The sequence below is a fragment of the Clostridium sp. AM33-3 genome (genome assembly GCF_003480315.1).
GTDB lineage: Bacteria > Bacillota > Clostridia > Lachnospirales > Lachnospiraceae > Brotaphodocola.
Genome location: NZ_QUIV01000005.1, coordinates 57,672 through 102,642, shown reverse-complemented (window position 1 = coordinate 102,642; position 44,971 = coordinate 57,672). Strand labels below are relative to the sequence as shown.

Genomic DNA, 44,971 nt, shown 5'->3' with positions numbered 1-44,971 from the left:
ACAAATGATGTTGAGGTAAACATCAACCGCGCAGCGATCGAGCATCGTGCAACCTGGATGGGCCTGATCTTTGATGAATTAAGAAAAGATGGGATCGATCCGGAACCGGCATTCCGCAGAGCAATTCGCCGTTGCGGCAACTTCCACGGCAAAGGCTTCAAGGAAGCGTGCGGAGGCTCCAATGATGGTAAAAAATTCGCAGGCGTATTCCTCGGAGAGCTTGGTCAGAAGACCTTCGAGATGGACGTACACGAAGTGACCGATTCTGAAGTACCGGTAGATTTCCATTACTGCGCACTGTTAAACGCATGGAAAAAACAGGGCTTTGATGATGAGACCTGCGCACTGTTATGTGACATTGCAATGGACGGAGACCGCGGCATCGCAGAGGAAATGGGTCTCACCCTGGATCTGACGGATACCATTGCAAAGGGCTGTGCAACCTGTAAGCTCTGCTTCCATAAATAATAGGAAGAAATACACAAAAAATACAAAGAGGAGAAAATGAATTGATTAAGAATGAAGCGAAAATTACAAATGATGTTGAGGTAAATATCAACCGTGCAGCGATCGAGCATCGTGCAACCTGGATGGGCCTGATCTTTGATGAATTAAGAAAAGACGGAATTGATCCGGAACCGGCATTCCGCAGAGCAATCCGTCGCTGCGGCAACTTCCACGGCAAAGGCTTCAAGGAAGCATGCGGTGGCTCTAATGATGGTAAAAAATTCGCAGGCGTATTCCTCGGAGAGCTTGGTCAGAAGACCTTCGAGATGGACGTACACGAAGTGACCGATTCTGAAGTACCGGTAGATTTCCACTACTGCGCGCTGCTGAACGCATGGAAGAAACAGGGCTTTGATGATGAGACCTGCGCACTGTTGTGTGACATTGCAATGGACGGAGACCGCGGCATCGCAGAGGAAATGGGTCTTACCCTGGATCTGACGGATACCATCGCGAAGGGTTGTGCAACCTGTAAGCTTTGCTTCCATAAATAATAGCATCAAAAAGGAGTCTACAATTTGAAGGAGGTATGTATTATGCATAAGGGATTTAAGCGAATTGCAGCAGCTGCATGCGCAGTGATGATGGCAGCAAGTGTTATGACAGGATGTTCCGGCGGTGCCAAGACAAACGGGGGAAGTGCGGCAGCGTCAGAAGCAAAAACAGACAAGGCAGAGCAGGGCGGCGGTGCCGATAAGAGCGTGATCAAACTTGGTGGACTTGCTCCTCTGACCGGCAACTACGCAGAGTATGGAAAAGGATTCCAGATCGGTTTCCAGATGGCGATCGATGAGATCAACGCAAACGGCGGCGCAAATGGTCATCCGCTTGAGATTGATGTTAAGGATACCCAGGGTGATGCGGTTGTTTCTTCCAACATGGCAACCAACTTCGCGGAGGATGACAGCATTCTGGCAATTCTCGGCGATTTCACTTCCGGTGCCTGCAAGGCAAACGCTGAGATCGTAGAGCGCTACGGCATCGTACAGCTGAGCCCGACAGCATCTGCTCCGGACTACGCAAACATGAGTAAGTACTGCTTCAGTATTATGGGACGTCAGGATGCGGAAGCACCATTCCTTGCAAAATATGTTCTGAACAAGTATTTAAGCGCTAAGAAGATCGCAGTCATCCGTGTGGACAGTGACTGGGGACTTTCCTGCTATGATAACTTTATGAAACAGGCTGAAAAAGAAGGTCTGGATGTAACTGTTGAGAAATACGCAACCGGCGAGAAGGATTTCAGCTCCCTGATCACCAAGATGCGTTCTATCGATCCGGATTGTCTGGTAGTTATGGACCAGGGTGATTCTGTTGCGGCAATTTTTAATCAGGCTGACGCGGCAGGCTGGGATATCCAGCACGTAGCACTGGGACCTGGTACTTCTGAACAGCTTATCAATCAGCTGACCACCCCGGACAATCTGATCGTAACCTCTCCGTTCTTCTTTGATGAGAACAATGAGACTTTAAGTAAATGGTCATCAACCTTCGAGGAAAAGTCCGGATTCAAACCGACTATTCACCCGGCATGCGCATATGACTGTGTATATCTGATCAAGAATGCCATCGAGAAGATCGGTGACGGCGAGATCACCCGTGAAGCGATCCAGGAGGCTCTTGCAAACAGCCAGAACGAAGGCATCACCGGAGCACTGAATTTCATGGAAGATGGTGATATCCAGAGACAGTACATGATCTGCGGCGTAAAAGACGCGAAGTGGGTCGTACTGGAAGGGTTTGATTATGGTGCGGAGGGTCTGTAATAACAGACCCCTCCTCTTAGGAGGGATTGTATGGAATACTTTTTAAATCAGTTGATCAATGGCCTTTGCCAGGGCTCGATTTATGCACTGATGGCAATCGGTTATTCCGTCATCGTTGGTGTTGTAGGTATGGTAACCTTCACCTACGGCGAGATCATGATGATCGGAGCGTTTTCTGCTTATTACATTTTTCTATTGGTTGGAAACAACCTGCCGCTGGCAATTATGGCGGCCTTTGCCGGATCCTTTGTGATTGGCATTGTGGTCTACAAACTCTGTTATGAGAAATTCTTCAATGCACCCCGGCACATTTCTCTGTTATGTACGATCGGTATCAGTATGCTGATCAAAAACCTGGCCCAGATCGTGTTTGGACCGGAAACAAAACCTGTACTTAATATCATTGAAAATAAGACGTTTACCATTTCTTTGGGAAGCATTAATCTGGATATAAAACTGCTGCAGATCATTGTCATTCTTCTGGTCATTGTACTGGCAGGCGGCCTGACTTTGTTTTTCAATAAAACAAAATGGGGCATCGCGCTCCGTGCAGTCAGCCAGAATAAGGATGCGGCATATCTGGTGGGCATTAATGTGAAACGTACCGCAATGATCGGTAACTGTATCGGTTCCGGCTTTGGCGGTATCGCAGGAATCCTGCTTTGCATCTATTATTATTCTGTATCCGCTACCATGGGCGGCGCATACAGTATGAAGGCATTCTCGGCCAGCGTTCTTGGCGGACTGGTGGATATCCGCTTCTCTGCTCTGGGCGGTCTGTGCATCGGTATTATCGAGAACCTGGGAATCGCGCTTACCATGGCAACCTTCCGTGATGTATTCGCGTTCGGTTTCCTGATCATTGTCCTGCTGATCCGTCCGCAGGGATTTGTCAGCAAGAAGGGAGTGAGAGTATAATGGCACGTGTCATGGAATTTTATAACAAACATAAACTCCCGGTACTTATCGGGCTGTTTATCATCTCCCTGATCCTTCCGTTTGTGATCAAGCAGGCGCTGATCCTGCGCTATATCTGTACCATCATGATGTACGCGACGCTGGCAGGCTCCTTAAATGTCATCAATGGCTACAGCGGCCAGACCTGCCTTGGCCAGGCCGGCTTCTTCTGTATCGGGGCTTACACCTGCGCAGCCTGCACCAAAACACTGGGCTTGAATTTCTGGCTGATCCTTCCGGTTGCAGGCGTGCTTGCGGCATTGGTTGGACTTCTTGTGAGTCTTCCGACTTTAAAGCTTTCAGGTGTTTATCTGTCTATCGTTACACTGGGTGCTTCGGAAATCATCCGTATCATCGCGCAGACCTGGACTCCGGTTACAGGCGGTGCGTTAGGCATCAAGCAGATTCCGTATCCGAGTGTCTTCGGTATGGAAATCTTCCGTCCGAAGCATTACTATTTCCTGTTTCTGATCATTGGAATCGCATTCCTCTTTGTGACATCCCGCGTACTCAAATCCAGAGTCGGAAGAGCATGGATGGCAATCCGTGAAGACCAGGTGGCAGCAAAATCCCTGGGAGTTGAGACAAGCTTCTGCAAGTGCTTAAACTTTATGTACGGCGCGTTCTGGGCAGGCATCATCGGTGCAGCTTACGCACCTTTCGTAAACTACATTGAGGCTTCCCAGTTTACAACGGATACCGGTTTCAACGTTCTGGCTATGGTGGTCATCGGCGGTCAGGGAACCCTTCTTGGACCGATCGTGGGCTCTGCCATTGTTACGATTCTGACGGAGACCCTTCGTTTCCTGGAAAACTGGCGTTACGTGATCTATGCGATCATCATCATTTTGATGATGTGGGTTCGTCCGCAGGGACTCTTAGGCGCTACTGATTCCATTCTGGCAGGCGGTAAGATCCGGAAAAAAGAAGCAGAGAAGAAAGACAAGGCTGCGGAGGTGAAGAAAGCATGATAACCAAATTTGATCAACTGGATAAGAATGTGCCGGTTCTGGAATCAAAGGGGCTGTGCAAATACTTTGGCGGTCTGAAAGCAGTCGACAACGTAGATATGAAGGTCATGCCGGGAGATATCTTCGGGATCATCGGTCCGAACGGAGCAGGAAAGACCACGTTCTTTAACATGTGTACCGGCATGTATACTCCGACCAAGGGCAATGTGTATTTGCTTGGGGAGGATGTAACCGGATTTTCAGCAGAGAAGGTAGCAAGAAAACGAATGGCGCGTACGTTTCAGAACCTGCAGCTGTTCAAGTTCATGAGTGTTCTTGATAATGTAAAGATCGGATGCCATATCCGCACCAAAAGCAATATCTTTGATGCCATTGCGCATACCAGGACTTACAGGCAGGATGAGGAATACGCGATCTATAAGAGTGAAGAAATCTTAAAGGCCATCGGTCTGTATCAGTACCGCGATACCATGGCCGGTAACCTTGCTTATGGAATGCAGCGTAAGGTGGAGATCGCCAGAGCACTGGCCCTCGAGCCGTATATTCTGCTTCTGGATGAGCCTGCAGCGGGCATGAACCCGATGGAGACTCAGGAGCTGATGGAATTCATCATAATGCTGAATGAGGGCGGATATACCATTGCGGTAATTGAGCATGATATGAAGTTTGTTATGAATTCCTGTAACCGGATCCTGGTACTTAATTTCGGTCAGAAGATCTGCGAGGGAACTCCGGACGAGATCAAGGCCAGCAAGGAAGTACAGGAAGCATACTTTGGTAAGGGAATTGTTGCAGGAGAGGCGGTGAAAGTACATGCTTAAGGTGGAAAATCTTTCCGTGAATTACGGATATATCACAGCACTGTCCGAAATCAGCTTCCACGTAGACCAGGGCGAGATCATCACCCTGATCGGTTCTAATGGCGCAGGAAAAACAACATCCCTGCATGCGATCTCCGGGCTGGTCCATAAAGCTGGCGGAAGCGTTCAGTTTAAAGGCACCGACATCAGCAGGATGGCACCGGACAAAATCGTTAAGATGGGTATGTGCCATGTGCCGGAGGGAAGAAAGATTTTTCCGGCGCTGTCGGTTTATGAGAACCTGATTGCGGGATCTCTCGGAAATCCGAAACTGTCAAAGAACCGGATCCAGGAGCTTCTGGAAGAGCAGTACAAGCTTTTTCCGAGATTAAAAGAGCGTCTGACCCAGGCCGGCGGAAGCCTTTCCGGTGGCGAGCAGCAGATGCTTGCAATTTCCAGAGGACTGATGATGGATCCGGATATTGTGATGCTGGATGAGCCGTCCCTGGGACTTGCTCCGATCATTGTAGAAGGAATCTTTGACCTGATCTTACAGATCCGTGACATGGGAAAAACCATCCTGCTGATCGAGCAGAATGCGTCCATGGCGCTTTCCATCGCAGACCGCGGTTATGTGCTGGAAACAGGAAAGATCATTATGGAAGGCAAGGGTAAGGATCTTTTGACCGATCCGAGAGTAAAAGCGGCTTATCTTGGTGCATAAATAAATAATGGAGGAAAATGCCATGAAAAAATTAATCAACAATCCGGAAAATTTTGTAAAGGATACGATGACAGGCATCATTGCAGCTTACGGTGACAAGGTAAAGCTGTTAGATGGTGATGAGAGGATCTTGGTTACCAATTATCCGGTAGCGGATGGAAAAGTTGGAATCGTTACAGCGGGCGGAAGCGGACATCTTCCTGTGTTCCTGGGCTATGTGGGTGACGGAATGCTGGATGGCTGCGCGATCGGCAATGTGTTTGCCTCCCCGTCTGCAAGCAAGATGGCAGATATGATCAAGGCCTGTGACCGTGGAAACGGCGTGCTGTGCCTGTATGGCAACTACGGCGGTGACAATATGAACTTTGACATGGCCTGTGAGATGGTGGAGATGGACGATGTGGAGACCAGAACCGTCCGTGTCAAAGATGATGTTGCCAGCAGTCCGAAGGAAAACAAAGAGAAGCGCCGCGGCGTGGCAGGTATGGTTTATGCATTCAAGGTTGCCGGAGCAGCTGCGGCTCAGATGAAGAATCTGGATGAGGTTGCAGGCGTTGCGCAGAAGGCGCTGGATCATATCCGTACCATGGGTGTTGCGCTGACTCCCTGCATTGTTCCGCAGGTAGGTGAGCCGACCTTCTCCATCGCCGATGATGAGATTGAGATTGGCATGGGAATCCATGGAGAAAAAGGAATTGAAGTGCGCAAGATGATGACTGCAGACGAAGTGGCTGACATTTTAGTGGAGCGTATCACTGCAGATATGCCGCTTGTCTCCGGTGATGAGGTTTCTGTCATGGTCAACGGTCTCGGCGCAACTCCGCTGGAGGAGCAGCTGATCGTTTACGGACGCGTACACAAACTGCTGGAAGACAAGGGCGTAAAGGTATTTATGCCGCATGTTGGCGAGTTTGCTACCTCCATGGAGATGGCAGGACTTTCCCTGACGATCTTCAAGCTGGATGAGGAACTGAAAGCGCTGCTGGCAGCTCCGGCTAAGACACCGTTTTATACCAATTACAACAAATAGGAGGAATTGCGATATGAACAAACAGTCTGTAATTGACGGACTGAGCAAGATCAGCGCAGTCATGACCGAAAATAAGGAATACCTGATCAAACTGGATCAGCAGAACGGAGACGGAGATCTGGGAGTTTCCATGAGTGAGGGCTTTGCGGCAGCGGCAGCCTTTGCGGCAGAAGCAGAGGAGACAGACCTTGGAAAACTCATGATGCAGACCGGAAAGGTATTCAATGAGGCAGCACCGTCCAGCCTGGGTACCATCATCAGCTTTGCATTCATGGGAATGGCAAAATCCCTGAAGGGGAAAACCGAAGCAACGCTTCCGGAGTTTGCTGAGGCAGTGATGAGCGGCGTCGAGAAGATCATGGAAAAGGCCGGATCAAAGCCCGGAGAGAAGACAATTCTGGATGCGATCTATCCGGCAGCCGTATGCTTAAAAGAGCATGAGAGCGAAAGCTTCGGGGAAGCGCTCAAGGCAGCAGCCGAAATAGCTGCTCAGGGCTCTGAGAACACGAAGAAGATGAAGTCTGTACACGGACGGGCTGCTTACTATGCAGAACAGTCCATCGGCATTCTGGATGGCGGTTCTGTGGTAGGAAAGCTGATCTTTGAAGCTCTCGAATAAGAGACGCAGGGATAACTGAGGTGTGGTCAGGAAATGCGCTGTTTGCGATTTCCGGATCCACACCTCTTTTGCGTTACGGGGAATGCTTGTTTTACAAAAAGTGCAAAAAAATACAAAATACAGCTTGTCTTTTGCTTTTTAGTCTGTATATAATAAGGCTATATGCATTAAATCATGAAAGGGGTATTATTATGGGATTTATTGATGTAATCAAAGCCAAAGCAAAGGCAGATAAAAAAACAATCGTACTGCCTGAGTCCATGGACCGCAGAACCTGGGTCGCTGCAGAGAAAATTCTGAAAGAGGACCTTGCAAATCTTGTTATCATCGGTACTCCGGAAGATATCGGCGCTCACAGTGAGGGACTGGATGTATCCGGTGCTACGATCATCAATCCGCAGACTTACGAGAAAACACAGGAGTATATCGACCTGTTCGTTGAGCTGAGAAAGTCCAAAGGCATGACTCCTGAGAAAGCAAAAGAGACCATCTTAAGCGACTACGCTTACTATGGCTGCCTTATGATCAAGAACGGCGATGCTGACGGTATGGTTTCCGGCGCTTGCCATTCCACCGCAAACACTCTTCGTCCGTGCCTGCAGGTGATCAAGACCAAACCGGGCACCAAGCTGGTATCCGCATTCTTCTTAATGGAAGTTCCGGACTGCGATCTTGGCAGCAACGGTACCTTCGTATTCGCAGACTGCGGCCTGAACCAGAATCCGAATCCAGAAGAGTTGGCTGCAATCGCAGTATCTTCTGCAGAGAGCTTCAAGATGCTGACCGGCGAGGAGCCGAAGGTTGCTATGCTGTCCCATTCTTCCAAGGGCTCCGCAAAGCATGCAGATGTTGACAAAGTCGTTGAGGCTACCAAGCTGGCTAAGGAGATGGCTCCGGAGCTTGCACTGGACGGTGAGCTTCAGCTTGACGCAGCGATCGTTCCGGAAGTTGGCGCTTCCAAGGCTCCGGACAGCAAGGTTGCAGGTCATGCAAACGTTCTGGTATTCCCGGATCTGGATGCAGGAAACATCGGCTACAAGCTGGTTCAGAGACTTGGCAAGGCAGAGGCTTATGGCCCGATGTGCCAGGGTATCGCAAAGCCGGTTAACGATCTGTCCAGAGGCTGCTCTGCTGAGGATATCGTAGGTGTTGTTGCGATCACTGCTGTACAGTGCCAGAATCAGTAATTTAGTTAAGTTATTATAGGAGAATATCACATTATGAAGATTTTAGTTATCAACTGCGGAAGCTCTTCCTTAAAATATCAGCTGATCGACATGACCGATGAGAGCGTAATCGCAAAGGGTCTGTGCGAGAGAATTGGTATCGAGGGTTCCAAACTGACCCATCAGCCGGCTGGCAAGGACAAATATGTCGTAGAGAAAGACATGCCGACCCACACCGTAGCAATCGAGATGGTTATGGATGCTCTTCAGGATGCTGAGCACGGCGTGATCAAGAGCACCGATGAGATCGCAGCAATCGGTCACCGCGTTCTGCACGCTGGTACCAAGTACAGCGAGTCCATCGTTGTAAACGATGACGTTAAGAAAGTAATCCGCGAGTGCTTCGATCTTGGACCGCTGCATAACCCGGCTAACTTAATGGGTATCGAGGCAGCTGAGGCAGCTATGCCGGGCAAGCCAAACGTAGCAGTATGGGATACCGGTTTCGGTATGGCTATGCCGGAGAAGGCTTATCTGTACGCAATCCCGCACGAGTATTATGAGAAATACAGCATCCGTCGTTACGGCTTCCACGGCACCAGCCATATGTTCGTATCCGGCGAGGCTATCAAGTTCGGCGGACTCGATCCGAAGAACGCAAAGGTTATCGTCTGCCACTTAGGCAACGGCGCAAGCGTATCTGCTTCCATCGGCGGCAAGTGCGTAGATACCAGCATGGGCCTGACTCCTCTTGAGGGTTTGATCATGGGTACCAGAAGTGGTGATATCGATCCGGCTGTTGTTCAGTTCATCTGCAACAAAGAGGGGAAGGACGTCAACGAGGTATTAAACATCCTCAACAAGAAATCCGGCGTACTCGGCATGAGCGGCGGCATTTCCAGCGACTTCCGTGATATCGAGGCAGCTAAGGCAGAGGGCAACCACTTGGCAGAGGTAGCTCTTGATGCATTCGTTTACCGTGTGGCAAAATATATCGGCGCTTACACCGCAGCTATGAACGGCGTAGATGCGATCGCATTTACCGCAGGTGTTGGCGAGAACGATAAGGCAGGCAGAAAGGCTATCTGTGAGTACTTAGGCTACCTTGGAGTGAAGATTGATGACCAGGCTAACGATGTAAGAGGAAAGAACGCTGTTATTTCCGCAGCAGATTCCAAAGTCAAAGTAATGCTGATCCCGACTAACGAGGAGCTTGCAATCGCAAGAGAGACCAAGAGACTGGTTGAGGCTTAATTCCTCTCAATCAATTTCTGAAAAAATAAAATAGTTGTTGACAAAGCCGGCGCACCTGTGTATAATTACACAGGTGCGTATTAGGAGACTGATATGCTTATTAATTTGACAGAGCTGTTTTCCGTGGACGGAAAAGAGAAAGACTATACGTGCGATATCGATATAAACCAGCTTTGCACCAGCAAGGATGCATATGACATCGTATCACGCAGTCCGGTACAGCTGCATGTCCGTAATCTTGGGGACAAAAAGCTTCTTCTCACCGGCAATGCAGAGGTAACCCTGCAGATGCCATGCGACAGATGCTTAGAGCCTGTTGATATTCCTTTTAAACTGGAATTCGACGAAGAGCTGGACATGTCAAAGACCGAAAGCGAGCGTACAGAAGATCTCGATGAACAGCCCTATGTAAGCGGCTATAATCTGGATGTAGACCGGTTGCTCAGTAACGAGCTATTGCTTAATCTGCCTATGAAGGTGTTATGCAGGGAAGACTGCAAAGGAATTTGCAATAGATGTGGTGCGAACCTTAATCACATGGAATGTTCCTGTGACCGGAGTTCGCCTGACCCAAGAATGTCAGTAATCCAGGATTTATTTCAAAAGTTTAAGGAGGTGTAAACCATGTCTATCTGCCCAAAGAATAAATCTTCCAAAGCAAGACGTGACAAACGTAGAGCTAACTGGAAAATGAGCGCTATGAATTTAGTAAAGTGCAGCAAGTGCGGCGCTCTGATGATGCCTCACAGAGTCTGCAAGGCTTGTGGTTCTTACAACAAGAAAGAGATCGTTTCTGTTGAGGACTAATTAGAAATGGCTTAGAATCAAGGATTGAACAGTATCTGTTCAGTCCTTTTTTCGTTTTCAAGGCAGTTGTATCCTTAAACTGCTTTGATATGGTTATGAAGGCAAAAATTATATTGATTTATAGTATGGAATCTAGTATATTTAATTACGAAATCAATTTTACGGCACAAGCCGAAAAGGAGACTCTATGATTAATGTAGCTGTTGACGCAATGGGCGGTGACAACGCTCCGGGCGAGATAGTAAAGGGGGCCGTTCAGGCTGTAAATAAGCGGAGTGACATCCATGTTCTGTTAGTTGGTCAGGAAGAGGCAGTGAAAAAAGAGCTTGCCTCCCACACATATCCGAAAGAACAGATCACGTTGGTGCAGGCTTCTGAGGTGATCGAGACGGAAGAGCCGCCGGTGAATGCGATCCGCAAAAAAAAGGATTCCTCCATCGTGGTGGGAATGAACCTGGTAAGGAATGGTGAGGCAGATGCGTTTGTATCAGCGGGCAGTTCCGGAGCAATTCTCGTAGGCGGACAGGTGCTGGTGGGACGCATCAAGGGTGTGGAGCGGCCGCCGTTTGGCGCGCTGATCCCGACAGAAAAGGGCGTGTCCCTGCTTCTTGACTGTGGTGCCAATGTAGACTCCCGTCCATCTCATCTGGTCCAGTTCGCGCGCATGGGTTCTATCTATATGGAGCATGTAGTAGGAATTAAGAATCCGAGAGTTGGAATCGTGAACATCGGTGCCGAGGAGGAAAAGGGCAATGCCCTGGTCAAAGAAACCTTCCCGCTCTTAAAACAGTGTACGGACATTAACTTTACCGGAAGCATTGAGGCAAGAGAGATTCCACACGGCGGAGCCGATGTCATCGTCTGCGAGGCCTTTACGGGCAATGTCATCTTAAAGCTTTACGAGGGAACCGGCGCAGCACTGATCTCCATGGTAAAGAAGGGTATGATGAGCTCCCTGCGCAGTAAGATTGGAGCTCTGCTTGTAAAACCGGCTCTGAAGGAGACCTTAAAGGCATTCGATGCCAGCCAGTACGGCGGCGCACCGATGCTGGGACTGAAAGGTCTTGTGGTTAAGACTCACGGAAGTTCCAAGTCTACTGAGGTCTGCAATTCCATTATTCAGTGTGTGACCTTCAAAGAACAGAAGATCAACGAAAAGATTAAAGAATGTCTGGACAGCCAGGCACAGGAAATTCAGTAAGTAAACGGTCCGGGCTTCGGGCAGTTACAAAATAAGAAAGAAAAGTTAGGAGAGGAAATTATGGAATTTGAGAAATTACAGAACATCATCGCAGAGGTATTAAACATTGAGCCGGATGAGATCACCATGGAGACTACCTTCGTAGAAGATCTTGGCGCAGATTCCCTGGATATCTTCCAGATCATCATGGGTATTGAAGAAGAGTTTGATATCGAGATCCCGACGGAGGTTGCTGAGCAGATCGTCAGCGTTTCCGACGCGATTGAGCAGATCAAAAACGCATTGAACTAAGCCGGAGCCGGAAAACGGCTAGTTGAAAACAGTATGAAAGGAATGTGACTGTGAAGTTGCTGAACAGTTACAAAGAAATCAAGAAAGGGGCTGTGCATTCCTTGCGCGCCCCTTTCCATAATATGTGTGTGGCTGAATGCATGCCAATGAAGAACGATAAGGAGTTTAACGTATATGAATCGTGATTTAAACGAGCTGGAACGCAGGTGCGGCTATACCTTTCGGGACAAAAATCTGTTCCACCGCGCCCTGACCCACAGTTCCTATGCCAATGAACATAAGAAGGACAAGGCAGTCTGCAACGAACGTCTGGAGTTTTTGGGTGATGCCGTTCTGGAAGTGGTTTCCAGTGATTTCCTGTATCACAAGTACCCGGAGAAGCCGGAGGGAGAGCTCTCCAAGATCCGTGCCAGCCTGGTGTGCGAGCCGACCCTGGCTTACTGCGCAGCCGATCTGGAGCTGGGCAGCTATCTGCTTTTGGGAAAGGGCGAGGAGGCCACCGGCGGAAGAGAGCGTAATTCCGTGGTTTCCGATGCTATGGAGGCCCTGATCGGTTCTATCTATCTGGATGGTGGTTTTGCTAATGCAAAAGAGTTCATTCACCGGTTTATCCTGAATGATATTGAGCACAAGCAGCTCTTTTACGATAGCAAGACTATTCTGCAGGAAATGATCCAGGCTACTGCAGGCGCACATCTGGAGTATGAGATCCTGCGGGAAGAGGGACCGGATCATCATAAGGTTTTTGAAGTACGCGCACTGTCCGGCGGTGAGGAGCTGGGACGCGGAACCGGCGGAACCAAGAAGGCAGCGGAGGCTGTGGCCGCTTACCATGGCATTTTGAAACTGAGAGGGAAAGAATGTATTTAAAGAGCATTGAGATACAGGGATTCAAATCCTTTGCCAACAAGATCCTGTTTGAGTTCCACAACGGAATTACCGGTATTGTAGGGCCGAACGGAAGCGGCAAGAGCAATGTTGCCGACGCGGTGCGCTGGGTGCTCGGTGAGCAGCGCGCAAAGCAGCTGCGAGGCGGATCCATGCAGGATGTTATCTTTGCGGGAACGGAGATCCGAAAGCCACAGGGCTTTGCCTATGTGGCCATTACCCTGGATAATTCCGACCATCAACTTTCTATAGATTATAATGAGGTGACCGTGTCCAGACGTCTGTACCGCTCCGGTGAGAGTGAGTATAAGATTAACGGGAGTACCTGCCGCCTAAAAGATATCAGTGAGCTGTTTTATGATACCGGTATCGGTAAGGAGGGCTATTCCATCATCGGACAGGGCCAGATTGACAAGATCTTAAGTGGCAAGCCGGAGGAACGCCGGGAGCTTTTTGATGAGGCAGCCGGAATCGTAAAATTCAAGCGCCGCAAGGCCATTGCCCAGAAAAAGCTGGAAGATGAGAAACAGAATCTGGTCCGCGTAAGCGACATTCTTTCTGAACTGGAAAAACAGGTAGGACCTCTGGCCAGACAGTCAGAAACGGCAAAAAAATATCTGGCTTTGCGGGAAGAACTAAAAGCCTGTGATGTGAATCTGTTTTTAATGGAATCCGAAGAAAACGGAAAACAGCTGCAGGAAATCAGCAGGCGGGAGTCCATTGTTTCCGGAGACCTGCAGGACGCAAATGCGGAATCGGAGCATTTGAAAGAAGCGTATGAGCAATTGGAGCAGGAGGTCGCAGAGCTGGACGGCCAGCTGACAGAAAAGCGAGATCAGATGAACCAGGCTGAGATGCTCAAAGGCAATCTGGAAGGCCAGATCAATGTATTAAAAGAACAGATCAATACCGAGAAGATGAACGCGGAGCACATCCGCTCCCGCATTGAGTCCATTGCGCATGCCCTGGAAGAAAAGCAGGGGCAGGTCCGACAGTATCAGGCAGATAACGCAGGCATTGCTGAGGCAGAAAGCACCAGCAAGAGCAGTCAGGAGACTGCACAGGCTGAGCTGATGGCGCTGGATGAAAAGCTGATGCTCATGGAGCAGCAGATCGAGGATGCCAGAACCAGAATGATGAATGGCATGAATGAGACTGCTTCTATCCATGCGCAGGACCAGCGCTATGAGGCGATGCTGGAGCAGGTGCAGGTGCGCCGTTCTGAGGTCTGTCAGAAGCTTCTGAAATTTAAGAGTGATGAATCTGTGCAGGATGAACAGCTGGATGCTGAGCGCCGGAAGCTTGCGGAAGCAGCCGGGCGCCTGGAAGCGCTGGAGCTGGCCCAGACCGAGTGCGAGGGACAGCTGGCACAATATGAAGAAGAGGTGCGGCGTATGACCCGCTCCTTAAATGAAAAGCAGCAGGAATACCGTACGGCATATACAAGGATGGAATCTCTAAAAAACCTCGCAGAGCGTTATGAGGGCTATGGCGGCAGTATCCGCCGGGTTATGGAAGTACGGGACCGGGTGCATGGCATCCGCGGTGTCGTTGCAGATCTGATCACTACTGAGAAAAAGTATGAGACCGCCATTGAGACAGCTCTGGGCGGAAGCATTCAGAATGTGGTAACAGATTCGGAGCAGACGGCCAAGCAGCTTATCGAGTATTTAAAGAAGAACCGGTATGGCAGGGTGACCTTTCTGCCGCTTACCAGCATCGGCCAGGGCGGCGGGTTCTCAAAGCCGGAAGCGCTGAGCGAACCGGGAGTGATCGGTCTGGCCAGTGATCTGGTCCATGTGGAAAATGAGTATCAGATCCTTGCGAAATACCTGCTGGGGCGTGTGGTAGTGGCTGATACCATCGATCATGCCATTGCCCTGGCAAGAAAATTCAGATATTCCCTGCGGATTGTCACGCTGGAGGGTGAGCTTTTAAGCGCCGGCGGTTCCATGACAGGTGGTGCCTTCAAGAATTCCAGCAATCTTCTGGGACGGAAACGGGAGCTGGAAGAACTGGAGGCAGCATGCCAGAAGGCATTGAAGGCTTCCGATCGTCTGCAGGAGGAGCTGACCATGAATGAGGGCCTGGCGCAGCAGAAAAAGGAAGAGCTGGAAAGCCTGAAAGCAGAGCATCACCAGGTTTCCCTGCTGGTCAATACCAGGCAGATGAGCGTCAGTCAGCTGGAGGACAAGCGGGAAGAAATCCGAGATTCCTACCAGGATCTCGCACTGGAAAACAGCCAGCTGGAGAGCCAGATCAGCGAGATCGAGGCAGGCAGAAAGAAGCTTGCCCTGGAGCGCGATATCCTGAAAAAGGACAGTGACCAGGAACAGACGCTGATGGAGAACATATCCGGTGAGCTGGAAATGCAAAAGAAGATCCGTGAGGAAAAAGCGAAGGTGCTGGAGACCATCCGCCTGGAAGCAGCAAACTTAAAGCAGCGGGTGGATTTTGTGAAAGAAAATATCCGTCGCGTTGAGCAGGAGATCCTGACACTCAAAGAAGAACAGGCCGGGCTTAAGAGTCACGGTACCGATTCCGGTTCTGCCATAGACGAAAAGAATCGTGAGATCGCAGATCTTCAGGAACTGATCCTGCATGCGGAGGAAGAAAAACAGAAGATTGCCGCAGAGATTGAGACTCAGGCGGCCCTGAAAGAAGAAAAATCCGGCTGGCAGAAGTCCTTTTTTGGAAAACGGGAAGACTTGTCCGGGCGTATTGGCCGTCTGGACAAGGATCTGTTCCGCCTGCAGGGCCAGCGGGAAAAGCTGGAGGAGCGGCGGGAAAGTCAGATCACTTATCTGTGGAATGAATACGAGCTGACTCCTGGCGCGGCAAAGGAGCTTCGCAGTACAGAAGAAGCTTCGCTTGCTGAGGTAAAAAAACGGATCGAGGAGCTGAAGGCTTCCATCCGTGCTCTGGGCAGTGTCAATGTCAATGCGATTGAGGATTACAAAGAGATTTCAGAGCGTTATGAGTTTATGAAGACCCAGCACGATGACCTGGTGGAGGCGGAAGCCACCCTGCAGGGGATCATTGAAGAACTGGATACCGGCATGCGGCGTCAGTTTGAAGAAAAATTCCAGGAGATCCGGAAAGAATTTGACCGGGTATTTAAGGAGCTTTTCGGCGGCGGACACGGTACCCTGTCTTTGCAGGAGGAGGAAGACATTCTGGAGGCGGGCATTCAGATCATTGCCCAGCCGCCGGGTAAGAAGCTGCAGAACATGATGCAGCTTTCCGGAGGAGAGAAGGCGCTGACAGCCATTTCGCTGCTGTTTGCGATCCAGAACTTAAAGCCGTCTCCCTTCTGTTTGCTGGATGAGATCGAGGCGGCCCTGGATGATTCCAACGTAGACCGCTATGCAGGATATTTGCATAAACTGACCAAATACACGCAGTTTATTGTTATAACTCACCGACGCGGCACTATGGTGGCGGCGGACCGTCTGTATGGCATCACCATGCAGGAGAAGGGCGTATCGACCCTGGTATCGGTCAATCTGATCGAGGACCAGCTGGACGCGTAGATTTTTACAAATAAGGAGGCTCGCGAGTGGAAGAAAAGAAGAAAGGCTTTTTCAGCCGTCTGGTTGAAGGCTTAAACAAAACGAGAGAGAATATTGTCTCCGGCATGGATTCCATCTTCAGTGGTTTCTCTGCTATTGATGAGGATTTTTATGAGGAACTGGAGGAGACCCTGATCATGGGCGATCTGGGCATCCAGACCACCATGTCCGTGCTGGAAGATTTACGAAAAAAAGTCAAAGAACAGCATATCAAGGAACCGGCTGAATGCAAACAGCTTCTGATCGATTCCATCCGGGAACAGATGGACCTTGGCGAGAATGCCTACGAGTTTGAGAACCGCAAATCCGTAGTGCTCGTGATTGGGGTTAACGGTGTCGGCAAGACCACTTCCGTCGGTAAGCTGGCAGGCCAGTTGAAGGATGAGGGCAAGAAGGTCATTCTGGCAGCGGCTGATACCTTCCGTGCGGCAGCAATTGAGCAGCTGACGGAGTGGGCAAACCGCGCCGGGGTGGAAATCATCGCACAGCAGGAAGGCTCTGACCCGGCAGCGGTCATTTATGATGCGGTGGCAGCAGCCAAATCCCGCCAGGCCGATGTGCTGATCTGTGATACCGCAGGCCGTCTGCACAATAAGAAAAACCTGATGGAGGAGCTGAGAAAGATCAACCGTATCATTGACAAGGAATATCCGGATGCCTACCGCGAGACCCTGGTGGTACTGGATGGCACCACCGGACAGAATGCCATGGCACAGGCAAAGCAGTTTATGGAGGTTGCTGACATCACAGGTATCATCCTGACAAAGCTTGACGGTACTGCAAAGGGCGGTATCGCAGTGGCTATACAGTCCGAGCTTGGCATCCCGGTCAAATACGTGGGTGTGGGCGAGAAGATTGACGATCTCCAGAAGTTCAATTCCGGTGATTTTGTAAATGCGCTGTTTGATGTGAATAAAGAAAATATGCAGTAGTCTGTAAAAATGCAGGTCAGTCTCACAAAAAATAAATACCATACAAGACGAAAAAGGAGAATACAGACATGGAAAAGGAACAGGAGTTAGAACAGCAGAAGGAGGAGGGCTTAACCCTCGAAAAATTTGAGGAGGCTTCCGAGGAGGTTAAGAAGGTCACCCAGGAAACCAAACTGGTTTACAGCGAGTATTTTTCTGCTGCAACCGGAAATAAGGTATACTTTAAGCCGGAGAATATGCAGTACACCGGCGCTTACAAGGTACGCGGCGCTTACTATAAGATCAGTACCCTGACAGAGGAAGAAAAACAGCGGGGACTGATCACCGCGTCAGCAGGAAACCATGCCCAGGGCGTAGCCTACGCTGCAAAGCTGGCTGGCATTCCGGCCACTATCGTGATGCCGACCACGACTCCGCTTATGAAGGTGAACCGCACCAGAAGCTATGGAGCGGAGGTTGTACTGTACGGAGATGTATTCGACGAGGCCTGTGACCACGCATACGAGCTGGCTGCGGAGCACGGCTACACCTTTGTGCATCCGTTCGATGACCTGGATGTGGCAACCGGTCAGGGAAGCATTGCCATGGAGATCATTAAGGAGCTGCCGACCGTAGATTATATCCTGGTCCCGATCGGAGGAGGCGGACTCTGCACCGGCGTTTCCACCCTGGCAAAGCTCTTAAATCCGAAGATTAAGGTGATCGGCGTTGAGCCGGCCGGAGCAAACTGCATGCAGGAGTCCTTAAAGGCAGGCCATGTGCTGACACTTCCGACCGTAAACACCATTGCAGATGGTACCGCGGTAAAGCGTCCGGGTGAGAAGCTGTTCCCGTACATCCAGAAAAATGTGGATGATATCATTACCGTGGAGGATTCCGAGCTGATTGTTGCCTTCCTTGATATGGTAGAGAATCACAAGATGATCGTGGAGAACTCCGGCCTGTTAACCGTAGCGGCATTAAAGCACTTAAATGTGCAGAAAAAGAAGATCGTTTCCATTTTAAGCGGAGGCAATATGGATGTCATTACCATGTCTTCTGTGGTGCAGCATGGACTGATCCAGAGAGACCGTATCTTTACCGTATCTGTTCTGCTTCCGGACAAGCCAGGCGAACTGGCAAAGGTTTCAACGCTCCTTGCTGACCAGCGCGGCAATGTCATTAAGCTTGAACACAATCAGTTCATCAGTATCAACCGCAATGCGGCTGTGGAGCTTAGGATCACCCTGGAGGCTGAGGGAACGGATCACAAGAACCGTATTGTGCAGGCCTTAAACGATGCCGGATACCGCCCGAAGCTGGTGAAGTCCAAGGGCACCTACAGTGACTGAGTGGTGAATGATCATGACAGAACATACAAATGAGACAATCCAGGCGCTCCGTCAGAATATCCGCTATTTTTTGAAATGGACCTTCATTTCCGCGATTTCCGGTGTGACGATCGGTCTGGCCGGAACACTGTTTGGCCTTGGCATCCAGAAAGCGACTGCTTTCTGGAAGAGCCATAGCTGGACGTTGTATCTGCTTCCGCTTGTCGGACTCCTGATCGTGTGGCTGTACCGGTTTGCGCATGAAGAAAAAAACCGCGGTACGGATATGGTCCTGGATTCTATTTCCTCCACAGAGGAGGTTACACCGGCAACTGCTCCGCTGATCTTTATCTCAACCTTGCTGAGTCATCTGGCCACGGCTTCCGTCGGCCGAGAGGGAGCAGCACTGCAGCTTGGCGGAAGCCTGGGAAACCTGATCGGTAAGGCTTTTCGACTGGATGAGAAGGACAGAAAGATTGCCATTATGTGCGGCATGAGTGCCGGGTTCTCCGCTATCTTCGGAACTCCGCTTGCGGCAGCCGTGTTTGCCATGGAGGTCATCAGCATTGGCGTTATGTACTATGCGGCTCTGGTTCCATGCGTTTTTTCGGCGTTTGTCGGTGTGTCAGTGGCAAAATTCCTGGGTCTGGCTCCGGAGCATTATGAGATCGGCCTGGTGCCGGAGTTTGGCGCCTCATCTGCGCTTCTGACAGTGCTCATCGGAATTTTGTGTGCCTGTGTCGGAATCTTCCTTTGTGTCAGCCTGCATCAGTGTGGTCATGCTTACCGGAAGGTTTTTCCGAATCCCTATATCCGCGTGCTGGCGGGATCCGCGATCTTTATTGTCCTGACCCTCCTGTTTCCGGCGCGGCTTTACAACGGAAGTGGTGCTCAGATCATCGAAATGGTATTTGAAGGTGAAAGAATTCCGGTTTATGCATTTTTGATGAAGATCCTGTTTACCGGAGTAGCGCTTGGCGCAGGCTTTAAGGGCGGAGAGATCGTGCCGACGCTGACGGTCGGCGCCGCGTTTGGCTACTTGATGAGCCTGGTGACCGGACTGCCGGTCGGACTGTGCGCATCGGTTGGAATGGCATGCCTGTTCGTAAGCGTGACAAACTGTCCGGTGTCCACGATGTTCATGGCATTTGAACTTTTTGGATTTGCCGCAATGCCATATTATGCCATTGCCGTGGCAGTGTGCTTTACCCTGTCTGGATATTATGGGCTCTACCACAGCCAGAAATTCGTTTATTCCAAGATCCGGACAGAATTCATTAACCGAAAATCAAACGAGTAAATATTGCAGGTGCCAGTATGCATCGGAACGATACCGGCACCTGTTCCTGCAATAGTGAGGTTCATCCTATGACAAAAAAACAAAAGACTCTGGAAATCATCCGGAGACTGAAGGAGGCTTACCCGGACGCAGACTGCACCCTGGATTACGAGGAAGCCTGGAAGCTTTTAGTGAGCGTGCGTCTGGCGGCCCAGTGCACCGATGAGCGGGTCAATCAGGTGGTTCCGGCACTCTATAAAAAGTTTCCGGATGTGAATGCCCTGGCGGAGGCACCGGTGGAAGAAATTGAGGAAATCGTCAGGCCCTGCGGTCTGGGAAAGAGTAAGGCCAGAGACATCAGCGCCTGTATGAAGATGCTGCGGGATGAGTACGGCAGTAAGGTGCCGGAGGATTTTGATGCTCTGTTGAAGCTTCCCGGAGTGGGAAGAAAAAGCGCCAATCTGATCATGGGTGATGTGTTTGGCAAACCGGCCATTGTTACAGACACCCACTGTATCCGCCTGGTAAACCGCATGGGACTGGTAGACGGCATTAAGGAACCGAAAAAGGTTGAAATGGAACTCTGGAAGCTGGTGCCGCCGGAGGAGGGCAGCGATTTCTGTCATCGGCTGGTATGGCATGGAAGAGAGGTCTGCACGGCCCGAACAAAGCCGTATTGCGACCGGTGCTGTCTGGCTGATATCTGCCCGAAAACAGGTGTATAAAAAGAAAAACAAAAATTTTTATAAGTGTCAAGAAAAAATACTTGACAGCAACGCGCCTTTCGTGTATGATAGCCAAGGTGATGTTATGGAAAGCATTGTAAAACAGAGTTTGCTTTATGATTTTTATGGAGAGTTGCTCACAGAGCATCAGCGCAGCATCTACGAGGATGTGGTATATAACGACATGTCCTTAAGCGAGATCGCCGAGGAGAACGGGATCAGCCGTCAGGGTGTTCACGATCTCATCAAGCGCTGCGACAAGACCTTGAGTGCGTATGAGGACAAGCTGCATCTGATCAGCAAGTTCCAGACTACCCGCCGCATGGTGGAGGAGATCCATAAAAAGACCAGGGTTTTCAAGGAAACAAAAGATGAAAGTCTGATCGACGAGATTGAGCAGATTTCCAACGACATCATGGAACTTTGATTTCGGCGTATGCCGTGATCGGTTCTGAACAGGAGGTTACCTATGGCGTTTGAAAGCTTATCCGATAAACTGCAGAACGTGTTTAAAAACCTGCGCGGCAAGGGCCGTTTAAGCGAAGCGGATGTCAAGACTGCGCTCAAGGAAGTCAAGATGGCTCTCCTGGAAGCAGACGTAAGCTTCAAGGTTGTAAAACAGTTCATAAGCTCCGTTCAGGAACGCGCCGTTGGCGAAGAAGTGCTGGGTTCCCTGCAGCCGGGCCAGATGGTGATCAAGATCGTTAACGAAGAGTTGATCCGCCTGATGGGTTCCGATACTACGGAAATCGCATTAAAGCCTACCAATGAGATCACCGTCATTATGATGGCAGGTCTTCAGGGTGCAGGTAAGACGACAACGACAGCGAAGATCGCAGGAAAGCTGAAGGCAAAGGGCCGCAAGCCGGTTCTGGTTGCCTGTGACGTATATCGTCCGGCAGCAATCCAGCAGCTCCAGATCAACGGAGACAAACAGGGCGTTCCGGTCTTCTCCATGGGAGAAAATCAGAGCCCGGTCAATATTGCAAAGGCCGCTATGGAGCACGCGGCAAAGAATGGCTACAATGTGGTGATCCTCGATACCGCCGGACGTCTTCATGTAGATGAAGGCATGATGGAAGAACTCGAGAACATCAAAGAGGCTGTAAGCGTAGACCAGACTATTTTGGTGGTAGACGCCATGACCGGTCAGGACGCAGTCAATGTAGCATCGAATTTCCAGGATAAAGTCGGTATCGACGGTGTCATCCTTACCAAACTGGATGGCGATACCCGAGGCGGTGCAGCCCTTTCCATCCGGGCCGTAACCGGGAAGCCGATTTTATATATAGGTATGGGAGAGAAGCTTTCCGATCTGGAACAGTTTTACCCGGACCGTATGGCATCCCGAATCCTGGGCATGGGAGACATTCTTACCCTGATCGAGAAAGCCGAGATGGAGGTTGACGAGGAAAAGGCGAAGGAAATGAGTCAGAAGCTGCGCAAGGCAGAGTTTGACTACAACGATTTCCTGGACCAGATGCGCCAGATTAAAAAAATGGGCGGACTGACCAGCATTATGAGCATGATGCCGGGAATGTCACAGATGAAGGGCGGAATCCCGGAGGTGGATGAGAAATCCATGGACCGTGTGGAGGCTATCATCCTGTCCATGACAAAAGAAGAGCGCGCCAATCCGGGCCTCTTAAATCCTTCCCGCAAACAGCGTATCGCAAAGGGCGCGGGGGTGGATATCAGCGAGGTAAACCGTATTGCCAAGCAGTTTGATCAGATGAAGAAAATGATGAAGCAGCTTCCTGGCATGATGGGCGGTAAGCGCGGACGCGGCGGACTGGGCGGTATGCTCGGAAAGCTGAAAATGCCTTTCTAGGGCAGCTTATATGGTGACAGTACAGAGTTTTCTGTATTTGTTGATACATTATCAGTATATTTTAAGGAGGTGAAATTGACATGGCAGTAAAGATGAGATTAAGAAGAATGGGTGCTAAGAAAAAACCTTTCTATAGAGTCATTGTTGCAGATTCCAGATCCCCGAGAGATGGCAGATTCATCGCTGAGGTTGGTACTTACGATCCGAACCAGGAGCCGAGCGTTATCAAGTTTGACGAGGAGGCTACCAAGGAGTGGTTAGCAAACGGCGCACAGCCGACCGACCGTGTAGCAAAGCTTCTGAAGACCGCTGGCATTCAGTAATCTGAGAGGTGATCGCTATGAAAGAACTGGTTGAGGTTATTGCAAAAGCATTAGTTGACAATCCGGACGAGGTGGTTGTTACCGAGACCGAAAAGGAAAGCGGCACCTTTATTGAGCTAAAGGTTGCCCCATCTGATATGGGAAAGGTGATTGGCAAGCAGGGACGCATCGCGAAGGCGATCCGCTCCGTTGTCAAGGCAGCCGCTTCCAAAGAAGAAAAAAAGGTTGTTGTAGATATACAGTAGCCATCAGAAACTGTCGTCGGATTTTCCTGCGGCAGTTTTTCTTTTATAAAAATCTGGAGGAATGGAAGATGGAGGATACCTTAAGAGTCGGCGTGATCTCATCCACCCACGGTGTACGCGGTGAGGTCAAAGTATACCCTACGACCGATGATGTGAACCGTTTTAAAAAGCTGAAAACCGTCATCCTTGATACTGGCAGAGATCAGATAACCCTGTCCATTGAGAGCGTCAAGTTCTTCAAAAACATGGTCATCCTGAAGTTCAAGGAGTTTAACAATATCAACGAAATCGAAAAATACAAGGGAAAGGATCTGCTGATCCGCCGGGATCAGGCCGTGAAGCTGGCTCCGAACGAGAACTTCATCACCGATCTGATCGGTTTAAAAGTCGTGACCGATGAGGGAAAAGAGTTCGGTACCCTGACTGATGTCCTTCAGACTGGTGCCAACGATGTTTACGTTATCGAAAGTCTGGAAGGCAAAGAGTATCTGTTCCCGGCTATCCCGCAGTGCATTCTGGATGTAAACCTGGAGAGCCAGATGGCGACCGTCCATATCCTGGATGGCCTTCTGGACCTGTAATACGCTGAAATCAGGAGAAAGCAAAAGCATGAATTATCATATTTTAACATTGTTTCCGGAGATGGTGTTAGACGGCTTGAATACCAGCATCATCGGACGGGCAGCTGGAAAAGGCCTGCTTTCCATTGAGGCGGTCAATATCCGGGATTACACGAAAGAAAAGCACGGCCACGTGGATGATACCCCATATGGCGGCGGAGCAGGCATGGTGATGCAGGCGGCTCCGGTGTGTGATGCCTACGAGGCGCTTTGTGAGCGTATCGGCAAGCGTCCCCGCGTCCTTTACATGACTCCGCAGGGACAGACCTTCAACCAGAAGATTGCCGAGGAGCTGGCGCAGGAAGAAGATCTGGTCTTCCTTTGCGGGCATTATGAGGGCATTGATGAGCGCGCGTTAGAGCTCATCGTGACCGATTATCTTTCCGTGGGCGATTATGTCCTGACCGGCGGTGAGCTTCCGGCCATGGTCATGATCGACTGTATTTCCCGCCTGGTGCCGGGCGTTTTAAATAACGATGTTTCCGCGGAGATCGAGTCCTTCCACGACAATCTCCTTGAGTACCCCCAGTACACCCGCCCGGAGGTTTACCAGGGTATGCGCGTGCCGGAGGTGCTTCTTTCCGGACACCACAAAAACATTGAGACCTGGAGACGTCAGCAGTCTATCAGGCGGACCCTGGAGAGACGGCCGGATCTTCTGGAAGAGGCAAATCTGTCGAAGAAAGAGCGCCAGTATCTGGCAGAGCTGATGGCAGAGAAAGAGGCACAGGAGAAGTAAATTCAGGGGAGTAAATTCAGCAAAATAGTGCTTGCAATTTATTTGTCCCTATGATATCATAATACCGTTGTGACTAGAAAAAGAGATGTTCCTCTGTTGCGGAAGAAGCATTAAAGAACATCAAACATATGAAGGAGGATCACACAAATGAACGAAATTATTAAGAACATTGAAGCAGCACAGTTAAAGGCTTCCGTACCGGAGTTTTCCGTAGGCGATACCGTTAAGGTCTACAACAAGATCAAAGAGGGTAACCGCGAGAGAATCCAGGTATTCGAGGGTACCGTAATCAAGAGACAGAACGGCGGCGCAAGAGAGACCTTCACCGTTCGTAAGAACTCCAACGGCATCGGCGTAGAGAAGACCTGGCCGGTTCATTCCCCGTTCGTAGACAACATCGAGGTTGTCAGAAGAGGTAAAGTAAGACGTGCAAAACTGAACTACTTAAGAGACAGAGTAGGTAAAGCTGCTAAGGTTAAAGAGTTAGTAAAATAATTTTGCGTGGAACAGGGGACAATGAAAATTGTCCCTTTCTGCGTATTATGCGCGCAGGACGTGCAGAACAGGAAAGTGGGGGAGTTGCAAGCAACTTCCCCCTTTTTGCCATATGGAATGGCATTTGCAGAAGGTGTTTTTGTCCGTGGGAACACACGGTAGAATGGAGCATAAACAGGTGGATTTTTATCTGAGTGATGAACAGAATATGATCCGGAAGATCTGCAGCTGGATTGTGGATGTGGTAGTGGCGCTGGCTTTTGCCTGGTTCTGCCTGGTGTTTTTCGGAACGCAGGTCACGGTGAACGGGCAGTCCATGTATCCGCTTTTAAATTCCGGTGATGTTGTTTTGATGAACCGGCTGACCTATGAGATCGGAAAGCCGGACCGTATGGATGTCGTCGTATTTGAGCGGGAGGACCAGAAGACCAACGTGAAGCGAGTTGTGGCCGTTCCCGGAGATGTGGTCCAGATCATAGATGGGGAATTGTATGTAAATCAGGAACAGGTTTCCATGCCGGGCAACCGGAAGATTTCTCTTTCCGGACTGGCAGAGAATCCGGTTCAATTAGAAGATAAAGAATATTTTCTGCTGGGGGATAACCCGGACAGCAGTGAGGACAGCCGGTTTGCCAACATCGGCAATGTCCGGGAAGACCAGATCATTGGAAAAGTGTGGCTGCGTATGTTTCCGCTGATCCATATCAGTCTGGTCCGGTCCTGAGGTGATAGATAATAATACGAAGATATAGGAGGAAATGTCGTGAATATACAGTGGTATCCAGGGCACATGACCAAAGCAAAGCGTGCCATGAAAGAAGACATCAAGCTGATCGACCTGATCATCGAAGTAGTTGACGCCCGTGTGCCGTTAGCAAGCCGCAACCCGGATATTGATGAGCTTGGAAAGGGCAAGGCGAGACTGATCCTGTTAAATAAGTCAGATCTGTCCAGTGAGCGTTACAATGAGGCATGGACCAGCTGGTTTAAGGAAAAGGGATATTTTGTCGTGAAGATCAATTCCCGCAGCGGCGCCGGCATCAAGCAGATCAATGGAGTGGTTCAGGAAGCCTGCAAAGAAAAAATTGAGCGCGACCGCCGCAGAGGCATCATGAACCGACCGGTGCGCGCCATGGTGGTGGGAATCCCGAATGTTGGTAAATCTACTTTTATCAACTCTTTCGCGGGAAAGGCCTGCGCCAAAACCGGAAACAAGCCGGGCGTGACCAAGGGAAACCAGTGGATCCGGTTAAACAAGACTCTGGAGCTTCTGGATACCCCGGGTATCCTCTGGCCGAAATTTGAGGATCAGAAAGTGGGGCTTCTGCTGGCCTTTATCGGTTCCATCAACGATGAAATCTTAAATAAAGATGAGCTGGCCCTGGAGCTTTTGAAACTGTTGCAGAAGCATTATCCGGATGTGTTAAAAGAGCGTTATAAGATTGATGAGACTTCTGATGAAAATCTGTTGATCCAGGTGGCAAAGGTGCGGGGGTGCCTGGCCAAGGGCGGTGAGCCGGATTACAGCCGTGCGGCAGCTTTGGTGATCGACGATTACCGCAGCGGCAAGCTGGGTCGGATTACGCTGGAGTTCCCGCCGGTGAAGAAAAATGATGGGGACAAAGTGGATTCCGTACAGGAATCAGGCGCTGCAGATCAGGGCAGCGAGAGCGGGAAGGCGTAAGCATGGCACTGAGAACCTTAACCGGAGAGAAGCTGGAAGCAGAGCGCGCCCGTCTGGCTCTGATGCGGGAGTACGAGGATACCTACGCAGCCTGTACTGCCATCTGCGGCATCGACGAGGCTGGCCGTGGCCCGTTAGCAGGTCCGGTGGTGGCCGGGGCAGCGATCCTGCCGGTGGATTGTGAGATCCTGTTTTTAAACGATTCCAAGAAGCTTTCCGAGAAGCGCAGGGAAGCCCTGTTTACAGAAATCAAGGAAAAGGCGGTTGCCTGGAGTGTTGGCATCGTGGGGCCGGATCTGATCGATGAGATCAATATTTTACAGGCCACCTATGAAGCCATGCGCCAGGCCATTGCCGGGCTTTCCGTGCAGCCGGATCTGCTGCTCAATGACGCGGTGACCATTCCGGGGGTGGAGATCAATCAGGTACCGATCATCAAGGGAGATGCCAAGAGTGTTTCCATTGCGGCAGCCAGTATTTTAGCAAAGGTGACCAGGGATCACATGATGGTTGAGTACGATACCTTATTTCCGGAATATGGCTTTGCCAAGCACAAGGGATATGGAACCGCAGCGCACATTGCGGCATTGAAAGAGTATGGGCCGACCCCGATCCATAGAAAAAGCTTTATCAAGAATTTTGTGTAAAAGCAGGATGGATGCAGAAAACGAACAGCGCAGGTTCCTGGAAAAAAGTGTGGTCAGAAGGCACAGGTGTGAATGGAATACAAAGAAAATAAACGGGAGACCGGAACCCGGAAAGAAGAACTGGCGGCAGACTTTCTGACCCGCCGGGGTGTGAAAATTCTGGAGCGGAATTTTCGCTGCCGCCAGGGTGAGATCGACCTGATCGGAATGGACGGACAGTATCTGGTATTTGTCGAGGTAAAATACAGGAAAACAGCACGCAATGGTATGCCTGCAGAGGCGGTTGGCCATATCAAACAGCAGCGGATACGCTATACGGCGCAGTTCTATCTGTACAGCCGACATTACCGCGAGGACATGCCGTGCCGTTTTGATGTGGTGAGTATACTGGGAGATCAGATTAACTGGATTCGGGACGCGTTCGCATAGGAACATTGACAATTGTGCTGAATATGCAGTTTAGTGCAGACATAGAAAATTCAGAACGAAAAGGAGAGGGTACAGATGGAACAGAAAGCATGGATCCGCAAGCAGAGCGGCATGACAACAGCAGGACAGACGGAAAGCTGCTGCATGGAGCGCGGTTTGGAAAAATCGGAAATTGAAATCCGTGAGAAAAACGGCGTTACCTATCTGTCCTTTCCGGCTCTTGATGCCACCGGTCTGGTAAGCCATGCCTTTTCCACCCGCCACGGAGGTGTCAGCGAGGGCGTGTTCTCTACCATGAACTTTAGCTTTACCCGGAATGATGATCCGCAGCATGTAATGGAAAATTACCGCCGCATGGCAGCCGTTCTCGGAACCGATGCAGAGAAGATGGTGCTTTCCTACCAGACCCACACCACCAATGTCCGCAAGGTGACAGAGGAAGACGCGGGAAAGGGCATTGTAAAAGAGCGGGATTATCAGGATGTAGATGGCCTGATCACGGATATTCCGGGTATCACGCTGGTGACTTTTTACGCGGACTGTGTGCCACTGTATTTTGTGGATCCGGTCCACAGGGCTGTCGGACTGTCCCATTCCGGCTGGAGGGGCACGGTGCATCGCATGGGAAAAGCCACACTGGAGGCCATGAACCGGGAATACGGCACAGAACCGGCGGATGTCATTGCCTGCATTGGACCGAGCATCTGCCAGGACTGCTTTGAGGTAGGACCGGAGGTGGCTGCGGAATTTGCCGATGGCTTTGCAGAGCAGTACCATAACGATCTGTTTTACCAAAAGCCAGACGGAAAGTATCAGGTGGATCTGTGGCGGGCAAACCAGATCGTGCTCCGGGAAGCAGGAATCCCGGCAAATCAGATCCATACAACGGATATCTGTACCCGGTGCAACCCGTCACATCTGTTTTCTCACCGGATCATGGGAACGGAGCGGGGAAATCTGGCAGCGTTTCTGGCTCTCAGAGAGCAGGGATAAAATCATATTAGACAAAAAGAGCTTCGCACAGCACTTATATACGCTGCGTGAAGCTCTTTTTTGCGTCCCTATTAAAATTTACTGGATGGTCTGATAATAATCGTATCCGCCTGCCTGGTAGCGTTTTACCAGCTTCTGGATCTTTTCGGTCGGAGACAGGGCAGCTCCGATAGAAACGTCGTGGTTGAAGGAGTTAATGATGGCTGCAAGATATTTACTCATGTCAGCTTCCAGATACCACTCGCGGTCTAACAGTTCTTTCGGACGGTAGTTTAAGTTGGTGGTAATGACATAGTCGATGTAGCCATTCTGATAGTACTGGTCAAATTTTTCCAGACCAGCGGTGAACAGGCCGAAGGTGCAGCAGATGATAACTTTCTCTGCCTTGCGCTCCTTTAACTCTCTGGCGGTGTCTAACATGCTCTCGCCGGATGCGATCATATCGTCAATGATGAGAACGGTCTTTCCTTCTACGGAAGTACCCAAAAACTCGTGGGCAACGATCGGGTTGCGGCCGTCAATGACTCTGGAGTAGTCACGGCGCTTATAGAACATACCCATATCAACTCCGAGGTTGTTGGCCAGGTATACGGCACGGTTCATGGCACCCTCATCCGGGCTGATGATCATGAGATGATCCTTGTCGATCTTTAAGGAGGTGTCGTGGGTGAACAGAGCCTTTACAAACTGGTAAGTCGGCATGAAGTTATCGAAGCCGCTTAACGGAATGGCGTTCTGAACGCGCGGGTCATGGGCATCGAAGGTAATGATGTTGGAAACACCCATGGAGATCAGCTCCTCCAGTGCCATTGCACAGTCTAAGGACTCGCGCTTGGTACGCTTGTGCTGACGTCCTTCATATAAGAAAGGCATAACAACATTAACGCGGTGTGCGGTGGCTACGGAAGCACCGATGATGCGCTTTAAGTCCTGGAAATGGTCATCCGGGGACATGTGATTGGTGTAGCCGCAAACGCTGTATGGGATGCTGTAGTTGGTTACATCTACCATTGCAAACAGATCCGCGCCGCGGACAGATTCGTTAATAACGGCCTTTGCCTCACCGGAACCGAAACGCGGGCATTTGCAGTCAAGAAGATAGGAATCTACATCGTAGCCGCGGTAGTTTAAATCCTGCTGGCGGCGAAGCAGCTCCACGGTATCATTGCGGCGGAAGGTGACAATGTGATCGTTTACCTTGGTTGCCAGATCCTTGCAGCTTTCCAGGGCAGCGAGCTTTAACGGCGCTACCGGTAAAATGTCATTAAACACGTAGTTGTTAGCCATTGGTACATACTCCTTCAAGTAAAATAGTTCATTATAATCCAACATATTTATATCCTTAAAAAAAGCAAGCGTCAAGAGCCTTGGGGAATTTTGTAAAAAAAAACAAAAAAACAGGTAAATCCACCCAAAACCGGAGGCCGATTGCTTTGACAAAGAACAGGAATCTTGTTATGATGAAAAGAGTGCAGATTGACAGCCGGATGACCCAGGTCAAAGCAGGCCCTGAACATCTGCTGGAAAGGAATATCTATGAAGAAACAAAAAGGACATCTGATAAAATCCGTTGACCCGGGTTCCATTGCAGAGGAACTGGAGCTGGAGCCGGGAGACCGTTTACTTACGATCAATGGAAATGAAGTGGAAGATATCTTTGATTATGAATATTATGTAGACAGCGAAAGCATGGTCATGCTGGTGGAAAAGGCAGACGGCGAGCAGTGGGAGCTGGAAATAGAAAATGAGTACCAGGATCTTGGCATCACCTTTGAGAACGGACTTATGAGCGATTACAAGTCCTGCAGCAACAAATGCATTTTCTGTTTCATTGACCAGATGCCGCCGGGCATGCGCGAAACCCTTTATTTTAAGGACGATGATTCCCGTCTTTCCTTCCTTCAGGGAAACTATGTGACGCTGACCAACATGAAAGAGCATGACATCCAGCGTATCATTGATTTTAAGCTGGCGCCGATCAACATTTCGGTGCACACCACCAATCCGAAGCTGCGCTGCGAGATGCTCCATAACCGGTTTGCGGGAGAAGCATTAAAAAAGATCGACCGTCTTTGTGAGGCCGGCATACCCATGAACGGACAGATCGTGCTGTGCAAGGGCGTGAATGACCGGGAAGAGCTGGATCATACCATCCGGGATATGACAAAGTATCTTCCTTATATGCAGAGCGCTTCCGTCGTGCCGGTAGGGCTCTCCAGATACCGGGACGGTCTGTATCCGTTAAAGCCCTTTGAGAAGGAAGATGCAGAGAATGCCATTGATATCATTGAAAAATGGCAGAAGATCATATATGAGCAGTATGGCATGCACTTCATCCATGCCAGCGATGAATTCTATATTCTGGCAGAGCGGGAGCTGCCGGAGACAGAGCGTTACGACGGATACCCGCAGCTGGAGAATGGCGTGGGCATGCTGCGTCTTCTTGACACCGAGGTAACAGAAGCGCTTGAGGCACTGCCGGAGGATCTTCCGGTGAAGCCGGAGGAGTTGTCCATTGCTACGGGCCGGCTGGCTTACCCTTATCTGAGAAAGCAGCTGGATAAGATCGAGGCAAAGTTTCCTCAGAAAAAGGTGCATCTGTACGCGATCCGCAATGACTTTTTCGGAGAAAGCATCACCGTGGCCGGTCTGATCACTGGACAGGATTTAAAGAAGCAGATGTCGGTGGTGCCGCTTGGCGAGCGTCTGCTGCTTCCAATCTGCATGTTTCGGAGTGGCGAGGAGGTATTTCTGGATGACCTCACCCGCGCCGATGTGCAAAACGCTTTACAAGTTCCGGTGAATATTGTAAAATCAAGCGGTCAGGATCTGGTGGATGCCGTTCTTGGCCTGGAAGAAGAACAAGATACCGTCTACGACGGATATGAATTAAAGGAGATCACACATGAGTAAACCAATCGTTGCCATTGTAGGGCGTCCGAACGTTGGAAAGTCTACCCTGTTCAATGTACTGGCAGGGGAGACCATCTCCATCGTAAAGGATACGCCGGGAGTTACCAGAGACCGTATTTATGCGGACTGCAACTGGCTGAACATGAACTTCACCCTGGTTGATACCGGTGGTATTGAGCCGGACAGCCGTGACATCATTTTGTCCCAGATGAGGGAGCAGGCACAGATTGCCATTGACACCGCAGATGTCATTATCTTCATCGTGGATGTACGTCAGGGTCTGCAGGATTCTGACTCCAAGGTTGCGGACATGCTCCGCAAATCCGGAAAGCCGGTGGTCCTCGCGGTAAACAAGGTGGACAGCATCCAGAAATTCGGAAACGATGTCTACGAGTTCTATAACCTGGGAATCGGCGATCCGATTCCGGTATCCGCGGCTTCCCGCCTGGGAATCGGTGACCTGTTAGACGAGGTGTCCAGGCATTTCACCCTGGAGCAGTTAGAGGAAGAAGAGGATGACCGTCCGAAGGTAGCCATTATCGGTAAGCCGAACGTAGGAAAGTCTTCTATTATTAATAAGCTGCTGGGTGAGAACCGTGTGATCGTTTCCAATATTGCAGGTACCACCCGTGATGCGGTCGATACCGAGGTCGTATACAACGGAACGGAGTATATCTTTATTGATACCGCCGGACTGCGCCGTAAAAGCAAGATCAAAGAGGATCTGGAACGCTACAGCATCATTCGTACCGTATCTGCCGTGGAGCGTGCGGATGTGGTCATTCTGGTCATTGACGCGACCGAGGGCGTGACGGAGCAGGACGCAAAGATTGCAGGCATCGCCCATGACAGGGGCAAGGGCATCATCGTTGCCGTCAACAAGTGGGATGCCATCGAGAAGAACGACAAGACCATCTACGAGTTCACCAAAAAGATCAAGGATACCCTGTCCTTCATGCAGTATGCTGAGATGGTATTTATCTCTGCCGTAACCGGACAGCGTATGAACAAGATGTTTGAGCTCATCGATATGGTGCGCGAGAACCAGACCATGCGTATCGCTACCGGCGTGCTCAATGAGATCATGACTGAAGCTGTTGCAATGCAGCAGCCGCCGTCTGATAAGGGCAAGCGTCTGAAGCTGTATTACATGACCCAGGTAGCGGTAAAGCCGCCGACCTTCGTTATTTTCGTAAATGACAAAGAGCTGATGCATTTCTCCTATGTGAGATACCTGGAAAACCGCATCCGCGAATCCTTCGGATTTAAGGGTACGGCTCTGAAATTCCTGATCCGCGAAAGGAATGGAAAGGAGGAGTAAATGGAACGAGTACTTTGTCTGGTAATGGGTTATGTGTTTGGTCTGTTTCAGACTGGCTATCTCTACAGCAGATCCAAGCATATGGATATCCGCAATTACGGAAGTGGAAACTCCGGCAGCACCAATGTCCTGCGTGTGATGGGCAAAAAGGCCGGACTGATCGTATTCCTGGGTGACGCAGGCAAGATGATTACTGCATGCCTGATCACAAGAGTATTGTTTCGCAGCCAGCCCGAGCTTCTGTATGTATACCTGCTCTACACCGGCTTTGGCGTGATCCTGGGACACAATTTCCCGTTTTATATGGGATTTAAGGGTGGCAAGGGCATTGCGGCCTCCGCTGGGCTTCTGGCCTCCACAGACTGGCGTGTGATGCTGGTCTGCCTGGTGGTGTTTGTGGCTGCAGTAGCCATTACCCGCTATGTATCCCTGGGATCCATCCTGGTGATGATCTGCTTTTTTATCGGTATGGTGTTTTTCGGTGCCCGCGGTGATTTTGGCATCGCGGCGGCACATCTGACGGAATTCTATGTGCTGGCAGGCCTGATCTCCGCTATGGGGATCTGGCGCCATCATACCAACATCAAACGACTGTTAAGCGGCACGGAAAACAAGCTGGGTGCCAGAAAGGAATAGACCTATGGCAAATGTGAGTATAATCGGCGCAGGCAGCTGGGGCACCGCCCTTGCATTCCTGCTTCACGAGAACGGCCATCAGGTGACGGAATGGTCTGCCTTTGAAAAGGAGGCAGAGAGTCTGCGGACAGAACACCGTCTAAAGACCCTTCCGGATCTGGTGCTTCCGGACGATATGGAATTCACCTCTGACCTGGAATGTGCCATGAAGGAGAAAGATCTTCTGGTGGTGGCGGTTCCTTCCATCTATGTGCGGGAGACTGCCCGGAAGATGAAGCCTTTCCTGAAAGAAGGACAGCTGGTGGTCAATGTGGCCAAGGGCATCGAGGAGGCAACCCTCATGACACTGACGGATATTCTGGAAGAAGAGCTTCCCGGTGCCGATGTGGCCGTTCTTTCCGGACCGAGCCATGCAGAAGAGGTGAGCCGGGGGCTTCCGACCACCTGTGTGGCCGGGGCAAGAACACGCAAAACTGCGGAGAAGATCCAGAATCTTTTCATGAGCCCGGTATTTCGGGTTTACATCAGCCCGGATATCCTGGGAATTGAGATTGGCGGGGCATTGAAAAATGTCATCGCCCTGGCAGCGGGAATCGCAGACGGACTTGGGTATGGCGACAACACCAAGGCAGCCCTCATTACCCGGGGCGTGGCGGAGATCAGCCGTCTAGGCATGGCCATGGGCGGAAAGCTGGAAACCTTTGCCGGTCTTACCGGGATCGGAGATCTGATCGTAACCTGTGCCAGCATGCACAGCCGCAACCGCCGTGCCGGAATCCTGATCGGAAAAGGCTATTCCATGAAGGAGGCTATGGACGAGGTGCAGATGGTGGTAGAGGGTGTCTATTCTGCCAAGGCCGGTCTGGCTCTTGCCAAAAAGTATCAGGTGTCCATGCCGATCATCGAGGCAGTCAATGAAGTACTGTTCGACGGAAAGTCCGCAAAAGAGGCAGTTGCGGATCTGATGCTGCGAGACAAAACAGTAGAAAGCGCGAATCTACCGTGGTAGGAATTTTCAGAACTGAAAATTCCGTACGACAAAACAGAGGTTGTGGATTTTGCCAATTCGGAATGCGAAGCATTGGCAAAATCGTCTTGCTGTTGCGAAGAAACAGCAAGGAAAGCGCGAATCTACCGTGGTAGGAATTTTCTGAACTGAAAATTCTGTATGACTTTGCTTCAACTTCGCTTTAACGCAAGAAAGTTCTTGACAAGCGTTTTTCTGACTACTATAATTAGTTCAGCTTTAAGGATACGGCTTCCTGACGGTTCAGGAAGCCTGTTTTCATTTAAGAGGAGGAAAAATTATGAAGAAAAAACTGGTTAGTTTTGGTATGGCAGCTATGATGGCAGCATCCTTAGCAGCATGTGGCGGCAGCAAGCCGGCAGAGACTACCGCAGCAGCAGATAATGCTGAGACCACTGCAGCAGAGGGTGCAGAGACTGAGGCAGCAGCAGAAGGCGGCACATTAAAGGTAGGCATAATCGGACCGTTAACCGGTGCAGGCGCAGCTTATGGTAACGCAGTCGCAAACGGCGCAGAGCTGGCAGCAAAGGAGATCAACGAGGCTGGCGGTATCAACGGCATGATGATCGAGACCAAGGCTGAGGATGATGAGAATGATCCAGAGAAATCCATCAACGCATACAACACCTTAAAAGACTGGGGTATGCAGGTATTAGACGGTCCGACCACTTCCAAACCGTGTATCGCTGTAGGAGCAGAGGCTGAGTCTGATAACATGTTCCTGATCACTCCGTCCGGTTCCGCAGTTGAGTGCGTAGCAACTGACAACGCATTCCGCGTATGCTTCGCAGACCCGGATCAGGGTACCGCTTCCGCTAAGTATATTGGAGAGAACAAGCTGGCTACCAAGATCGCTATCATCTATGACAGCTCTACCGAGTATTCTTCTGGTATTCGTGAGGCATTTGTTGCTGAGGCAGCAAACCAGGGTCTGGAGATCGTAGCTGACGAGGCATTTACCGCAGACAGCAACACCGACTTCTCCGTACAGCTTGACAAGGCAAAAGACGCAGGCGCAGAGCTGGTATTCCTTCCGATCTACTATCAGGAGGCTTCCATCATCTTAAAGCAGGCAAGCGACAAAGAATTCGCACCGGTCTTCTTCGGCTGTGATGGTATGGATGGTATCCTTTCCGTAGAGAACTTTGATACTTCCCTGGCAGAGGGTCTGATGCTCTTAACTCCGTTCTCCACCACTGAGGAGAGCAGTAAGGCATTTACTGAGGCTTATGTAGCAGCTTACGGCATCGAGCCGAACCAGTTTGCTGCAGATTCCTACGATGCGATCTACGCAATCAAGGCAGCTGTTGAGAAGGCAGGCGTTACCGCTGATATGAGCGCTTCCGATATCTGTGACGCATTAAAGCCGGCTATGACCGAGATTTCCATCGATGGACTGACCGGTTCTGACATGGTTTGGAACGCAAACGGCGAGCCGAATAAAGCACCGAAGGCTGTGAAGATCGTAAACGGTGAGTACGAGATGCAGTAATTTTTCCGTGTATCCAACACGCAAACAGCAGGGAAACATCCGAAAGGGGATCGTCCGGCAGGGCGGTTCCCTTTTTTCGGCTTTCCGTAATTTGTGTTCACCTGGAGAGTTCGTGATATACGTGGAAAAACGACATGAAAAACGTGTCTTTGCCACGCGGACAAATGGTGCGCATTCGCGAACTTTTGCTTGAACTTCAAATTTGACTATGCTATAATTCCAGTTATGTTTTATTTCTCATAGAAAAAAAGTAAAGAGGTGGTAGGTACATGAGTTTTCTGTCTTATTTGATCAACGGAATCAGCCTGGGCAGTGTTTACGCGATCATTGCACTGGGCTACACCATGGTTTACGGTATCGCGAGAATGCTGAACTTTGCCCATGGTGATATTATTATGGTAGGCGGCTTCGTTATTTTTACCATAGTCAGTACCCTGGGACTCCCGCCGATGGTGGGCGTTCTGGCGGCAGTCATCGCCTGTACGGTACTGGGTGTCGTGATTGAGCGTGTTGCTTATAAGCCGCTGCGCGGCGCATCCTCCCTGGCCGTTCTGATCACGGCTATCGGTGTCAGCTACCTGCTGCAGAATGTGGCGCTGCTGATCTTTGGATCCAACGCGCGTCAGTTCACATCTGTTGTGAATGTGCCGAGCTTAAAGCTGGCAGGCGGTGCCCTGTCCATTTCCGGCGTTACCATGGTTACGATCATTACCTGTATCATCATCATGGCAGCTCTGACAACCTTCATCAATAAGACCAAAGTTGGTCAGGCTATGCTGGCTGTATCTGAGGATACCGGAGCGGCAACCCTGATGGGCATCAATGTCAACAGCACCATCGCGATCACCTTTGCGATCGGTTCTGCCCTGGCAGCGATCGCGGGCGCACTGTTGTGCTCCGCATATCCGTCCCTGACTCCCTACACCGGTTCCATGCCGGGTATCAAGGCGTTTGTGGCAGCTGTTTTCGGCGGCATCGGCTCCATTCCGGGCGCGCTGATCGGCGGTATTTTGCTAGGAGTGATCGAGAATCTTTCCAAAGCATATATTTCTTCCCAGCTTTCTGATGCCATCGTATTCGCAGTGCTGATCATTGTGCTGCTGGTACGTCCGACCGGAATCCTGGGAAAAAAGATTACGGAGAAAGTGTAGGTGAATGGAATGAAAAAGAACAGATTATTAATCCAGAACAGCATCACTTATGCGATCGTAATTGCCTGCTGGATCCTGGTCCAGATCCTTGGAGCCACCGGACATATGACAAGCCTGTTAAAGGGACTTCTGGTTCCTCTGTGTATCTATGTGATCCTGGCTGTATCCTTAAACCTGACAGTCGGTATTCTCGGTGAGTTAAGCCTGGGACATGCAGGCTTCATGTGCGTAGGTGCTTTTACCGGTGCGTTTTTTACCAAATGCATGACAGATGTGATCCCGTCTGTAGGCATGCGCTTCTTTCTGGCTCTCCTGATCGGAGCTGCTGTTGCAGGCGTGTTCGGCATTATCATTGGTATTCCGGTCCTGCGGTTAAAGGGTGACTATCTGGCTATCGTAACCCTTGCATTCGGCGAGATCATCAAGAACCTTATCAATGTGCTGTATGTGGGAATGGATTCCAACGGCTTTCATTTTTCCATCAAGGATACCACATCCCTTGGCATGGGCGCGGACGGCGTTGTCATCATCAAGGGTGCACAGGGTATTACCGGTACTCCGAAGGCGGCAACCTTTACGGTAGGCATCATCCTGGTGCTGATCACCCTGTTTATCGTGTTAAACCTGATCAATTCCCGCACCGGACGCGCCATTATGTCCATTCGCGACAACCGCATTGCGGCAGAGTCCGTGGGAATCAATATTACCAAGTACAAGCTGATGGCATTTGCGATTTCCGCAGCCCTGGCAGGCGTTGCAGGTGTTCTGTATGCCCACAACCTCTCCTCCCTGGCGGCAACCCCGAAGAACTTCGGCTATAATATGTCCATCATGATCCTGGTATTTGTGGTACTGGGCGGACTTGGAAATATCCGCGGTTCCATGATCGCGGCGATTATCCTGACCATGCTTCCGGAGCTTTTACGCGGCCTGAACGATTACCGAATGCTGATCTACGCAGTAGTCCTGATCGTTATGATGATCTTCAACTCCAGTCCGAAGGCCATAGAGATGAGATCTGTTTTCATGGACCGTATCAAGAAAAATAAAAAATCTGCAAAGGAGGCTGCATAATATGGCTATGCTGGAAGTAAAAAATATCGGCATCTCTTTTGGCGGATTAAAAGCAGTGGACAATTTCAGTCTGACCATCGAAAAGGGACAGCTTTACGGCCTCATCGGACCAAACGGCGCAGGCAAGACTACCATTTTCAATCTGCTGACCGGTGTCTACAAGGCAGATCACGGCGCTATTTTCCTGGATGGCAAAGAGCTGACCGGAAAAAGCACCATTGAGATCAATCAGGCAGGCATTGCAAGAACCTTCCAGAACATCCGTCTGTTCAAGGATTTAAGTGTTCTGGACAACGTAAAGGTAGGCCTGCATAACCATCATCCGTATTCCACCATCGAGGGTATTTTCCGCCTTCCGCGTTATTATAAAGTAGAGAAGGAAATGAACGCCCGGGCCATGGAGCTGTTAAAGGTTTTTGATCTGGATAAGGAGTGTGATTACAAGGCATCCAACCTGCCTTATGGCAAGCAGAGAAAGCTGGAAATTGCCCGCGCCCTTGCTACGGACCCGAAGCTTCTTCTCCTGGACGAGCCCGCAGCCGGCATGAACCCGAACGAGACCGCAGAGCTGATGGATACCATCCGTTTCGTGCGTGACCATTTTGATATGACTGTGCTTCTGATCGAGCACGACATGAAGCTGGTTTCCGGTATCTGTGAAAAGCTGACGGTCTTAAACTTCGGTCAGGTACTGACCCAGGGTGAGACATCGGAAGTGCTGAATGATAAGCGTGTTATTACGGCTTATCTTGGAGAGTAGGAGGTTAGAGCAATGGCAATACTTGAGGTAAAAGACCTGGAAGTCTGCTACGGTGTCATCCAGGCAATCAAGGGAATCTCATTTGAGGTAAACCAGGGTGAGATCATTGCCCTGATCGGAGCAAACGGCGCAGGGAAAACCACAACACTGCAGACCATTACCGGCCTGATCCCGTCCAAGGCAGGCACTATTACCTATGAAGGAAACAATATCACAAAGATTCCGGGTTATAAGCTGGTAGGAATGGGTATTGCCCATGTGCCGGAGGGACGCCGCGTGTTCGCAGAGCTTTCGGTTCTGCAGAACTTAAAGCTGGGTGCGTACACCCGCAATGACAAAAACGAGATGGAGGCGACTCTGAAAGAGATTTATGCGCGATTCCCGCGACTGGAAGAGCGTAAAAACCAGATGGCCGGTACGCTTTCCGGTGGTGAGCAGCAGATGCTGGCAATGGGCCGTGCACTGATGTCTCATCCGAAGTTGATCGTCATGGACGAGCCGTCCATGGGTCTGTCCCCGCTGTATGTCAATGAGATCTTCGATATCATCCGCAAGATCAATGCAGACGGCGTGACAGTCCTTCTGGTTGAACAGAATGCGAAGAAAGCGCTTTCCATTGCGAACCGTGCCTACGTGCTGGAAACCGGAAAGATTGTGCTCAGCGGTGACGCAAAGGAGCTCATGAACGATGATTCCGTTAAGAAGGCGTACTTAAGTGAATAAGATAAACAGATGACGCAGTTTGACAAAAAGCGAGAATTTGTTTCAAAAATTCAAACTGTCTGAAAACGACCGAAAAAGGAGCGGAAAGTCCTAGACTTTTTGCTCCTTTTTATGGTATTATTTAGGCAAAGTAATTGGGTGTGGGGACCCTGTTGCGCAAAGCTTATATGAAGGAGGGTTTACTTATGAAGGGCAATGTAATCGTAGGACAGTCCGGAGGGCCGACTGCCGTTATCAATTCCAGTCTTGCAGGTGTATACCGGACGGCGGTTGACCGCGGAGCGAAAAAGGTATACGGTATGCTGTATGGAATCCAGGGGCTTCTGGATGAACAGTACGTGGATCTTTCCAAGTTTATCCGCAGTGATCTGGATGTGGAAATCTTAAAACGTACGCCGTCTGCATTCCTTGGCACCTGCCGTTATAAACTGCCGGATATCCATGAAAATCAGGACATTTATGTAAAGATTTTTGAAATCTTAAATAAGCTGAATATTGAATGCTTTATTTATATCGGCGGAAATGATTCCATGGACACGATCAAAAAACTGTCGGATTACGCAATTCTGACGGGGCAGTCCCAGAAGTTCGTGGGCGTTCCGAAGACCATTGACAACGACCTGGCCCTGACCGACCATACGCCGGGCTATGGAAGTGCCGCAAAATACATTGCAACCTCTACCAAAGAAGTGATCCGGGACGGCCTTGGCTTCTCTTATAAAAAACAGCAGGTGATCATCATAGAGATCATGGGCCGCAATGCCGGATGGCTGACCGGTGCAGCTGCCTTGTCCCGCGGAGAGGACTGCGACGGACCGGATCTGATCTATCTGCCGGAGCTGACCTTTGACATCGAAAAGTTTACCGCAAAGGTGCGCAAGCTTCTGACCAGGAAGGATGTAGTCGTTGTCGCAGTTTCTGAGGGTATCCGCATCCAGGACGGCCGTTATGTCAGCGAGCTGGGAAGTGCCTCCGATTATGTCGATGCCTTCGGCCATAAGCAGCTGACCGGAACCGCAAGCTACCTGGCGAACGTGATTCATCGTGATATTGGATGCAAAACCCGTGCCGTGGAGTTTTCTACCTTACAGCGCAGTGCAGCGCATCTTGCATCCCGCGTGGATGTAAATGAGGCCTTTATGGTCGGCGGTGCTGCTGTCAAGGCAGCCGATGAGGGGGATTCCGGCAAGATGGTGGTCATTGACCGTGTATCGGATGATCCGTATCAGTGCGCAACCGGCATTTACGATGTGCACAAGATCGCAAATGGTGAGAAGATGGTACCAAGAGAGTGGATCACAAAGGATGGCACTTATGTGACAGAAGAATTTATTGACTACGTAAGACCGCTGATCCAGGGGGATTCCCCGTCTGTTATGGTAGACGGAATCCCGCGGCATCTGTACATGGGAAAACGCTGATCGATCCGGCGGATCCTTATATTTTCTGCATCAGAAAAGCATGATTCCAGGATGCTCCTGCATATATTAGAAACAGTACTGACCGGTGTGATCGGATTTTTAGTCTGTCACCGGTAACAGAGCTGTTTTGGCAGGGGGAGTGTCTATATGGAACAGTACAGTGTATACCGGGATATTCAGGCAAGGACCGGCGGAGAGATTTATCTGGGCGTGGTAGGACCGGTGCGGACCGGAAAATCTACCTTTATCAAGCGATTTATGGAACAGATGGTGCTGCCGGGCATTACCGATGAAAACCAGAAGAATCGGACCCGGGATGAACTGCCTCAGAGTGCGGCAGGAAAGACCATCATGACTACGGAGCCGAAGTTTGTTCCCAAGGAGGCAGCCCGTATTGCCCTGGGGGAAGATACTGCTGTACAAGTACGGCTGGTGGACTGTGTGGGCTTTATGACGGAGGGAGCCGGCGGGCACTTGGAAAATGAAAAGGAGCGCCTGGTGAAAACGCCATGGTCTGAAGAGAGCATTCCCTTTACCATGGCAGCGGAAATCGGTACCCGCAAGGTGATCCGGGATCATTCCACCATCGGACTTGTGATCACCACAGACGGTTCCTTTGGAGAGCTGGAGCGGCAGGCCTACATAAAGCCAGAGGAAACGGCAGTCCGGGAGCTTCAGGAGATCGGAAAGCCGTTTCTGGTGCTTTTAAACTCCAGCAGGCCATATTCGGAAGAAACCAGAAATCTGGCAAAGGAATTGGAAACGAAATATGAGGTCTGTGTCATGCCGGTGAACTGCGAGCAGCTGAAGCCGGGGGATATTTATCAGATCTTAAAGCAGGTCCTCTTTGAATTTCCGGTCACAGAGGTGGATTTTCAGATCCCGAAGTGGCTGGAACTTCTGCCGGCTTCGCACTGGCTGAAGCAGCAGGCTGTGAAGGCAGCCCGCAATGCCATGAGCCATATCCGCAGGATGAAGGATCTTACGGATTCCTGGAAGGATGATGAAGCGAAGGCGGTAAGCAGCATGGAAACCGGGCGCATGGATCTGTCAGACGGAAAAGTCGCGGTGCGGATGCTGTTTGATGAAGATTATTATTATCAGATCTTAAGTGAGTTTTCCGGACTCTCCATTGGGGATGAGTATGAACTCATGCAGCAGCTGAAGGAGCTGGCCGAAAAGAAACAGGAGTATGACAAGATCCGGAACGCGCTGGAGCAGGTGCGGGCCAGAGGTTACGGTGTGGTGACGCCGGAGCGCTCGGAGATCGTGCTGGATGAGCCGGTGGTGATCCGGCACGGAAACCGTTATGGGGTTAAGATGAAGGCGGAAGCGCCGTCCATCAATCTGATCCGGGCACGGATCCAGACAGAGATTGCCCCCATTGTGGGAAGCGAGCAGCAGGCCCAGGATCTCATCGCTTATATGAAGGACAACGCAAACAGGGAAGAAAACGGGATCTGGGAGACAAATATTTTCGGAAAATCCATAGAACAGATTGTGGAGGATGGAATTCAGGCCAAGGTAAACCAGATGACGGAGGAATGCCAGTCCAAGCTTCAGGATGCCCTCCAGAAGATCATCAACGACAGCAACGGAGGCCTGATCTGCATCATCATTTAACCATGTACCCTCGGACTCCGAGAGCACATACATACAAAAGGAGGGTGCTTTATGAGATTGGTTTTCAGCGGAGCAGCTCATGAGGTGACGGGAAGCTGTCATTATCTGGAAGTCGGAAGCAGTAAATTCCTGGTAGACTGCGGCATGGAGCAGGGCATAAACATCTATGAAAATGTAGAGCCGCCGGTGCCGTGGTCTGATATCCAGTTTGTGCTTCTTACCCATGCCCACATTGACCACGTGGGTATGCTGCCTTATATTTATGCCAGGGGCTTCAAGGGGCGTGTCATTGCGACCAACGCCACCTGCGACCTCTGCAACATCATGTTAAAAGATTCTGCGCATATCCAGGAGACGGAGGCAGAGTGGAAAAACAGAAAAGCAAGACGTGCCGGACGTCCGGAAGTGCCGCCATTATACGAGATGAGCGACGCACTGGGGGTACTGGAGCATTTTGAAGGATATTACTACGATGAAATTGTGGAAGTAAATGATGAGGTTTCTGTCCGGTTTACGGATATCGGCCATCTGCTGGGCTCTGCTTCCATTGAAATCTGGATGAAGGAAGACGGAGTGGAGAAGAAAATCGTTTTTTCCGGCGATATCGGCAACTTCAACAAGCCCCTGATCCGGGATCCGATCTACACGAAAGAAGCAGATTACGCAGTCATGGAGTCTACCTACGGGGACCGGTTCCACCAGAAGGGAAAGGATCATATTTCGGAGCTGGTGCGGATCGTCCAGGAAACCCTGGACCGGGGCGGCAATGTCGTGATCCCGGCCTTTGCGGTAGGACGTACCCAGGAGCTTCTTTATTACTTCCGCCAGATCAAAGCCCAGCGTCTGATCCACGGTCATGATAATTTTGAGGTTTATGTGGATAGTCCGCTGGCGGTGGAGGCTACCCACGTGTTCAAGGAAAATCAGGCAGAATGCTACGATGAAGAAACCAGGGAGCTCGTGGAGGAAGGCATCAACCCGATTGCCTTTCCGGGTCTGAAGCTTTCCGTAACCAGTGACGAGTCCATCAACATCAACTTTGATGCAAAGCCGAAGGTTATCATCTCTGCGTCCGGCATGTGTGACGCAGGACGTATCCGCCATCATTTAAAGCACAATCTGTGGCGCAGGGAATGTACGGTGATCTTTGCCGGATACCAGGCTGTCGGCACCATTGGCCGTGCCCTGGTGGACGGTGCGAAGGAAGTGAAGCTCTTTGGTGAAAGCATTGATGTGGAAGCCCACATCGAGGTGCTTCACGACATCAGCGGACACGCTGATCAGAATGGTCTTCTGACCTGGGCACTGGCCTTTGAAAAGAAGCCTCAGCAGTTTTTCGTAGTTCATGGCAATGACGATGTCTGCGACCGCTTTGCCGAGCTCATCACAGAAAAGACCGGTGTACCGGCCAAGGCGCCGTTTTCAGGCTCTGAGTTTGACCTGATAAAGGGTGTCTGGGTACGGGAAACCGCAGGTATCCCGATCCAGGCCAAGAGTGCTCTGGCAAAGAAAGCCAGTGGTGTCTTTGCACGGCTTCTGGCTGCCGGTGAGCGCCTGATGGGCGTCATCCGCAGAAACGAGGGCGGTGCCAACAAGGATCTGGCAAAATTTGCCGATCAGATCAATGCATTATGTGACAAATGGGACAGATAGGAGAATAACAGAAATGTCAAAAGTACAGATTTACACCGATGGTTCAGCGAGGGGAAATCCGGACGGACCGGGAGGATACGGTGCAGTCCTGCATTTTACGGACAGCAAGGGACAGCTTCACGAAAAGGAGCTGTCTGCCGGATACAAAAAAACCACCAACAACCGGATGGAACTGATGGCGGCCATTGTGGCGTTAGAGGCGTTAAACCGTCCCTGCGAGGTGGATCTGTACTCGGATTCCAAATATCTGACAGACGCGTTTAACCAGCACTGGATCGACAACTGGGTCAGGAACAACTGGAAACGCGGAAAAAGCGGTCCGGTGAAAAATATTGACCTTTGGGAGCGGCTTTTAAAAGCAAAGGCCGCCCA

47 protein-coding genes (1 of these 47 running past the window's edge) are annotated in these 44,971 nt (G+C 50.4%); 46 read left to right on the top strand and 1 reads right to left on the bottom strand.

Annotated elements, in window-relative coordinates:
• The 33 genes from DW819_RS04450 to pgeF form a co-directional block, all read left to right on the top strand.
• Nucleotides 1-468 (top strand): L-2-amino-thiazoline-4-carboxylic acid hydrolase (locus DW819_RS04450; RefSeq protein ID WP_118732314.1); only part of this gene is annotated, 468 nt, incomplete at its 5' end.
• 41 nt (nucleotides 469-509) lie between these two features.
• Nucleotides 510-1,001 carry an L-2-amino-thiazoline-4-carboxylic acid hydrolase gene (locus tag DW819_RS04445; RefSeq protein ID WP_177303941.1) on the top strand — a complete coding sequence of 164 codons (492 nt, stop codon included), beginning with the start codon at nucleotides 510-512 and terminating at the stop codon, nucleotides 999-1,001.
• Between the two features lie 42 nt (nucleotides 1,002-1,043).
• The gene (locus tag DW819_RS04440) at nucleotides 1,044-2,273 is read left to right on the top strand and encodes an ABC transporter substrate-binding protein (protein ID WP_118732250.1); all 1,230 of its coding nucleotides are present in this window, start codon (nucleotides 1,044-1,046) and stop codon (nucleotides 2,271-2,273) included.
• 30 nt (nucleotides 2,274-2,303) lie between these two features.
• On the top strand, nucleotides 2,304-3,191 hold the full coding sequence (locus tag DW819_RS04435) for a branched-chain amino acid ABC transporter permease (RefSeq protein ID WP_118732249.1): 888 nt from the start codon (nucleotides 2,304-2,306) through the stop codon (nucleotides 3,189-3,191).
• Nucleotides 3,191-4,201, top strand: a complete 1,011-nt coding sequence (locus tag DW819_RS04430; protein WP_118732248.1) for a branched-chain amino acid ABC transporter permease — start codon at nucleotides 3,191-3,193, stop codon at nucleotides 4,199-4,201. Before DW819_RS04435 ends, DW819_RS04430 begins: the two co-directional genes overlap by 1 nt.
• A complete protein-coding gene (locus DW819_RS04425; protein WP_207665293.1) occupies nucleotides 4,198-5,022 on the top strand; it encodes an ABC transporter ATP-binding protein in 825 nt (274 codons plus the stop codon). Before DW819_RS04430 ends, DW819_RS04425 begins: the two co-directional genes overlap by 4 nt.
• On the top strand, nucleotides 5,015-5,725 hold the full coding sequence (locus DW819_RS04420) for an ABC transporter ATP-binding protein (RefSeq protein WP_118732247.1): 711 nt from the start codon (nucleotides 5,015-5,017) through the stop codon (nucleotides 5,723-5,725). Before DW819_RS04425 ends, DW819_RS04420 begins: the two co-directional genes overlap by 8 nt.
• A 22-nt stretch (nucleotides 5,726-5,747) precedes the next feature.
• A complete protein-coding gene (locus DW819_RS04415; RefSeq protein WP_118732246.1) occupies nucleotides 5,748-6,755 on the top strand; it encodes a dihydroxyacetone kinase subunit DhaK in 1,008 nt (335 codons plus the stop codon).
• A gap of 13 nt (nucleotides 6,756-6,768) precedes the next feature.
• Nucleotides 6,769-7,374 (top strand): dihydroxyacetone kinase subunit L, encoded by a 606-nt coding sequence (locus DW819_RS04410; protein ID WP_118732245.1) that lies wholly within the window; start codon nucleotides 6,769-6,771, stop codon nucleotides 7,372-7,374.
• Nucleotides 7,375-7,565: 191 nt separating this feature from the next.
• Complete coding sequence (gene pta / locus DW819_RS04405; protein WP_118532634.1) at nucleotides 7,566-8,561, top strand: phosphate acetyltransferase; 996 nt, start codon at nucleotides 7,566-7,568, stop codon at nucleotides 8,559-8,561.
• A gap of 33 nt (nucleotides 8,562-8,594) precedes the next feature.
• Nucleotides 8,595-9,794, top strand: coding sequence for an acetate kinase (locus tag DW819_RS04400; protein WP_118732244.1), 1,200 nt, complete (start codon nucleotides 8,595-8,597; stop codon nucleotides 9,792-9,794).
• Nucleotides 9,795-9,887: 93 nt separating this feature from the next.
• Entirely contained in the window at nucleotides 9,888-10,415 is a 528-nt protein-coding gene (locus DW819_RS04395; RefSeq protein ID WP_118732243.1) for a DUF177 domain-containing protein, read from the top strand.
• Between the two features lie 3 nt (nucleotides 10,416-10,418).
• Nucleotides 10,419-10,601, top strand: a complete 183-nt coding sequence (gene rpmF / locus DW819_RS04390) for a 50S ribosomal protein L32 (RefSeq protein WP_118532628.1) — start codon at nucleotides 10,419-10,421, stop codon at nucleotides 10,599-10,601.
• A gap of 187 nt (nucleotides 10,602-10,788) precedes the next feature.
• Nucleotides 10,789-11,802: a phosphate acyltransferase PlsX gene (plsX, locus tag DW819_RS04385; RefSeq protein ID WP_118732242.1), complete on the top strand. Its 1,014-nt coding sequence runs from the start codon at nucleotides 10,789-10,791 to the stop codon at nucleotides 11,800-11,802.
• A 60-nt stretch (nucleotides 11,803-11,862) separates the two neighbouring features.
• A complete protein-coding gene (acpP, locus tag DW819_RS04380) occupies nucleotides 11,863-12,093 on the top strand; it encodes an acyl carrier protein (protein ID WP_118532624.1) in 231 nt (76 codons plus the stop codon).
• Nucleotides 12,094-12,267: 174 nt separating this feature from the next.
• On the top strand, nucleotides 12,268-12,963 hold the full coding sequence (gene rnc / locus DW819_RS04375) for a ribonuclease III (RefSeq protein WP_118732241.1): 696 nt from the start codon (nucleotides 12,268-12,270) through the stop codon (nucleotides 12,961-12,963).
• Complete coding sequence (gene smc, locus DW819_RS04370; protein ID WP_118732240.1) at nucleotides 12,954-16,514, top strand: chromosome segregation protein SMC; 3,561 nt, start codon at nucleotides 12,954-12,956, stop codon at nucleotides 16,512-16,514. The genes rnc and smc overlap by 10 nt, the downstream gene beginning before the upstream one ends.
• Before the next feature lie 26 nt (nucleotides 16,515-16,540).
• The gene (gene ftsY / locus DW819_RS04365) at nucleotides 16,541-17,485 is read left to right on the top strand and encodes a signal recognition particle-docking protein FtsY (protein WP_118732239.1); all 945 of its coding nucleotides are present in this window, start codon (nucleotides 16,541-16,543) and stop codon (nucleotides 17,483-17,485) included.
• Nucleotides 17,486-17,553: 68 nt separating this feature from the next.
• Nucleotides 17,554-18,816, top strand: coding sequence for a threonine ammonia-lyase (ilvA, locus tag DW819_RS04360; RefSeq protein ID WP_118732238.1), 1,263 nt, complete (start codon nucleotides 17,554-17,556; stop codon nucleotides 18,814-18,816).
• A gap of 13 nt (nucleotides 18,817-18,829) precedes the next feature.
• Complete coding sequence (locus tag DW819_RS04355; RefSeq protein ID WP_118540772.1) at nucleotides 18,830-20,095, top strand: chloride channel protein; 1,266 nt, start codon at nucleotides 18,830-18,832, stop codon at nucleotides 20,093-20,095.
• Between the two features lie 68 nt (nucleotides 20,096-20,163).
• Nucleotides 20,164-20,799 carry an endonuclease III gene (gene nth, locus DW819_RS04350; protein ID WP_118705843.1) on the top strand — a complete coding sequence of 212 codons (636 nt, stop codon included), beginning with the start codon at nucleotides 20,164-20,166 and terminating at the stop codon, nucleotides 20,797-20,799.
• 85 nt (nucleotides 20,800-20,884) lie between these two features.
• Nucleotides 20,885-21,226 (top strand): YlxM family DNA-binding protein, encoded by a 342-nt coding sequence (ylxM, locus tag DW819_RS04345; RefSeq protein ID WP_118532612.1) that lies wholly within the window; start codon nucleotides 20,885-20,887, stop codon nucleotides 21,224-21,226.
• Nucleotides 21,227-21,268: 42 nt separating this feature from the next.
• Nucleotides 21,269-22,630: a signal recognition particle protein gene (ffh, locus tag DW819_RS04340; RefSeq protein ID WP_118705664.1), complete on the top strand. Its 1,362-nt coding sequence runs from the start codon at nucleotides 21,269-21,271 to the stop codon at nucleotides 22,628-22,630.
• A gap of 80 nt (nucleotides 22,631-22,710) precedes the next feature.
• Nucleotides 22,711-22,953 carry a 30S ribosomal protein S16 gene (gene rpsP / locus DW819_RS04335; protein ID WP_118532608.1) on the top strand — a complete coding sequence of 81 codons (243 nt, stop codon included), beginning with the start codon at nucleotides 22,711-22,713 and terminating at the stop codon, nucleotides 22,951-22,953.
• Nucleotides 22,954-22,970: 17 nt separating this feature from the next.
• Nucleotides 22,971-23,198: a KH domain-containing protein gene (locus DW819_RS04330; protein WP_118532606.1), complete on the top strand. Its 228-nt coding sequence runs from the start codon at nucleotides 22,971-22,973 to the stop codon at nucleotides 23,196-23,198.
• Nucleotides 23,199-23,266: 68 nt separating this feature from the next.
• The gene (gene rimM / locus DW819_RS04325) at nucleotides 23,267-23,779 is read left to right on the top strand and encodes a ribosome maturation factor RimM (protein WP_118732237.1); all 513 of its coding nucleotides are present in this window, start codon (nucleotides 23,267-23,269) and stop codon (nucleotides 23,777-23,779) included.
• 28 nt (nucleotides 23,780-23,807) lie between these two features.
• Entirely contained in the window at nucleotides 23,808-24,557 is a 750-nt protein-coding gene (gene trmD, locus DW819_RS04320) for a tRNA (guanosine(37)-N1)-methyltransferase TrmD (RefSeq protein ID WP_118532602.1), read from the top strand.
• 147 nt (nucleotides 24,558-24,704) lie between these two features.
• Nucleotides 24,705-25,052 carry a 50S ribosomal protein L19 gene (gene rplS / locus DW819_RS04315; RefSeq protein WP_118532592.1) on the top strand — a complete coding sequence of 116 codons (348 nt, stop codon included), beginning with the start codon at nucleotides 24,705-24,707 and terminating at the stop codon, nucleotides 25,050-25,052.
• A 163-nt stretch (nucleotides 25,053-25,215) separates the two neighbouring features.
• Entirely contained in the window at nucleotides 25,216-25,776 is a 561-nt protein-coding gene (lepB, locus tag DW819_RS04310) for a signal peptidase I (RefSeq protein WP_347560160.1), read from the top strand.
• A gap of 39 nt (nucleotides 25,777-25,815) precedes the next feature.
• Nucleotides 25,816-26,736 (top strand): ribosome biogenesis GTPase YlqF, encoded by a 921-nt coding sequence (gene ylqF, locus DW819_RS04305; RefSeq protein ID WP_118732236.1) that lies wholly within the window; start codon nucleotides 25,816-25,818, stop codon nucleotides 26,734-26,736.
• 2 nt (nucleotides 26,737-26,738) lie between these two features.
• Nucleotides 26,739-27,383, top strand: a complete 645-nt coding sequence (locus DW819_RS04300; protein WP_243025566.1) for a ribonuclease HII — start codon at nucleotides 26,739-26,741, stop codon at nucleotides 27,381-27,383.
• Between the two features lie 72 nt (nucleotides 27,384-27,455).
• Nucleotides 27,456-27,812: a YraN family protein gene (locus DW819_RS04295; protein ID WP_118732234.1), complete on the top strand. Its 357-nt coding sequence runs from the start codon at nucleotides 27,456-27,458 to the stop codon at nucleotides 27,810-27,812.
• Nucleotides 27,813-27,956: 144 nt separating this feature from the next.
• Complete coding sequence (gene pgeF / locus DW819_RS04290; RefSeq protein ID WP_118732310.1) at nucleotides 27,957-28,805, top strand: peptidoglycan editing factor PgeF; 849 nt, start codon at nucleotides 27,957-27,959, stop codon at nucleotides 28,803-28,805.
• A gap of 78 nt (nucleotides 28,806-28,883) precedes the next feature.
• Here the strand turns inward: pgeF and DW819_RS04285 are convergent, their stop codons facing one another.
• Nucleotides 28,884-30,092 (bottom strand): ribose-phosphate pyrophosphokinase, encoded by a 1,209-nt coding sequence (locus DW819_RS04285; protein WP_118732233.1) that lies wholly within the window; start codon nucleotides 30,090-30,092, stop codon nucleotides 28,884-28,886.
• 249 nt (nucleotides 30,093-30,341) lie between these two features.
• Between DW819_RS04285 and DW819_RS04275 the strand changes: the two genes are divergently transcribed.
• The 13 genes from DW819_RS04275 to rnhA all read left to right on the top strand — a co-directional run.
• Entirely contained in the window at nucleotides 30,342-31,718 is a 1,377-nt protein-coding gene (locus tag DW819_RS04275; protein WP_118732231.1) for a DUF512 domain-containing protein, read from the top strand.
• Nucleotides 31,711-33,039, top strand: coding sequence for a ribosome biogenesis GTPase Der (der, locus tag DW819_RS04270; RefSeq protein WP_118732230.1), 1,329 nt, complete (start codon nucleotides 31,711-31,713; stop codon nucleotides 33,037-33,039). Before DW819_RS04275 ends, der begins: the two co-directional genes overlap by 8 nt.
• Complete coding sequence (gene plsY, locus DW819_RS04265) at nucleotides 33,040-33,675, top strand: glycerol-3-phosphate 1-O-acyltransferase PlsY (protein WP_118732229.1); 636 nt, start codon at nucleotides 33,040-33,042, stop codon at nucleotides 33,673-33,675. It abuts the gene before it with no gap.
• A 4-nt stretch (nucleotides 33,676-33,679) separates the two neighbouring features.
• Nucleotides 33,680-34,684: an NAD(P)H-dependent glycerol-3-phosphate dehydrogenase gene (locus DW819_RS04260; RefSeq protein ID WP_118732228.1), complete on the top strand. Its 1,005-nt coding sequence runs from the start codon at nucleotides 33,680-33,682 to the stop codon at nucleotides 34,682-34,684.
• A 298-nt stretch (nucleotides 34,685-34,982) separates the two neighbouring features.
• Nucleotides 34,983-36,194: an ABC transporter substrate-binding protein gene (locus DW819_RS04255; RefSeq protein WP_118732227.1), complete on the top strand. Its 1,212-nt coding sequence runs from the start codon at nucleotides 34,983-34,985 to the stop codon at nucleotides 36,192-36,194.
• A 269-nt stretch (nucleotides 36,195-36,463) separates the two neighbouring features.
• A complete protein-coding gene (locus DW819_RS04250; protein WP_118732226.1) occupies nucleotides 36,464-37,345 on the top strand; it encodes a branched-chain amino acid ABC transporter permease in 882 nt (293 codons plus the stop codon).
• A gap of 9 nt (nucleotides 37,346-37,354) precedes the next feature.
• Nucleotides 37,355-38,419, top strand: a complete 1,065-nt coding sequence (locus DW819_RS04245; protein WP_118732309.1) for a branched-chain amino acid ABC transporter permease — start codon at nucleotides 37,355-37,357, stop codon at nucleotides 38,417-38,419.
• Nucleotide 38,420: 1 nt separating this feature from the next.
• Nucleotides 38,421-39,179, top strand: coding sequence for an ABC transporter ATP-binding protein (locus DW819_RS04240; protein WP_118532572.1), 759 nt, complete (start codon nucleotides 38,421-38,423; stop codon nucleotides 39,177-39,179).
• Between the two features lie 12 nt (nucleotides 39,180-39,191).
• Entirely contained in the window at nucleotides 39,192-39,902 is a 711-nt protein-coding gene (locus tag DW819_RS04235) for an ABC transporter ATP-binding protein (RefSeq protein ID WP_118732225.1), read from the top strand.
• A 185-nt stretch (nucleotides 39,903-40,087) separates the two neighbouring features.
• Complete coding sequence (locus tag DW819_RS04230) at nucleotides 40,088-41,323, top strand: 6-phosphofructokinase (RefSeq protein ID WP_118732224.1); 1,236 nt, start codon at nucleotides 40,088-40,090, stop codon at nucleotides 41,321-41,323.
• A gap of 147 nt (nucleotides 41,324-41,470) precedes the next feature.
• The gene (spoIVA, locus tag DW819_RS04225; protein WP_118732223.1) at nucleotides 41,471-42,946 is read left to right on the top strand and encodes a stage IV sporulation protein A; all 1,476 of its coding nucleotides are present in this window, start codon (nucleotides 41,471-41,473) and stop codon (nucleotides 42,944-42,946) included.
• Nucleotides 42,947-42,997: 51 nt separating this feature from the next.
• Nucleotides 42,998-44,599, top strand: coding sequence for an MBL fold metallo-hydrolase (locus tag DW819_RS04220; protein WP_118732222.1), 1,602 nt, complete (start codon nucleotides 42,998-43,000; stop codon nucleotides 44,597-44,599).
• Between the two features lie 13 nt (nucleotides 44,600-44,612).
• On the top strand, nucleotides 44,613-44,971 hold the 5' portion of the coding sequence (rnhA, locus tag DW819_RS04215; protein WP_118732221.1) for a ribonuclease HI. Its footprint extends 124 nt past the window's final position; 359 of the gene's 483 nt are visible here — the first part of the coding sequence; its start codon is at nucleotides 44,613-44,615; its stop codon lies beyond the right edge, outside the window.

Bases quoted from the DNA above. Each gene is read 5' to 3' on its own strand.
- DW819_RS04440 (WP_118732250.1), top strand. From the start codon at position 1,044: ATGCATAAGGGATTTAAGCGAATTGCAGCAGCTGCATGCGCAGTGATG.
- DW819_RS04435 (WP_118732249.1), top strand. From the start codon at position 2,304: ATGGAATACTTTTTAAATCAGTTGATCAATGGCCTTTGCCAGGGCTCG.
- DW819_RS04430 (WP_118732248.1), top strand. From the start codon at position 3,191: ATGGCACGTGTCATGGAATTTTATAACAAACATAAACTCCCGGTACTT.
- DW819_RS04425 (WP_207665293.1), top strand. From the start codon at position 4,198: ATGATAACCAAATTTGATCAACTGGATAAGAATGTGCCGGTTCTGGAA.
- DW819_RS04420 (WP_118732247.1), top strand. From the start codon at position 5,015: ATGCTTAAGGTGGAAAATCTTTCCGTGAATTACGGATATATCACAGCA.
- DW819_RS04415 (WP_118732246.1), top strand. From the start codon at position 5,748: ATGAAAAAATTAATCAACAATCCGGAAAATTTTGTAAAGGATACGATG.
- DW819_RS04410 (WP_118732245.1), top strand. From the start codon at position 6,769: ATGAACAAACAGTCTGTAATTGACGGACTGAGCAAGATCAGCGCAGTC.
- pta (WP_118532634.1), top strand. From the start codon at position 7,566: ATGGGATTTATTGATGTAATCAAAGCCAAAGCAAAGGCAGATAAAAAA.
- DW819_RS04400 (WP_118732244.1), top strand. From the start codon at position 8,595: ATGAAGATTTTAGTTATCAACTGCGGAAGCTCTTCCTTAAAATATCAG.
- DW819_RS04395 (WP_118732243.1), top strand. From the start codon at position 9,888: ATGCTTATTAATTTGACAGAGCTGTTTTCCGTGGACGGAAAAGAGAAA.
- rpmF (WP_118532628.1), top strand. From the start codon at position 10,419: ATGTCTATCTGCCCAAAGAATAAATCTTCCAAAGCAAGACGTGACAAA.
- plsX (WP_118732242.1), top strand. From the start codon at position 10,789: ATGATTAATGTAGCTGTTGACGCAATGGGCGGTGACAACGCTCCGGGC.
- acpP (WP_118532624.1), top strand. From the start codon at position 11,863: ATGGAATTTGAGAAATTACAGAACATCATCGCAGAGGTATTAAACATT.
- rnc (WP_118732241.1), top strand. From the start codon at position 12,268: ATGAATCGTGATTTAAACGAGCTGGAACGCAGGTGCGGCTATACCTTT.
- smc (WP_118732240.1), top strand. From the start codon at position 12,954: ATGTATTTAAAGAGCATTGAGATACAGGGATTCAAATCCTTTGCCAAC.
- ilvA (WP_118732238.1), top strand. From the start codon at position 17,554: ATGGAAAAGGAACAGGAGTTAGAACAGCAGAAGGAGGAGGGCTTAACC.
- DW819_RS04355 (WP_118540772.1), top strand. From the start codon at position 18,830: ATGACAGAACATACAAATGAGACAATCCAGGCGCTCCGTCAGAATATC.
- nth (WP_118705843.1), top strand. From the start codon at position 20,164: ATGACAAAAAAACAAAAGACTCTGGAAATCATCCGGAGACTGAAGGAG.
- ylxM (WP_118532612.1), top strand. From the start codon at position 20,885: ATGGAAAGCATTGTAAAACAGAGTTTGCTTTATGATTTTTATGGAGAG.
- ffh (WP_118705664.1), top strand. From the start codon at position 21,269: ATGGCGTTTGAAAGCTTATCCGATAAACTGCAGAACGTGTTTAAAAAC.
- rpsP (WP_118532608.1), top strand. From the start codon at position 22,711: ATGGCAGTAAAGATGAGATTAAGAAGAATGGGTGCTAAGAAAAAACCT.
- DW819_RS04330 (WP_118532606.1), top strand. From the start codon at position 22,971: ATGAAAGAACTGGTTGAGGTTATTGCAAAAGCATTAGTTGACAATCCG.
- rimM (WP_118732237.1), top strand. From the start codon at position 23,267: ATGGAGGATACCTTAAGAGTCGGCGTGATCTCATCCACCCACGGTGTA.
- trmD (WP_118532602.1), top strand. From the start codon at position 23,808: ATGAATTATCATATTTTAACATTGTTTCCGGAGATGGTGTTAGACGGC.
- rplS (WP_118532592.1), top strand. From the start codon at position 24,705: ATGAACGAAATTATTAAGAACATTGAAGCAGCACAGTTAAAGGCTTCC.
- lepB (WP_347560160.1), top strand. From the start codon at position 25,216: ATGGAGCATAAACAGGTGGATTTTTATCTGAGTGATGAACAGAATATG.
- DW819_RS04300 (WP_243025566.1), top strand. From the start codon at position 26,739: ATGGCACTGAGAACCTTAACCGGAGAGAAGCTGGAAGCAGAGCGCGCC.
- DW819_RS04295 (WP_118732234.1), top strand. From the start codon at position 27,456: ATGGAATACAAAGAAAATAAACGGGAGACCGGAACCCGGAAAGAAGAA.
- pgeF (WP_118732310.1), top strand. From the start codon at position 27,957: ATGGAGCGCGGTTTGGAAAAATCGGAAATTGAAATCCGTGAGAAAAAC.
- DW819_RS04285 (WP_118732233.1), bottom strand. From the start codon at position 30,092: ATGGCTAACAACTACGTGTTTAATGACATTTTACCGGTAGCGCCGTTA.
- DW819_RS04275 (WP_118732231.1), top strand. From the start codon at position 30,342: ATGAAGAAACAAAAAGGACATCTGATAAAATCCGTTGACCCGGGTTCC.
- der (WP_118732230.1), top strand. From the start codon at position 31,711: ATGAGTAAACCAATCGTTGCCATTGTAGGGCGTCCGAACGTTGGAAAG.
- plsY (WP_118732229.1), top strand. From the start codon at position 33,040: ATGGAACGAGTACTTTGTCTGGTAATGGGTTATGTGTTTGGTCTGTTT.
- DW819_RS04260 (WP_118732228.1), top strand. From the start codon at position 33,680: ATGGCAAATGTGAGTATAATCGGCGCAGGCAGCTGGGGCACCGCCCTT.
- DW819_RS04255 (WP_118732227.1), top strand. From the start codon at position 34,983: ATGAAGAAAAAACTGGTTAGTTTTGGTATGGCAGCTATGATGGCAGCA.
- DW819_RS04250 (WP_118732226.1), top strand. From the start codon at position 36,464: ATGAGTTTTCTGTCTTATTTGATCAACGGAATCAGCCTGGGCAGTGTT.
- DW819_RS04245 (WP_118732309.1), top strand. From the start codon at position 37,355: ATGAAAAAGAACAGATTATTAATCCAGAACAGCATCACTTATGCGATC.
- DW819_RS04240 (WP_118532572.1), top strand. From the start codon at position 38,421: ATGGCTATGCTGGAAGTAAAAAATATCGGCATCTCTTTTGGCGGATTA.
- DW819_RS04235 (WP_118732225.1), top strand. From the start codon at position 39,192: ATGGCAATACTTGAGGTAAAAGACCTGGAAGTCTGCTACGGTGTCATC.
- DW819_RS04230 (WP_118732224.1), top strand. From the start codon at position 40,088: ATGAAGGGCAATGTAATCGTAGGACAGTCCGGAGGGCCGACTGCCGTT.
- spoIVA (WP_118732223.1), top strand. From the start codon at position 41,471: ATGGAACAGTACAGTGTATACCGGGATATTCAGGCAAGGACCGGCGGA.
- DW819_RS04220 (WP_118732222.1), top strand. From the start codon at position 42,998: ATGAGATTGGTTTTCAGCGGAGCAGCTCATGAGGTGACGGGAAGCTGT.